47 protein-coding genes (1 of these 47 running past the window's edge) are annotated in these 57,671 nt (G+C 71.4%); 30 read left to right on the top strand and 17 right to left on the bottom strand.

The features are described from left to right. From BM424_RS27455 to BM424_RS27420, 8 genes are all read right to left on the bottom strand, one after another. Positions 1-1,743: the 5' portion of a sensor histidine kinase gene (locus tag BM424_RS27455; RefSeq protein ID WP_093424010.1), read on the bottom strand. 615 nt of this gene lie to the left of the window's left edge; 1,743 of the gene's 2,358 nt are visible here — the first part of the coding sequence; its start codon is at positions 1,741-1,743; the stop codon falls past the left edge of the window. A 105-nt stretch (positions 1,744-1,848) separates the two neighbouring features. Further along, positions 1,849-2,643, bottom strand: a complete 795-nt coding sequence (locus BM424_RS27450) for an MHYT domain-containing protein (RefSeq protein WP_093424007.1) — start codon at positions 2,641-2,643, stop codon at positions 1,849-1,851. Between the two features lie 317 nt (positions 2,644-2,960). Further along, entirely contained in the window at positions 2,961-4,124 is a 1,164-nt protein-coding gene (locus tag BM424_RS27445) for an MFS transporter (RefSeq protein ID WP_093424004.1), read from the bottom strand. Continuing rightward, positions 4,121-4,762 (bottom strand): GntR family transcriptional regulator, encoded by a 642-nt coding sequence (locus BM424_RS27440; RefSeq protein WP_175548289.1) that lies wholly within the window; start codon positions 4,760-4,762, stop codon positions 4,121-4,123. Before BM424_RS27440 ends, BM424_RS27445 begins: the two co-directional genes overlap by 4 nt. A gap of 141 nt (positions 4,763-4,903) precedes the next feature. After that, positions 4,904-6,457 carry a BCCT family transporter gene (locus BM424_RS27435; RefSeq protein WP_093423999.1) on the bottom strand — a complete coding sequence of 518 codons (1,554 nt, stop codon included), beginning with the start codon at positions 6,455-6,457 and terminating at the stop codon, positions 4,904-4,906. A 317-nt stretch (positions 6,458-6,774) separates the two neighbouring features. After that, positions 6,775-7,827, bottom strand: coding sequence for a magnesium and cobalt transport protein CorA (locus tag BM424_RS27430; RefSeq protein ID WP_093423996.1), 1,053 nt, complete (start codon positions 7,825-7,827; stop codon positions 6,775-6,777). Between the two features lie 93 nt (positions 7,828-7,920). Next, positions 7,921-8,382, bottom strand: coding sequence for an MEKHLA domain-containing protein (locus tag BM424_RS27425; RefSeq protein ID WP_217649861.1), 462 nt, complete (start codon positions 8,380-8,382; stop codon positions 7,921-7,923). 136 nt (positions 8,383-8,518) lie between these two features. After that, the gene (locus BM424_RS27420) at positions 8,519-9,016 is read right to left on the bottom strand and encodes a pyridoxamine 5'-phosphate oxidase family protein (protein WP_217649860.1); all 498 of its coding nucleotides are present in this window, start codon (positions 9,014-9,016) and stop codon (positions 8,519-8,521) included. A gap of 99 nt (positions 9,017-9,115) precedes the next feature. Between BM424_RS27420 and add the strand changes: the two genes are divergently transcribed. The 3 genes from add to BM424_RS27405 are packed head-to-tail and all read left to right on the top strand — an operon-like array spanning position 9,116 to position 12,096. Then, the gene (add, locus tag BM424_RS27415) at positions 9,116-10,135 is read left to right on the top strand and encodes an adenosine deaminase (RefSeq protein ID WP_093423990.1); all 1,020 of its coding nucleotides are present in this window, start codon (positions 9,116-9,118) and stop codon (positions 10,133-10,135) included. A 40-nt stretch (positions 10,136-10,175) separates the two neighbouring features. Then, positions 10,176-10,940, top strand: a complete 765-nt coding sequence (locus BM424_RS27410) for a crotonase/enoyl-CoA hydratase family protein (protein ID WP_093423987.1) — start codon at positions 10,176-10,178, stop codon at positions 10,938-10,940. Positions 10,941-10,953: 13 nt separating this feature from the next. Continuing rightward, positions 10,954-12,096 carry a thiolase family protein gene (locus tag BM424_RS27405; RefSeq protein ID WP_093423984.1) on the top strand — a complete coding sequence of 381 codons (1,143 nt, stop codon included), beginning with the start codon at positions 10,954-10,956 and terminating at the stop codon, positions 12,094-12,096. A 350-nt stretch (positions 12,097-12,446) separates the two neighbouring features. Here BM424_RS27405 and BM424_RS27400 read toward each other — a convergent pair whose 3' ends face one another. Further along, positions 12,447-14,600, bottom strand: a complete 2,154-nt coding sequence (locus BM424_RS27400) for an acyl-CoA dehydrogenase family protein (protein ID WP_093423982.1) — start codon at positions 14,598-14,600, stop codon at positions 12,447-12,449. Between the two features lie 308 nt (positions 14,601-14,908). Here BM424_RS27400 and BM424_RS27395 point away from each other — a divergent pair, with 308 nt between their 5' ends. Then, the gene (locus BM424_RS27395) at positions 14,909-16,015 is read left to right on the top strand and encodes an LLM class flavin-dependent oxidoreductase (protein ID WP_093423979.1); all 1,107 of its coding nucleotides are present in this window, start codon (positions 14,909-14,911) and stop codon (positions 16,013-16,015) included. Then, entirely contained in the window at positions 16,012-18,342 is a 2,331-nt protein-coding gene (locus BM424_RS27390; RefSeq protein WP_093423976.1) for a glycoside hydrolase family 3 protein, read from the top strand. Before BM424_RS27395 ends, BM424_RS27390 begins: the two co-directional genes overlap by 4 nt. A 5-nt stretch (positions 18,343-18,347) precedes the next feature. Here the strand turns inward: BM424_RS27390 and BM424_RS27385 are convergent, their stop codons facing one another. Beyond that, the gene (locus BM424_RS27385) at positions 18,348-19,757 is read right to left on the bottom strand and encodes an MFS transporter (protein WP_281248809.1); all 1,410 of its coding nucleotides are present in this window, start codon (positions 19,755-19,757) and stop codon (positions 18,348-18,350) included. 95 nt (positions 19,758-19,852) lie between these two features. On the opposite strand from BM424_RS27385, the gene BM424_RS27380 reads away from it, so the two are divergent. The 7 genes from BM424_RS27380 to BM424_RS27350 all read left to right on the top strand — a co-directional run bounded on the left by BM424_RS27380 (position 19,853) and on the right by BM424_RS27350 (position 25,653). Then, positions 19,853-21,217 carry an MFS transporter gene (locus BM424_RS27380; protein ID WP_175548287.1) on the top strand — a complete coding sequence of 455 codons (1,365 nt, stop codon included), beginning with the start codon at positions 19,853-19,855 and terminating at the stop codon, positions 21,215-21,217. An 11-nt stretch (positions 21,218-21,228) separates the two neighbouring features. Further along, a complete protein-coding gene (locus BM424_RS27375; RefSeq protein WP_093423969.1) occupies positions 21,229-21,702 on the top strand; it encodes a flavin reductase family protein in 474 nt (157 codons plus the stop codon). Between the two features lie 62 nt (positions 21,703-21,764). After that, positions 21,765-22,406 (top strand): TetR/AcrR family transcriptional regulator, encoded by a 642-nt coding sequence (locus BM424_RS27370; protein WP_245776175.1) that lies wholly within the window; start codon positions 21,765-21,767, stop codon positions 22,404-22,406. Between the two features lie 122 nt (positions 22,407-22,528). Beyond that, positions 22,529-23,530, top strand: coding sequence for a sugar phosphate isomerase/epimerase family protein (locus tag BM424_RS27365; protein WP_093423966.1), 1,002 nt, complete (start codon positions 22,529-22,531; stop codon positions 23,528-23,530). 18 nt (positions 23,531-23,548) lie between these two features. Next, a complete protein-coding gene (locus BM424_RS27360) occupies positions 23,549-23,932 on the top strand; it encodes a C-glycoside deglycosidase beta subunit domain-containing protein (protein ID WP_093423964.1) in 384 nt (127 codons plus the stop codon). Next, complete coding sequence (locus tag BM424_RS27355) at positions 23,929-25,341, top strand: GMC oxidoreductase (protein ID WP_093423961.1); 1,413 nt, start codon at positions 23,929-23,931, stop codon at positions 25,339-25,341. The genes BM424_RS27360 and BM424_RS27355 overlap by 4 nt, the downstream gene beginning before the upstream one ends. A 12-nt stretch (positions 25,342-25,353) precedes the next feature. Next, on the top strand, positions 25,354-25,653 hold the full coding sequence (locus tag BM424_RS27350; RefSeq protein WP_093423958.1) for a hypothetical protein: 300 nt from the start codon (positions 25,354-25,356) through the stop codon (positions 25,651-25,653). Between the two features lie 7 nt (positions 25,654-25,660). On the opposite strand, the gene BM424_RS27345 is transcribed toward BM424_RS27350, so the two are convergent. Next, positions 25,661-26,851, bottom strand: coding sequence for a thiolase family protein (locus tag BM424_RS27345; RefSeq protein WP_093423956.1), 1,191 nt, complete (start codon positions 26,849-26,851; stop codon positions 25,661-25,663). Between the two features lie 123 nt (positions 26,852-26,974). On the opposite strand from BM424_RS27345, the gene BM424_RS27340 reads away from it, so the two are divergent. Continuing rightward, positions 26,975-27,736 carry a 3-hydroxyacyl-CoA dehydrogenase gene (locus BM424_RS27340; RefSeq protein WP_093423954.1) on the top strand — a complete coding sequence of 254 codons (762 nt, stop codon included), beginning with the start codon at positions 26,975-26,977 and terminating at the stop codon, positions 27,734-27,736. Between the two features lie 75 nt (positions 27,737-27,811). After that, the gene (locus BM424_RS27335; protein ID WP_093423951.1) at positions 27,812-28,447 is read left to right on the top strand and encodes a TetR/AcrR family transcriptional regulator; all 636 of its coding nucleotides are present in this window, start codon (positions 27,812-27,814) and stop codon (positions 28,445-28,447) included. Here the strand turns inward: BM424_RS27335 and BM424_RS27330 are convergent. Further along, positions 28,444-29,448 carry a polyprenyl synthetase family protein gene (locus tag BM424_RS27330; protein ID WP_093423950.1) on the bottom strand — a complete coding sequence of 335 codons (1,005 nt, stop codon included), beginning with the start codon at positions 29,446-29,448 and terminating at the stop codon, positions 28,444-28,446. The two genes, BM424_RS27335 and BM424_RS27330, sit on opposite strands and share 4 nt — an antisense overlap. A gap of 845 nt (positions 29,449-30,293) precedes the next feature. On the opposite strand from BM424_RS27330, the gene BM424_RS27325 reads away from it, so the two are divergent. From BM424_RS27325 to BM424_RS27310, 4 genes are all read left to right on the top strand, one after another. After that, positions 30,294-32,513 carry a xanthine dehydrogenase family protein molybdopterin-binding subunit gene (locus tag BM424_RS27325; protein ID WP_093423947.1) on the top strand — a complete coding sequence of 740 codons (2,220 nt, stop codon included), beginning with the start codon at positions 30,294-30,296 and terminating at the stop codon, positions 32,511-32,513. A 15-nt stretch (positions 32,514-32,528) separates the two neighbouring features. Then, complete coding sequence (locus BM424_RS27320) at positions 32,529-32,984, top strand: (2Fe-2S)-binding protein (protein WP_093423945.1); 456 nt, start codon at positions 32,529-32,531, stop codon at positions 32,982-32,984. Positions 32,985-33,070: 86 nt separating this feature from the next. Further along, entirely contained in the window at positions 33,071-34,093 is a 1,023-nt protein-coding gene (locus BM424_RS27315) for a hypothetical protein (RefSeq protein WP_093423942.1), read from the top strand. Continuing rightward, positions 34,090-35,028, top strand: coding sequence for a terpene synthase family protein (locus tag BM424_RS27310; RefSeq protein WP_093423940.1), 939 nt, complete (start codon positions 34,090-34,092; stop codon positions 35,026-35,028). Before BM424_RS27315 ends, BM424_RS27310 begins: the two co-directional genes overlap by 4 nt. A gap of 295 nt (positions 35,029-35,323) precedes the next feature. On the opposite strand, the gene BM424_RS27305 is transcribed toward BM424_RS27310, so the two are convergent. Next, positions 35,324-36,358: an alcohol dehydrogenase catalytic domain-containing protein gene (locus BM424_RS27305; RefSeq protein WP_093423938.1), complete on the bottom strand. Its 1,035-nt coding sequence runs from the start codon at positions 36,356-36,358 to the stop codon at positions 35,324-35,326. Positions 36,359-36,581: 223 nt separating this feature from the next. Here BM424_RS27305 and BM424_RS27300 point away from each other — a divergent pair, with 223 nt between their 5' ends. After that, positions 36,582-37,382 carry a siderophore-interacting protein gene (locus BM424_RS27300; RefSeq protein WP_217649859.1) on the top strand — a complete coding sequence of 267 codons (801 nt, stop codon included), beginning with the start codon at positions 36,582-36,584 and terminating at the stop codon, positions 37,380-37,382. 218 nt (positions 37,383-37,600) lie between these two features. Here the strand turns inward: BM424_RS27300 and BM424_RS27295 are convergent, their stop codons facing one another. Then, a complete protein-coding gene (locus BM424_RS27295; protein WP_093423934.1) occupies positions 37,601-38,089 on the bottom strand; it encodes a MarR family winged helix-turn-helix transcriptional regulator in 489 nt (162 codons plus the stop codon). A gap of 129 nt (positions 38,090-38,218) precedes the next feature. On the opposite strand from BM424_RS27295, the gene BM424_RS27290 reads away from it, so the two are divergent. Together BM424_RS27290 and BM424_RS27285 are read left to right on the top strand one after the other, a co-directional pair. Continuing rightward, complete coding sequence (locus BM424_RS27290) at positions 38,219-39,163, top strand: ring-cleaving dioxygenase (RefSeq protein ID WP_093423931.1); 945 nt, start codon at positions 38,219-38,221, stop codon at positions 39,161-39,163. A 155-nt stretch (positions 39,164-39,318) separates the two neighbouring features. After that, the gene (locus tag BM424_RS27285; protein WP_217649858.1) at positions 39,319-40,593 is read left to right on the top strand and encodes a NupC/NupG family nucleoside CNT transporter; all 1,275 of its coding nucleotides are present in this window, start codon (positions 39,319-39,321) and stop codon (positions 40,591-40,593) included. A 55-nt stretch (positions 40,594-40,648) separates the two neighbouring features. On the opposite strand, the gene BM424_RS27280 is transcribed toward BM424_RS27285, so the two are convergent. After that, positions 40,649-41,098 (bottom strand): MarR family winged helix-turn-helix transcriptional regulator, encoded by a 450-nt coding sequence (locus BM424_RS27280; protein WP_245776171.1) that lies wholly within the window; start codon positions 41,096-41,098, stop codon positions 40,649-40,651. A 95-nt stretch (positions 41,099-41,193) separates the two neighbouring features. On the opposite strand from BM424_RS27280, the gene BM424_RS27275 reads away from it, so the two are divergent. The 5 genes from BM424_RS27275 (at position 41,194) to BM424_RS27255 (ending at position 47,227) form a co-directional block, all read left to right on the top strand. Then, positions 41,194-41,724, top strand: coding sequence for a phenolic acid decarboxylase (locus BM424_RS27275; RefSeq protein WP_093423929.1), 531 nt, complete (start codon positions 41,194-41,196; stop codon positions 41,722-41,724). A 28-nt stretch (positions 41,725-41,752) separates the two neighbouring features. Continuing rightward, the gene (locus BM424_RS27270; protein WP_139274186.1) at positions 41,753-43,315 is read left to right on the top strand and encodes a class I adenylate-forming enzyme family protein; all 1,563 of its coding nucleotides are present in this window, start codon (positions 41,753-41,755) and stop codon (positions 43,313-43,315) included. 19 nt (positions 43,316-43,334) lie between these two features. Further along, positions 43,335-44,093 carry an SDR family NAD(P)-dependent oxidoreductase gene (locus tag BM424_RS27265; protein ID WP_093423923.1) on the top strand — a complete coding sequence of 253 codons (759 nt, stop codon included), beginning with the start codon at positions 43,335-43,337 and terminating at the stop codon, positions 44,091-44,093. Between the two features lie 209 nt (positions 44,094-44,302). Continuing rightward, complete coding sequence (locus tag BM424_RS27260) at positions 44,303-46,297, top strand: neutral/alkaline ceramidase (RefSeq protein WP_093423921.1); 1,995 nt, start codon at positions 44,303-44,305, stop codon at positions 46,295-46,297. Between the two features lie 147 nt (positions 46,298-46,444). Continuing rightward, a complete protein-coding gene (locus BM424_RS27255; protein WP_093423918.1) occupies positions 46,445-47,227 on the top strand; it encodes an Rv0361 family membrane protein in 783 nt (260 codons plus the stop codon). A gap of 102 nt (positions 47,228-47,329) precedes the next feature. On the opposite strand, the gene BM424_RS27250 is transcribed toward BM424_RS27255, so the two are convergent. After that, a complete protein-coding gene (locus tag BM424_RS27250) occupies positions 47,330-47,761 on the bottom strand; it encodes a DoxX family protein (RefSeq protein ID WP_093423916.1) in 432 nt (143 codons plus the stop codon). Positions 47,762-47,943: 182 nt separating this feature from the next. Further along, complete coding sequence (locus tag BM424_RS27245; RefSeq protein WP_093423913.1) at positions 47,944-50,976, bottom strand: arabinosyltransferase domain-containing protein; 3,033 nt, start codon at positions 50,974-50,976, stop codon at positions 47,944-47,946. A gap of 202 nt (positions 50,977-51,178) precedes the next feature. Here BM424_RS27245 and BM424_RS27240 point away from each other — a divergent pair, with 202 nt between their 5' ends. The 4 genes from BM424_RS27240 to tal all read left to right on the top strand — a co-directional run. After that, positions 51,179-54,241, top strand: a complete 3,063-nt coding sequence (locus tag BM424_RS27240; protein WP_245776170.1) for an amidohydrolase family protein — start codon at positions 51,179-51,181, stop codon at positions 54,239-54,241. Between the two features lie 270 nt (positions 54,242-54,511). Continuing rightward, the gene (locus BM424_RS27235) at positions 54,512-55,339 is read left to right on the top strand and encodes an SAM-dependent methyltransferase (protein ID WP_245776169.1); all 828 of its coding nucleotides are present in this window, start codon (positions 54,512-54,514) and stop codon (positions 55,337-55,339) included. An 84-nt stretch (positions 55,340-55,423) separates the two neighbouring features. Next, a complete protein-coding gene (locus BM424_RS27230) occupies positions 55,424-56,512 on the top strand; it encodes a baeRF2 domain-containing protein (RefSeq protein ID WP_093423908.1) in 1,089 nt (362 codons plus the stop codon). A gap of 80 nt (positions 56,513-56,592) precedes the next feature. After that, positions 56,593-57,671, top strand: a 1,079-nt coding sequence (gene tal / locus BM424_RS27225) for a transaldolase (protein ID WP_093424158.1), incomplete at its 3' end; no start/stop codon positions are given.

Genomic DNA, 57,671 nt, shown 5'->3' with positions numbered 1-57,671 from the left:
GCCCAGACCCCGGTCCTCGATCTCGATCACGAACCCGGAACCGACGGCCTCGCCGTGCACCAGGACGGTGGCATCCGGCGGCGAGAAGTTCGTGGCGTTCTCCACCAGCTCGGAGAACAGGTGCGTCACGTCCGACACCGCCGAGCCCAGCACCGACAGCTCGTCCGGCAGCCGGCGGATCTTGACCCGGGTGTAGTCCTCGACCTCGGAGACCGCCGAGCGGATCACGTCCATCAGCGCCACCGGCGTCCGCCAGGCCCGGCCCGGCGTGGCGCCGGACATGATGATCAGGCTCTCGGCGTGGCGGCGCATGCGGGTGGCCAGGTGGTCGATCCGGAACAGGTCCTCCAGATCCGTCTCATCCTCGGTGCGGCGCTCCATCGAGTCCAGCAGCCCGAGCTGCCGGTGCACCAGGGACTGGTTGCGCCGCGCCAGGTTGACGAACACGCCGGAGACACCGGTCAGCAGCTCGGCGCGTTCGGCGGCGGCCTGCAGCGCCGAGTGCTGCACGGCGTTGAGCGCCCGGCCCACCTGGCCGACCTCGCCCTCGCCCGGGGTGATCACCGGGACGGCGGTGGAGACGTCGATGTGCTCGCCGGCCCGCAGCCGCCGCATCGCCGCGGGCAGCTGCTCGTCGGCCAGCTCCATCGCCGAGTTCCGCAGTCCGACCAGCTCGATGACCATGCCGCGGCCGATGCGCACCGAGATCGCCAGCGCCAGCAGCACCGCGGCCAGACCCAGCGCGACCGTCCAGATCGCGCGGTCGAGCACCGCGGCACCGGCCGCGGCGGCCGCGGCCGCACCCGCCTGCGCGACCCGGTCGCGGCCGGCGTCCATCGCCTGCGAGACCTGCGCGACCGACTCGTCCCACAGCTTCGGCGGGACCGTGCCGAGCGCGGCCGGGTCGGTGTTCAGCAGCCGGGACTGCATGTCGGCCAGGTCCCGGTAGGCGTCGGTCTCGGTGAGCTGCCGGTAGGCGTCGCGGTCGCCCGCGGCGAGGTCGGGCATGAGGTCGGCGGTGAGCACGCGCTGCCCGCCCAGCGCCTCGGCGAACGCCTCGTGCTGCTCACCGCTCATCCGCGCACCGGCGAAAGCCGAGGTGGCGGCGGTGTTCTGGCGTTCCAGCATCTCCTCGACCCGCCCGATGCCCAGCGCCAGCCGGGCGTCCTCGGCGGCCTGGCCCTGCTGGGCGGTCGCGATCTGCTCCTGAAGCGAGAAGGCGCCGTCGATCGCGGCGGTGTAGGCCCGGTAGGTGCCGTCCCAGTCGGTGTTGGCCGCCAGCACCGACTGGTGCCGGTCGGCCAGGGCGTCCAGGTCGGTGTTGAACGCGGCGACGCGGTCGCGCATCTGCGGCGCGAGGTTGGCGATGGTCGCGCTGGAGCGCTGCACCTGGGTGCGCAGCTCCTCGGCGGCCGCGGTGCTGCGCTGGTGCAGCGCTTCGAGCTCGCCGGTGGAGCCGGGCGTGGACAGGTGGCGCGCCGCGGCCGCCCGCTCGTCCTGCAGGTCGCGCACCACCTGGTGCAGCGGCGCCGACAGGGCGCGGTCGAGCTGTTCGGCCTGGTGCAGCGACCAGGCGTCCTGCACGACGGTCACGGTGGTCAGCGACCACAGCGCCATCAGCGAGACCACGGGCACCGCCAGCAGAGCGACGGTCTTGGCCCGCACCGTCTTGGGCCGCAGCGCCTTCGGCAGCAGGGCGGACGGCAGGTGCCGCTTCGTGGATCGGGCCGGTTGCGCAGACATGCGTGTTCAGTCCTCCATCCCGAAATGGAGAATCCGGGAATGAGATGTGCGGATTCAGCCCGCCACCAGCGAAATCGAGTGGCGGGAAAACGCGGGGAACGGTTGTTATCCGGAGACGGTCTGACGTTCTTCGGGTGCTCGGGCGGTGGTTTTCCCGGATCTGACGTTGGGCGAGATCGCCACGAACGCCGAGGACAGGAACAGGTAGGTGCCCAGCAGCACGGTCAGCGGGAAGATGAACGCCATCGGCGTGGCGCCGGGCAGTTCTGAATGCATGGAGTGCGCCCCGGAATGCAGGTGGACGTTCACCGCAGACATTCCGGTGTAGTGCATGAGGCTCACCGCGATGCCCATGACCACCGAGGCGCCGAAGGCCGCGACCGGCCCGGTCACCGTCAGCGTCGCCCACAGCGCGGCGGTGGCCGCCACGACCGCGATCAGCACCGACAGCGCCACCGTCAGCGGTGCGTAGCTGATCGAGCCGGACATCCGCATCGCCGCCATGCCCACGTAGTGCATGACCGCGACGCCGAGGCCGGTGATCACCCCGCCGCCGAGCACCGCGGGCGTCTTGCTGCGGCTGTAGCTGACGACGAAAACCCCGATGCCGACCACGATGATGGCCACGACCAGGCTCAACACCGTCAGCGGCACGTCGTAGCGGATGTCGGTGCCCACGACGCTGAAGCCCAGCATCGCGATGAAGTGCATCGTCCAGATCCCGGTGCCGATGGCGAAGGCGCCGTTGATCAGCCAGCTGCGCCGGGCGCGTCCGGTGGTCCCCAGCGCCCGGACCATGCAGCGCAGTCCGAGCCCGGCGCCGACGCACGCCATGACGAACGACAGGACCGGTGTCAACCAGCCGAAACCGAACTCGGTCGTCGAGCCTAAAGGACCCATGATTCCCTAAATCGTGTAGGCGGCACTCGTTTAAAGAGAAGCGGCCCACGTAGCCCCGACTGGCCGTTCACAACGGCAGCGACCATACACAGTCAATTCGAAGCGGACAACCGTACTCCGGAGTAGGTTGGAAACCGTAGTGGAATGCGAACGCGGCGTGATTTCCCCTGTTCCAGGCCGTTTTTCGAAGAATTCGTAACGCCCGCGCGAGTGCGCGCGATGAACTCACCACGGCGTGCTGCGACCCACCGAGAATTGCGGAAAGTCGCGGTGGGTTACCTCCCCGTGATCGGGAGATCATTCCCCGGTTCGCGCGGTCAGCTGCGGTTGACCGGGAGGTTGCGGGCCAGCAGTCCGGTGAGCGCGAGGCCGCCCGCGGTGACCCAGAGGACCCCGGCCGAGCCGAGGCCCGCCGCGACTAGTCCGATCGTGCCGGGGATGATCACCTGCCCGGCCCGGTTCCCGGTGAGCCGCAACGACATCGCGCGCCCGCGGGCGCCCGGCGGGGCGGACTCGGCGAGCCAGGACATGGTCAGCGGCTGCCCCACGCCGAGCCCGAACCCGGCGACCGTGACGGCCACGAGCAGCAGCCACACCGGGACCGGCGCGGCGGCGGCGACGAGCCCGGCCGAGGCCGCGAAGATGCTCAGGATCAGCAGCCTGCGGCGTCCGAGCACCTCGGAGAGCCGCCCGAGGAAGAACCGCGAGGCCATCGACGAGGCCGCGCGCAGCACCAGCAGCGTGCCGATCAGCGAGGACGCGATGCCGCGCTCGGCCCCGAGCGCGGGCAGGTAGACCAGCGAGATGTCCACGGCCGCCAGCACGGTGCACGCGGTCAGCAGCGCTCCGGCCAGCCCCGGGATGCGCAGCAGTTGGCGCACGCCGATGTTCTCGGTGGCGGCCGGTCCGCGCTCGGTGCGGGTGCTCTCGATGGCGAAGGTGATGGCGAACAGCGCCACGGCGATCGCGATGCTGCCCGCGAAGATCGGGGTGGTGTTCGGGATGGCCTGCGAGCCGCCGAACGCGACGATCATCAGCGGCCCGGCGGCCTGGCCGAGCGAGGCGGCGAAGGTGTAGTAGCCGAACGCGGAATCCATCCGGCCGGAGGTGGCGCTGTTGGCCACGAGCGCCTGCTGCCCGACGATCGCGCCCAGGTGCGCGGTGCCGAGCACGATGCTCCCGGCGACCAGTCCGGGCACGGTGTGCCCGAGCGTGAGCAGCACGATCCCGGCCGCGCACATCAGCAGGCTGCCGGCGAACATCACGCGGCGTTCGCCAAGCCGGTCGACGATGTGCCCGGCGGGCAGCGCCAGCACCAGCGGGACCAGCGCGAAGCTGCCCGACAGCACGCCGAGCCACGAGGCCGGGACGCCGAGTTCCAGGGCCCGGTAGGTGGTGGCCGGGCGCAGGACGAAGGTGATCAGCTGGGCGAGGGCGGCGTGCCCGAGCAGCGCCCAGACCTGGCGGTGGGCGAACCTCACGACAGCAGCCGGTGGGTCGCCTGCACGGCGAGGCTGGTGTCGATGTGCTCGATCATCACCGCGGCCGCGCCGTCGGAGTCACCGGCGATGATCGTCTCGGCGAGCATCCGGTGCTCCTCGTCCTTCTTGGCCCTGGCCTCCGGACCCCGGTCGACCTCCAGGGCGAACCGGCGGTAGCGATCGGCCTTGTCCCACAGGCCTTCCAGCGCCTCGACGAGCAGCTCGTTGTGCGAGGCCCGGTAGATCGCGCGGTGGTAGCGCCGGTGGTGCAGCAGGTGCGCGTAGTCGGGGTCGCCGGGCATCGCCCGCAGGCCTTCCAGGGAGGCGCGGATCTCGGCGATGTCGTCCTTGGTGCGCCGCTGCGCGGCCAGCGAGGCGGCCATCGGGTCGAGGGAGCGCCGCATCTCCAGCAGGTCCCGGTTCTCCTCGGCCTTGAGCTCGGTGACCTTGGCGTCGCGGTGCGCGCCGAGCTCGACCAGCCCTTCGGCCTTGAGGCGCCGCAGCGCCTCCCGCAGCGGGGTGGTGCTGATGCCGATGGAGTGGGCCAGGGTGGCCTGGTTGATCACCGACCCGGGTGGGAACTCCCCGGAGAGGATCTTCTCCCGCACCTCGTCGTAGGCCACGTCGCTCTTGGTCATCAACCGCCCTCCTCGCTTGCTTATAGCCTACAACACCGCTTTCGGAGGTCGGGCGACCAGCGATTTGCGCTGTCCTGCAAGCGAGGAGGGCAGCGAATGTCCGAGTTGTCCACGTCGGAACGACGTCGGGTCAAGGCGAGGTTATAACTTCGACGACGGCGCGACCGGCTCTTCCAGGCGGTGCGGGACGAACTCGGTGGTGAGGTCCTTCCAGAAGGCCACGGCGACGCCGACCAGGATGATCAGGAACGGTGCCGAGGTGACGATCACCATCTGCTGCAGCGACTCCAGCCCGCCCGCGGCCAGCAGGGCGATCGCGGCGGCGCCGGTCACCACGCCCCACAGCGCCAGGATCCACTGCGGGGGCTGCTCGGTGCCGCGGCTGGTGAGCATCCCCAGCACGAAGGTGTTCGCGTCGGCGCCGGAGACGAAGAACAGCACGACCAGCACGATCGTCAGGATCGAGGTGAGCGTGGGCAGCGGCAGCGACTGCAGCGTCGCGAAGAACGCCGAGTTCGCGTCCGCCGCGGCCGAGGCGGCGATGCGGGTCGTGCCGACGAGGTCGCTGTGGATCGCGGTGCCGCCGAAGGCGGTGAACCACACCGAGAACACCGCGCTGGGCACCACCAGCACGCCGGTGACGAACTCGCGGATGGTGCGGCCGCGCGAGATGCGCGCGAGGAACACGCCCACGAACGCCGCCCACGACAGCCACCAGGCGAGCATGAAGTAGGTCCAGTCCTGCATGAACCCGAGGTCGCCGTTGGCCGGGGTGATCAGGCTCGTCGACACCAGCTCGCTGATGTAGCGCCCGATGCTCTGCACGTACAGGTCCACCAGGTACAGCGTCGGGCCGACCACGAGCACGAAGACGAACAGCAGCGCGCCCAGCCCCATGCTGGTCTCCGACAGGTACCGGATGCCGCGCGCCACCCCGGTCAGCGCCGAGGCGGTGAACAGCAGCGTGATCACGCCGATGATCGCGAACTGCACCGGCCGGGAGTCGGGGATGCCGAACAGGGCGGTGAACCCGCCGTTGATCTGCATGGCGCCCAGCCCGAGCGAGGTGGTGGTGCCGAACAGCGTCGCCACCACGGCGAACACGTCGATCGCCCCGCCCACGGGCCCCTCGGTGCGCGAGCCCAGCAGCGGCCGGAACAGGGCGCTGACCAGGCCCGGGCGTCCGCGCCGGAACATCGACCAGGACATCGCCAGGCCGACCACGGCGAAGATCCCCCAGGCGTGCAGGCCCCAGTCGAAGAAGGAGAACTGCATCGCGGTCACCGCCGCGTTCGGGGTCATCGGCGCGGCCAGCCCGTGCGGCGGTGCGGCGAGGTGGGAGATCGGCTCGGCGACGCCGTAGGAGATCAGGCCGATGCCCATCACCGCCGACAGGATCATCGCGTACCAGGTGAGCCTGCGGAAGGCGGGACGTTCGTCGTCGCCGCCGAGTCGCAACCGGCCGTAGCGGCTGCACGCCAGGAACACCAGGAAGACCAGGAACCCGAGCGAGACCAGCAGGTAGGCCCAGCCGAAGCTGCGGGTGATGCCGTTGAGCGCGGCCGAGCCGGCCTGGGACAGCGAGTCCCCGGCGGCGGTGCCCCACACGACGATCGCCGCCGCCAGGGCGAGCGAGACGTGCAGGACCGGACCGGGCCGCCGGTGCTGCGACGGCGCGGGGGAGGGATCGGGCAAGGGTGAACTCCGTGAGCTGGGGGAAGGTGGTCTCGCGGCCCGGTCGCGGGCACGCGGGTGCCGTGACGCCGAGATCCGACAGGGCGGGTCGTGGTTCGCGGACTCCGTGACTCGGTCGGCGGCGTGATGGACGGGGTGGGCCGCTGCGCTGGGGATCACCGGCGGACGCGTGCGCTGCGGTCGGGATGGTTGTCGACGCCACGACGACAACGTTCACGCTGGTCAGCACGCCGGAGCGGAAAAGGAGTCTACCCGGCCCCGCCTCCCCGGCTCACCGCCCCGGGTGCCGACCGCGCTCGCGAGCGCGGACGCGCAGGTCAGAGCCAGCGCTTGTGCTTGAAGATGATCCACAACGAGACGCCCAGCCCGAGCATCAGCGCCAGGGCGAAGGGATAGCCGGCGAGCCAGTGCAGCTCCGGCATGTGGTCGAAGTTCATCCCGTAGACGCCGGCCACGAGCGTGGGGGTGAACAGGATCGCCGCCCAGGAGGAGATCTTCTTCATCTGCTCGCCCTGCTGGATGGTCTCCTCGGCGAGACGGCGGCTCTCCTCGCCCTGGGCGAGGCTCGCGCTGGAGATGCGGCGCATCTCCTCGTTCTGCTCCAGGGAGATCAGCGTGGAGTGCACCGACAGGGAGCTCTCCAGCAGCGAGCGCAACGTGTCCACGGACTCGGAGACCCGGGTGGTGTGGTCGAGGACGTTGCGCAGCCGGTGCCGCACCTCCTCGTGCTCGACGGCGCCGCCGCTCATCAGCTCGCGCAGGACCCCGGAGAGCGGGTCGACGGCCCGCTGCATCCCGATGACCTTCTCCAGCAGGTGGTAGATCCGCTCGGACAGCTGCGGATCGACCCGACGCTGCCCGAACAGGCTGTCCTCGACGCCGTCGACGTCGTCCTGCAGGCGGGCGACGACCGGCGCGTAGCCGTCGACCAGCGCGTCCAGCAGTGCCGTGACCATCGCCTCCGGCCCGAAGCCCAGGAACTCCGGATCGGCCTCCAGCGCCTCGCGGGCCGCGGTGAGGTCGGGCCGCTCCCCGCGGCGGACGGTGATGACGAAGCGGTGCCCGATGAACAGGTGCACCTCGCCGAACTCGACGGTCTCGGCGTACCAGCTGGGGCGGATCACCACGAACAGCGCGTCGCCGTAGCGCTCGATCTTGGCGCGCTGATGGCCCTTCTGGGTGTCCTCGATGGCCAGCGGGTGCAGCGCGAACAGCTCGGCGGCGGTGTCGAGCGTCGCCGGGTCGGGATCGCGCAACCCGATCCACACCACGCCCTCATCGCCGCGCAGGACGTCGGCGGCCTCGCGCAGCGTGGGCGGACGCGCGCTCAGCACCCCGTCCACGAACACGCGACACTCGAACGACGCCATGCGCCCTCCCGCTCCTCCGGCCCCGGCCAGCATCGACGACGTCGGGGGAGGGTGCAGGGCATCATCAACTTCGTCACCTGACCAGGGGATGCGTCACCCGCAGTCGGTCCAGTCGCGGATCATCGCGGCCTGCCCGATCGGTTCGCCGGTCTCGTCGAGCACGTTCCACATGAGCACGTCCTCGATCCAGAACCGGCGACCCGAGGCCGCCACCCGCACGCCGCGGTAGCCGTCGGCGAAGCCCTTCTCGCGGACCGCGCCGAGGAACCGGTCCCGGTCCTGCTGCCCCTCGGGCGGGGCCGAGAGGTGCGAGGGCATCCCGAGGAACTCGTCCCAGGCGTACTCGAAGTGCCGCTGGGCGGTGAGATTGGCGTAGTAGAACCGGGATTCCGACAGGTCCAGCGCCAGCAGCCCGAAACCCGCCCGCTCGTACAACCATTCGGCTCTCGTCGCGTCATCGCCGTCGACGGGAACGAGTCTCTCGCCGACGAGCCGATCGTGACTGGCCTCCAGGCGCAGGAAGTCGGCGAGCGGACGGGATCCGGGTATCGGCAAGGTGGTTCCCTCGATTCCACGACAGGGGGACGGATGATGTGCCATCCACCCTGCCAGGACGGGAACCCCGTGCGGCGCGAATCCGCTGCAGTTACGCCGTTTTCAGCAACGAGCGCTGGAATAATCCACCGAGGACTCAGGAGTAGTGCGGTGCCGTGGTGCCGCCCAGCGGAGTCGGGTCGAGGCCGAGCTTGCGGTGATCCCACGAGCGCGTGCGCTCGACGTCGACCCGCACGGCGACCCGCTTGTGCAGCATGTACTCCACCAGCGGCTTGACCTCGTCGGTGTAGGGGCCGTGGTAGCGCTCCCAGATGTTGACGCCCACCGCCCACAGCGCGTCCGGGTCGTCGACGATCTCGGCCCGCCCCTCCAGGGACACGCCGCGCAGCGTCTCGTAGGTCAGCCCGTCCTCGACCAGAACGGTCACCCGCGGGTCGCGCCCGATGTTGATGGCCTTCTGCGCCTTGGCCTTGGTCTCGAACCAGATCACCCCGTCGAGCAGCGCGAACCACATCGCCACCGCGTGCGGGTGCCCGGACGGGCCCAGCGTGGACAACGTCGCCGTGCGACGGGTGGCCAGGAACGCCTCGATCTCCTCCGGCGTCATCTGAACCTGGGCGCGCTGCTTGGCCATCGAAGTCCCTTCTCGTCGTCGAGCGCTCTCGACCGTATGTCCCGAGCCGGGCGATGTCACGGGTTCGACAGGAGGTGATCGACGGGTCAGGATCGAGGGATGCGCAGCACCTTCATCGACTCCCTGCCCAAGGTCGAGCTCCACGTGCACCTGGAGGGCTCGATGCAGCCGGCGACCCTGCTGCAGCTCGCGCGCAAGCACGGCATCGCCGACCTGCCCGGCACCCTGGAGGAGGTGCGGGCCTGGTACGGGTTCCGCGACTTCGCGCACTTCATCGACGTCTACCGCAACGCGGTGCGGGTGCTCTGCGACGAGGACGACTTCGCGCTGCTGGCCGCCGAGACTCTCCGCGCCCTGGCGGGGCAGAACGTGCGCTACGCGGAGATGAACTTCAGCCTGTCCAACCACCTCAAGCGCGGCATCCCCGCCGAGCTGGTCTTCGCCGGGCTCGAACGCGGGCGGTTGGAGGTCGAGGCCGAGCACGACATCACCGTCCGCTGGGTCCCCGACTTCTCCGGCGACTTCGGCGTGGAGGCCGGGGCGGCGACGCTCGAGGCGGCGCTGCGGCACGGGCCGGACAGCGTGCTCGGGTTCAGCGTCGGCGGCATCGAGGTCGACCGCGCGCCCTTCGCCGGGATCTTCGCGCGCGCCCGCGACGCCGGGCTGCGCAGCCTGCCGCACGCCGGGGAGACCGGCGGGCCGGACAGCGTGTGGACCGCGCTGCGCGACCTCGGCGCCGACCGCATCGGCCACGGCATCGCCAGCCTCCGCGACCCCGACCTGGTCGCCCACCTGCGCGAACACCGGATCCCGCTGGACGTCTCGCCGACCTCGAACCTGCGCACGCGGGTGGTGGCCGGGCTCGAGGAGCACCCGCTGCCGCGGATGCTCGACGCCGGGCTGCTGGTCACCCTCAACTCCGACGACCCGCCCATGTTCGGCACCGACCTCACCGGCGAGTACCACGCCGCTCAGCGCATGGGGCTGGACCACGCGCGGCTCGCGGGCCTGGCCCGCAACGGGGTGGAGGCGAGCTTCGCCGAACCGGAGCTCAAGGCGCGGCTGCTCGCCGAGATCGATGCCGCGCCAGCAGTCGATTCCCAAGCTAGCGACCGTTAAGCTGACCGGAGCCGCCGAGCCGATCACAGGAGATCCGCCGATGAGTGACAGTGTTCTGACCGAGTTCGCGGACGGGATCGCGCAGATCACCATCAACCGCCCCGAGGCCCGCAACGCCGTCGACCGCTCGGTCGCCGAGGGCATCGCGGCCGCGATCGACGAGTTCGAATCCCGCGGTGACCTGACCGCGGCCGTGCTCACCGGTGCCGGGGGCACCTTCTGCGCGGGCATGGACCTCAAGGCCTTCACCCGAGGTGAGCGGCCCTCACTGCCCGGGCGCGGGTTCGGCGGGCTCACCGAGAAGCCCCCGACCAAGCCGCTCATCGCCGCCGTCGAGGGCTGGGCGCTGGCCGGTGGCTGCGAACTGGCGCTGTCGGCCGACCTCATCGTCGCCTCCCGGGAGTCGAAGTTCGGGCTGCCCGAGGTCAAGCGCAGCCTCGTCGCCGCCGCAGGCGGGCTGCTGCGGCTGCCCAAGACGCTGCCGTACCAGCTGGCGATGGAGATCGCGCTGACCGGCGACCCGATCACCGCCGAGACCGCCCACCAGCACGGCCTGGTCAACAAGCTCACCGAGCCCGGCGGCGCGCTGGCCGAGGCGCGGGAGCTGGCCGCGCGCATCGCCGCCAACGGGCCGCTGGCGGTGCGCGCCACCAAGCAGATCGTCGCCGGTGCCGTGACCTGGACCGACGAGGAGGCCTTCGCGCGGCAGTCGGAGATCGCCGCGCCGGTGTTCACCTCCGCCGACGCCCAGGAGGGCGCGATCGCCTTCGCCGAGAAGCGCAAGCCCGTCTGGCGCGGGGAGTGAGGGGAGTCCGGTCATGAGGGATGCCGTCATCGTCGACGCCGTCCGCACGCCCATCGGCAAGCGCAACGGAACGCTGTCCGGGATCCACCCGCAGGACCTCTCGGCGCGGGTGCTGACGGCGTTGGTGGAGCGCACCGGCGTCGATCCCGCCGATGTCGACGACGTGGTGTGGGGCTGCGTGTCGCAGGTCGGCGACCAGTCCAGCAACGTCGGCCGCTTCGCCGCCCTGGCTGCGGGATGGCCCGAGCACGTGCCGGGGCAGACGATCAACCGGGCCTGCGGCTCCAGCCAGCAGGCCGTCGACTCGGCCGCGCACGCCGTCATGGCCGGCCAGTACGACGTCGTGGTCGCCGGCGGGGTGGAGTCGATGAGCCGCGTCCCGCTCGGCTCGGCCCGCCAGACCGGGCAGCCGTACGGCCCGGCGGTGACCGAGCGCTACGACGGGTTCGCCTTCAACCAGGGCATCGGCGCCGAACTCATCGCCGAGCGGTGGGGCTTGTCCCGGCAGCGGCTCGACGAGTACTCGGCCGCCTCGCACGCCCGCGCGGCCGAGGCGATCGACCGGGGGCTCTTCGACGACCACATCATCCCGATCGACGTCGAGGGCACCAAGTTCACCGCCGACGAGGGACTCCGGCGCGGCACCACGCCGGAGAAGCTGAGCGGCCTCAAGACCGCGTTCAAGGAGGACGGCGTCATCCACGCCGGCAACTCCTCGCAGATCTCCGACGGCGCCGCCGCGCTGCTGATCACCACCTCCGAACGCGCCCGCGAGCTCGGGCTGACACCGATCGCCCGCTACCACAGCGGTGCGGTCAGCGGCGCGGACCCGATCACGATGCTCACCGGCCCGATCCCGGCCACCCGCAAGGTGTTGCGGCGGTCGGGTCTGTCCATCGAGGACATCGGGACCTACGAGGTCAACGAGGCGTTCGCGCCGGTCCCGCTGGCCTGGCTGGCCGACACCGGGGCCGACCCGGAACGCCTCAACCCCCTCGGCGGCGCCATCGCCGTCGGGCACCCGCTGGGCGGGTCGGGCGCGATCCTCATGACCCGCCTGCTGGCCCGCATGCGCGAGAAGGACCTGCGCTACGGCCTGCAAACCATGTGCGAGGGCGGCGGCACGGCCAACGCCACCATCATCGAACGCCTCTGACCGCCCCCGGCACTCACCCGACGCTCGTGGGTGGGGACAGTTTTCATGAAAACTGTCACCACCCACGACACCACGTGGACACCACGTGGTGAGTGGGTCATTGATGACAGTTTTCATGAAAACTGTCCGATCATCACCACGTGACCTGGGGAAACGGTGACGTTTTCGGGAAAACCGTTCCCACGTCCGGGAACTCGGTGGTGTGGGGAGGGGGAAGTTTTCATGAAAACTGCCACCACCATCAGCACGTGGTGAGGGGTCTTGTGGTGGGACAGTTTTCATGAAAACTGTCCCACCCGAGGGGTGATGGACGGGGTGGAGGTTTCCGGGGGAGCTCCACCCCGTGGTCGTCACTTGATCAGGGGGTCCCGGGGGAGGCCGAGGATGCGTTCGCCGATCTGGTTGCGCTTGATCTCGCTGGTGCCGCCCGCGATGGACAGGCCGCGGTGGAGGAGCGCGAGGGCGCCGCTGAAAGCACCCGGTCCGTCCAGGTAGACCGACTCCGGGCCGCTCAGGGCGGTCATGATCGACGCCGCGTCGTGCCCTAGCTCGGAGAGGACGAGCTTGGTGATCGCGCCTTCCGGACCCGGTTCACCACCGGCGACCGCGCGGTGCGCCGAACGCATGTTGAGCATCTCCATCGCGTGGTGCTCGGCCGCGTACCGGCCGATGCGGACCGCGCCGCCGGTCAACCGCTCCGGGTGGGCGTCGAGGTGCGGGACCATCGCCGAGGCCGGGGTCGACATGGTGCCCTGACCGCCGCCGATGCTGACGCTCTCGTTGCCCAGCGTGGCGCGTGCGACCGTCCAGCCGCCGTCGATCGGCCCGACCACGTCCTCGTCGGGCACGAACACGTCCTCGAAGAACACCTCGTTGAACTCCGAGGCCCCCGACGGCATCTTGATCGGCCGGACCTCGACGCCTTCGGCGTGCATGTCGATGACCATCATCGTGATGCCCTGGTGCTTGGGCACGTCCGGATCGGTGCGCACGGTCGCGAAACCCATGCCCGCCTTGTGCGCGCCGCTGGTCCACACCTTCTGCCCGTTGACCCGCCAGCCGCCCTCCACGCGGGTCGCGCGGGTGCGGATGCCGGCCGCGTCCGATCCGGCGGCGGGCTCGCTGAACAGCTGGCACCAGATGACGTCCTGGCGCAGCGCGGGCCCGACCCAGCGCGCCACCTGCTGCTCGGTGCCGTACTGGATGAGCGTGAGGATCACCCAGCCCGTGATGCCGTAGGAGGGGCGCTGCACCCCGGCCGCGGCGAACTCCTGCTCCACCACGAGCTGTTCGACGGCACCGGCGGCGCGGCCGTAGGGCTTCGGCCAGTGCGGCATCACGTAGCCGGTCTCGATGAGCCGCTCCTTCTGCCGGTCCTCGGGCAGCGCGGCGATCTCGCCGGCGACCGCGCGGATCTCGCCGCGCAGCGCCTCGGCCTCGGGCGGCAGCTCCACGGTGCGCGCCCGGGTGACGCCGCGGCGGGTGAGGTCGGTGAGCTCGGTGGCGGCCTCGTCGGCGGGCAGCAGCGCCAGCAACGCGGTGGCCCGCCGCATGTACAGGTGCGCGTCGTGCTCCCAGGTGATCGCGATGCCGCCGTGCACCTGGGTGTTGAGGTTGGCGCACAGGTCCGCCGCCGGTGCGGCGAGCGCGGCGGCGGCCGAGGCGGCGAAGGACAGCTGGTCGCCGCCGGTCGGCACGGCGCGGGCGGCGTCCCAGGCGGCGCTGGTGACCAGCTCGGTGGCCACCGCCATGTCGGCGCAGTGGTGCTTGACGGCCTGGAACGTGCCGATCACCCGGCCGAACTGCTCGCGCTCCTTGGCGTAGGCGGCGGCGATCTCGGTGCACTCCCGCGCCACCCCGGCGGCCTCGGCCGACAGCACCACGCGCGCCAGGTCGACCAGCGCCTGGCGGGCCCCGGGCAGCACGACGGCGGGAGCCGAGGACAGCGACACCCGCGCGCAGCGGCGCGACGGGTCCAGGTTCGCCGGGACCTCGACGGTGACCCCGTCGCCGACCTCGACGATCACGACGTCCTCGCCGCAGGGCAGCACCAGCAGCCGCGCGAGCCCACCGCCCAGGACCGCGGGCGCGGAGCCGGTCGCGGTGCCGCCGGAGAGCTCGATCTCGGCGTCCAGCGCCGTCCCGGCGGGCACCGATCCGTCGGCGAGCCCGGGCAGGAACCGCTTCTTCGCCGCGTCGTCGCCCGCCTGCTCGATCACCGCGGACGCGATGACCGTCGGCGCGAACGGGCCGGGTGCCACCGCCCGCCCCATCTGCTCGGCGACGACGACGGTTTCCTCGAGCCCGAAGCCCGCTCCGCCGAACTCCTCGGGAAGGTGCAGGCCCAGCCAGCCCAGCTCGGCGGCCTCGCGCCAGAACGCGGGCAGTTCCTCGGTCTCGGCCTCCAGCAGCGCGCGGCCGACGCCCCGCGCCTCACGCCGCACCAGCAGATCCGACACGGTCTCGCTCAAAAGCCGGTGATCTTCATTGATCGCGATCGACATGTCCCGAGCCTAAGTTCCCGGACTCCCGGAAGATACCCGTGAACGAAATCCGTACCACCCGTTCACCACGACACCTCAGGCGAGATCGCGCTCGATACCCCGCCCCGCCCTGTCGCACTGGATCGACCGGGGTAGCCCGCTGGGTCAGGCCGCGCTCCTGCAGCGGTTCTCCGTCGATCTGGCCTGAGTCTTCTCCGTTGACCTCGGGTTGGGGTGCGGCTAGTCTCCAGAACTAGAACCAGCATTCTGAATCTGGTTTTGGGTCGCCGGTAGGCGGGTTGACGGCGTTGTCACCACTGGAGGTCTGCATGCACTTCTCCGCGTTCCTGACCACTCGTTCCGCGGGACCGGAGTCGGATCGGGCGGTGATCGAGGCGATGGTGGAGCACGCGACCGACGCCGAACGGCTCGGTTTCGACGCGGTGTTCCTGCCGGACCACCACTTCACCGGCTACGCGCCGCCGGCCAGCGACCCGATGATGTTCGCGGCCTACCTGGCGGCGAAGCTGCCGCGGCTGCACTTCGGGTTCTCGGTGCAGACGATCCCGCTGCACCACCCGGTGCGCTTCGCCGAGCGGCTCAACCTCATCGACCAGCTCACCGACGGCAAGGTGCTGGTCGGCACCGGCAGCGGCACCACGCCCGAGGAGATGATCGGGCTCGGCGTGCGCTACCAGGACACCAAGGAGCTGTCGGTGTCCAACCTGGACGTCGTGGAGCGGTTGTGGGCCAAGCGTCCCGGGGACGAGCCCGTGGAGTTCGACAACGGGCACTACCGGGGCTCGGTGGTGTCGCGGATCGTGCCCGCGCCGCACTCGCCGGACGGGCCGCAGCTGATGTCGGTGGCGCAGCGCCCGTCGAGCACCCGGCGCGCCGCCGAGCAGGCCCAGCCCGCGTTCATCCCGGCCTTCACGCCCCCGGCGATCGACGACGCCAAGCCGATGGAGCACCTGCGGCACTACTACGCGGCCTACCGCGAGGCCCTGGAAGCCGCCGGGCACTCCGAGGAGCGCGTCGCGCGGGCGCTGGAGTGGACGACGCACACCTACCAGCACGTGCACGTCGCCGACAGCGACGCGCAGGCCGAGGACGAGTTCCAGCGCCTCATGGAGCAGTACCAGGGCGCGATCGAGCGCGAGCACGTCGCCAACAAGGCGGCCGAGGCGATCACCGGTGTGGAGCTGCGCCCGCACCCCGACGCGAGAAAGCCCGGCTACCAGGGCACCTGGTGCCTGTGGGGGAGCCCGGCCACGGTCACCGAGAAGCTGCGCGAGGTCGCCGACCTCGGCATCGGCAACGTGCTCGGCGGATTCCTCGGCGGTCCGCTCACCCCGGACCGCGTCGAGCTGGGCCGCAAGTCGATGCGGCTGTTCGCCACCGAGGTCATGCCGAAGTTCCGGGAGGCCGCCGCATGAAGCCCGAAACGCGGGTCACCGCCGGGGAAACGGGCGCCACGACCCTGCCCGAATCCTCCCTGGGCCTGGACCGGATGTACCTGGTCGACGGGCCGTCCGGGCTGGTCAGCCCCACCTTCGACGAGCGCGACACCTCGCTGCTGCTGCCGAGCGGCATCGCGCTGGGGGCCACCTGGAACCCGGAGGTCGTGGGCGCGGTCGCCTCCGCTCAGGCCTGCGAGGCGCGGCGGCGCGGCTTCGACGCGATCTACGCGCCGAACCTCAACCTGGCCCGCACCGGCCTGTCCGGGCGGACCTTCGAGATGCTCTCCGAGGACCCGGTGCTGGCCGGGACGCTGGGCGCGGCGTTCGTCGCGGGCGTCCAGCAGCACGGCGTCGCGTCGTTCCCGAAGCACCTGGTCTGCAACGACACCGAGACCGAGCGCCAGCGGATGAGCGCCGAGGTCGACGAGGTCTCGCTGCGCGAGGTCTACCTGCGGCCGTTCGAGATGGCCGTGCGGGCCGGGGCCTGGGGCGTCATGGCCGCCTACAACCGGCTCGGCGGAACCCCGTGCTGCGAACACCCGGAGCTGCTGCGCATCCTCAAGGGGGAGTGGGGTTTCGACGGTGTCGTCGTCTCCGACTACTTCGCGCTGCACGACACCGTCGCGCCCGCGCTGGCGGGCCTGGATCTGGAGATGCCGGGACCGGCGATCCACTTCGGGGAGAAGCTGGCGCGCGCCGCGGCCGACGGGCTCGTGCCGCCCGAGCGGATCGAGGACATGATCGAGCGGCTGCGCCGGCTGGCCCGCCGGGTCGGCAAGCTCGACGGCCACCCCCGCCAGGTCACCGCCCGCCACGAGGTCGACGCGCAGGAGGCGCACCGGGTGCTGGTCGAGGCCGCCGAGTCGTCGTTCGTGCTGGTGCGCAACGACAACGTGCTACCGCTGGCCCCGGGCGGCATCGCGGTGCTGGGCCCCAACGCCGACCGTCCCTGCTACCAGGGCGCGACGTTCGGCCGGATCCGGCCGGAACGCGAGGTCCTCACCCCGCTGGAGGCGCTGCGCGCGCGCTTCGACGTGGTGCACGAGCGCGGCGTCCCGGACGTGCCCGCGACCTCGCTCGCAGCGCTGCGGGTGAGCACGCCCGACGGGCGGCCCGGCGTGCTGCTGGAGCATGTCCGCGACGGCGAGCCGGTGCTGACCGAGGTGCGCGGCGACAGCGCGTTCATCTGGTTCGGCCAGGTTCCCGGTGTCGGGCCGACGACCGAGCCCGGGCTGCTGCGGCTGACCGCCGTGCTCACCCCGGACGTGGACGGGGAGTGGCAGATCGGCGCGGGCGGCTCGGGCGACACCACGGTGTCGGTCGACGGCCGCGTGCTGGCCTCCCGCCCGGCACCGGCGCCCGGCGACGTGATGGGCCAGGTCGCCCGCGCGGAGGTCGAGACCGGCCGGATCCGGTTGCGTGCGGGAGAACCGGTCACCGTGCAGGTCGAGATGCGTTCCGCCGGAGGACGGGTGCAGGCGCTCAACGTGCTCGCCGCGCCACCACCGGATCCCGAGGCGCTGGGCCGCGCGGTGGCCGCCGCCGAGCGCGCCGAGACCGTGGTGCTCGTGGTGGGGGAGGAGAACAACACCTCCCGGGAGAGCCGCGACCTGCCCGATTCCGCGCTCCCGGACGACCAGCTGCGGCTGATCACCGAGGTGGCGCGGGTCAACCCGCGCACGGTCGTGGTGCTCAACGCCGGGCGCCCCCTCGACGCCCCGTGGGCCGACGACGTCGCCGCCGTGCTGCACGGCTGGTACGCGGGCCAGGGCTTCGGCGAGGCGCTCGCCCGCGTGCTGGCCGGCGACGCTGAACCGGGCGGCCGGATGCCGGTGGTGGTGCCGATGCGCGACGAGGACCGCTCCACCCACGGCGAGACCCTCGACGCCGACCTGCGCCGCCGCTACGCCGAACCCACCGGCTACCGGCATCTCGCGGAGGCGGGCAGGCCCGCCCGCTTCGCCTTCGGCTCGGGTGTCGGCTACACCACCTGGGAGCACGGTCCGGCCGAGCTCGCCGGTGACGAGGTGATCGTGCCGATCACCAACACCGGCGAGCGGCGGGGCCGCGAGGTCGTCCAGGTCTACGTCCGCGCTCCCGGCGAAACCGGGCCGAGGCTGGCCGGATTCGGCTCCGCCGAGGCCGAACCCGGTGCGACCGAGCGGGTCTCGATCCGGCTGCCGGAGCGGACCTGGCAGCGCTGGACGCCCGGCGACGGGTGGGTGATCCCCCCGGGCTCCCACGAGGTGCTCGTCGGGCGCTCCAGCGAGGACGTCCGCCAGACCCTGACCGTGCCGTGCTGACCGGCTCAGCTCTCCGACAGCGTCCGGTGCGGCAGCGCGAGGGCCAGCAGCAGCGAGAACGCGAAGCAGCCCGCCGTGGTGAGGAAGACGGCGGTGAACGTCGGGTCGTGCGCGGCCAGGGCGCCCAGGATCGCGGTGCCGACGGTGACGCCGAGCTCGCGGGTGAAGGTCATGCCCGAGGTGACGGCACCGACCGCGCCGCCCGGAACCGCGTCCTGGGCAGCCACCACGATGATCTGCATGAACAGACCCGTTCCCAGCCCCACCAGGGCGAGCAGCAGACCGGCCGCGAGCAGCGAGGTCTCGGTGGTCGCCAGCGCGGTCGCCGCGGCGGCGGCCGGGGCCGAGCCCAGTGCCGGGAACAGCCGCCAGCGGCCGATCCGGCGCACCAGCTGCCCGGAGGCGTTCATCCCGATCACGATGCCGAGCGTGGCGGGCAGGAGCAGCATTCCCGCCGTCGAGGCGTCCGCGTCGTGCGCGCGGTGCGCCCACGTCGGCACGTAGGCCAGCAAGCCGAACAGCCCCAGCCCGGACAGCAGCGCGAGCAGGTAGCAGCCGATGACCATCCGAGGGTGCGGCACCCGCAGCGGCAGCACCGGTTCGGCGGCCCGCCGCTCCCGGATCAGGGCGGCCACCAGCAGCACCGCGACGACCGCCGCGGCCGCGAACGTGGCCGCGCCCCACCCGGTCTCGGCGGCGGAGACGCTGATCAGCACCGCTCCGGCCGCCACGGCGGCCAGCAGCACGGCTCCCGGGGTGTCGAACCGGGCGCTCGCGGCGACCGGCCGGACGACCGGGATCGTGGCGAGCACCAGCACGGCGGCCGCCGCGCCCAGCGGCAGGTTGAGCCAGAAGACCCACCGCCACGACACCGCGTCGGTCAACCACCCGCCCAGCAGCGGGCTGATCACCGTCGCCAGCGCGAACACCGCGCCGAGCGGGCCCAGGTAGGCGGCCCGCTCGCGCGCGGGCACGACGTCGGCGACCACGGTCTGCGGCAGCACCAGCAGGCCCGCCCCGCCGAGGCCCTGCGCGAACCGCGCCGCCGCCAGCACCTCCACCGAGGTGGCCACACCGCACACCGCCGAAGCGCCGACGAACACCGCGATCGACAGCCCCAGCATCCGGCGTCGCCCCACCCGGTCGGCCAGCGCGCCGACGGCGGGCATGACCGCGGTCATCGCCAGCGCGTAGGCGGTGACGATCCACGAAGCCCGTTCCGGCGCACCGAGTTCCGCGGTGATGGTCGGCAGCGCGGTGGCCACGATCGTCTGGTCCAGGGCGCCGAGCGCGGTGAGCAGGACCAGGCAGCTGAACAGTCCCCGGTGGCGGCGGACGCGCGGCGGGGTGGAGGCGGGTGCGGACACGTGACTGCGGCTCCCTGAAAGCGCTCGACGACGAGAAACAAAAACCAGAGTGATGGATTTACTTTAACCGATCTGTCGCGCAGCCTGGGGAGCGATGGTTCCCCGGTGCCGCGCGGCACCGTGCGCGCAAAGGAGCGGAGCACGTGGACATCACCGGCAAAGCGGGGGTCCGCACGGACCCGAGACTCGGCCTGCGGGAGAAGCTCGGCTACGGAGCCGGCGACCTGGCCTCGAACCTCTCCTGGAACCTCGTCGGCGGGTTCCTGCTCTACTACTACACCGACGTCGCGGCGATCTCGGCCGGCGTGCTGGGCACCATGTTCCTCATCGCGCGGCTGCTCGACGCGATCGTCGACCCGTTCATCGGCATCCTGGTGGACCGCACCCGCACCCGCTGGGGCAAGGCCCGCCCGTACCTGGTGTTCGTGTCGGTGCCCTTCGGCATCCTCGGGGTGCTGACCTTCACCGTTCCCGACGTCGGCGACACCGGCAAGATCATCTACGCGTTCCTCACCTACCTCACGCTCGGGCTGCTGTTCTCCCTGGTCAACGTGCCCTACAGCTCGCTGCTGCCGATGATGACCCGCGATTCGCACGAGCGGATGCAGATGGGCGGGCTGCGCGCGGTGGGCAGTTCCATCGGCACGATCATCGTCACCGCCACCACCACGCCGTTCGTGGCCCTGCTCGGCGGCGGCGACGCGCAGTTCGGCTGGACCGTGGCCGCGCTGATCTACAGCGCCCTGAGCGTCGGGTTCTTCGCGTTCACCTTCGCCGCCTGCAAGGAGCGCTACGCGCTGCCGGCCGAATCCGAGTCGATGTCGCCGCGCGCCGCGGTGCGCACCCTGCTCGGGAACCGGCCGTGGAAGGTGACTTTCGCCTACGGCGTGCTCAACTTCGTGCGCCTGGGCACGGTTCTGGCGGTCACCGTTTACTTCGCGCTCGAAGTGCTGCACAAGCCGTGGGCGATCTCGGTGCTGCTGCCGATGGTCTCGGGCATGATGCTGCTGGCCGGTCTGGTCGCCGCCCCGTACTACCGGCGCTTCGGCAAGCGGCGCGGCAACCTGCAGGCGCTGCTGGTCGGTGGCCTCGCCTGGTCGTCGATGATCTTCTTCGAGGCGAGCTTCCCGCTGTTCCTGGCCTTCTACACGGTCGCGACCCTGGCCATCGGGCTGTCGATGACGTCGATGTTCACCATGACCGCCGACTGCGTGGAGTACCAGCAGTGGCGCTACGGCACCCGCAACGAGGGGCTGCTGTCCTCCGGCATCAGCTTCGCCACCAAGGTCGGTTCGGCGCTGGGCTCGGCCGGCGTCGCCTACGGGCTCGGTCTCGCCGGCTACGCGCCCGACCACGTCGGAGACAGCGCCCTGACCGCCATCCGCGTGCTGTTCTACGGCGCTCCGGTGCTGCTCATCGCGCTGCAGGCGTGGGCGATCGCGTACTGGGACCTCGACGGCGAGCACGAGCGGATGGCCGCCGAGATCGACCGGCGCGAGAACGACTGAGGAGGCACGACATGCTCGGCACCGCCGAACTCCGGCGCGCCCTGGGCCACTACCCGACCGGCGTCTCGGTCGTCACCGCCACCGGGGCGGACGGGACGCCGGTGGGGATGGTGGTCGGCACCTTCACCTCGGTGTCGCTGGACCCGCCGCTGGTCGGGTTCCTGCCGGACCGGCGCAGCACCTCCTGGCCGCGGATCCGGGCGGCCGGGCGGTTCTGCGTCAACGTGCTGGCCGCGAGCCAGGAGGAGGTCTGCCGCGACTTCGCCGACAAGCGCCCCGGCCGCTTCGAGGCGCACGGCGAGCCCGGCCCGTGCGGGCCGCGGCTGGCCGGGGCGGTGCTGCGGGTGGACTGCGACGTCGACCGGGTGCTCCCGGCCGGGGATCACGAGCTCGTGCTGGGCCGGGTCCGGGCGCTGGAGGCCTCGCCGGAGGCGGGTGAGCCTATGGTGTTCTGGCGGGGCCGCTACGCGGCTCCGGCCGTGTGATGCCGTCGCGCGTCGGCGGGATCCCGGCCCGGGACATGCCGTACGGTCGGATCGTGGAGATCATGGACACCCGAGTTCGCGCACCGAAGCAGGAGCGCAGCCGCCTGTCGTTCGACAAGGCGCTGGACGCCGTCGTCGAGCTGCTGATGGAGCGGCGCTCCGACTCCTTCACGCTCGTGGAGGTCGCGCAGCGGGCGGGTGTGTCCACCGGGTCCATCTACGGGCGCGTGAGCAGCAAGGACGATCTCATCCGCGCCGCCCACACCCGCGAGATGCAGCGGGTGCGCGACGAGCAGCGCGCGGTGTTCTCCGGCGGACCGACGCCCGGCGAGTCGTTCGGGCAGGCCGTGGAGCGGGTGATCACCACGGCGGCGGACCTGCTGCGCCGCAACGCCGCCGTGCTGGCGCCGTTCATGTTCCTGGCCAACCAGGACGCCCAGATCGCCGAGGCCGGTGCGCAGGCGCACGCGGAGATGCGGGAGGCGTTCATCGCCGCGCTGGAGTCACGCGCGGAGGAGATCGCCCACGACGATCCCCGGCACGCGCTGGAGTGGAGCTTCACGGTGGTCTACAGCGTGCTGGCCCGGTGGCTGGGCCTGGGCAGCGCCCAGGAGGCGGCCGGTCAGGGGGAGTGGTGGACGATCCTGGCCGACCTGACGCACATGGTCATGGCCTACCTGGTCGGAGGCCGCACGGGCGAGTGAGCTCCGCGCGCTGATGCGCGGGCGGTTTTGGGCCGAGAAAATAGAATCAACATGTTGAATTCGATGTGGCGGGGCGGCAGACTGATCCCGGACCTGGCCTCGACGAAGGAGACAAGCGGCCGATGAGCGAGCAGACCCGCGCTTCCGCGATCCGGCGAGGGGTGAGCCTGTACTCCTTCCAGGAGGAGTACTTCCTGCGCACCATGTCCGTCGAGGACTGCGTCGCCGCCTGCGCCCGGATGGGCGCGCTGGGCATCGAGATCATCCCCGAGCAGTCGATCCCCGGATTCCCGGTGCTCACCGAGGAATTCCTCGACTCCTGGCGCGGCTGGATGAACACCTACGGCACTACTCCGGTGGCCACCAACGCCTTCCTCGACACCAAGCTGCACCCCGACCGCTGGCTGACCCTCGACGAGCAGGTCGCCTCCGTGCACCGCGACATCGACATCGCGGTCGCCCTCGGCGCCGGGATCGTCAAGGCGACCATCAACTTCCCGCCCGAGGTGATGGAAGCCGCCGCGCCCCACGCCGAGGAGCGCGGCGTGCGGATCCTGCTGGAGGTGCACGCGCCGTTCCACTACCGCCACCCCTGGGTCGTCGAGCACCTGGAGGTGATGCACCGCGTCGGGGCGCACGTGCTCGGGCTGATGCCCGACATGGGCATCCACGTGCGGCGATTCCCGCGCGTGGTCAGCGAGCGGGCGCTGCGCGACGGCGCGAAACCCGAGCTGGTCGACTACATCGTGCGCACCTACGACGACGGCGGCGACACCCACGCGCTGATGGACGTCGTCAACTACCGGGGCGGCGGGCCCGTCGAGTTCGGCCTGGCACGGCAGGCCACGCACTACATCTGGTCGGAGCCGAAGGACATGCTCGAGCACATGGCCTTCATCGGGCACGTGCAGGCCAAGTTCTACGAGATGCCCGACGAGCACGCCGAGTTCAGCATCCCCTACGACGAGATCGTCCCGGTGCTCGCCGACGGCGGCTTCACCGGTTACCTCTCCAGCGAGTACGAGGGCAACCGGCACATCCAGGACGCCCACCCCGTCGACAGCGTCGAGCAGGTCGCCCGCCAGCAGCGGATGCTCGCCCGCCTGCTCGGCGAAACCGCCTGAGAACGAGGGAGAAGCGCAGTGTTCGACCAGTACATCCTCTGCGAGGACGGTTTCCGGCGCCGCGAGGACGGCCGGCCCGGCGGGCGGCTGGAGGTCCGGATGCCCTACTACCGCGGGCTGTTCCTGTCGATGGTCGAGGCCGTCGACCTGACCTTCGACGGGCGGCCGGTGCCCGCCGAGCGCACCTCGTTCACCGTGCACGGCAACACCTACTCCTTCGCCGAGCTGGGCGGGATCACCGACGACCGGTGGGAGATGGGGGAGCGGGCGGTGCTGGCGTTCGAGACCGAGCAGGCCCCGGAACCCGGCGAGCACGAGGTGGACGTGGCGGTGCGGCTGCGGATCTCCTACATGCCCGTGCCCGGGGGCGGCCGGGACCGCAAGCGCCTCGTGCTGCCGTGACCCGCACCTTCCCCGAGCGGGTCGACGTCGCGATCGTCGGCAGCGGACCGTGCGGCGCCGCGGTCGCGCGGGTGCTGTCCGAACGCCGTCCGGACCTGCGGGTGGCGACCTTCGAGGCCGGTCCGCTGCTGGCCGATCCGCCGGGCGAGCACGTCAAGAACCTCCCCGACACCGCGCGCGAACGAGCCCAGCGGTGGTCCGAAGGAGGTGGCCGCGCCGGTCGCCCGGGAACGCACCTGGTGCCGGGTGCCGAGGCGATGCCCGGCGCGGCGATGTCGACCAACGTCGGCGGCATGGGCGCGCACTGGACGGCCGCCTGCCCGCGTCCCGGCGGCGGCGAGCGCATCCCGTTCCTGCCGGACCTGGACGGCGACCTCGACGAGGCCGAACGGCTGCTCGGCGTCGCCGAGTTCCCCGACGCGCCCTACGCCGCGCAGATCCGAGAACGCCTGGGCGCGGCGTTCGACACCGGCAGATCTGAGGACCGGCGCGTGCGCGCCATGCCGCTGGCCGCGCGCCGGGGCACCGACGGTCGGCTCCGCTGGTCCGGTGCCGACGTCGTCTTCGGCGAGCCGACCAGGCGCAACCCCCGGCACGCCCTGTTCCCGGACGCCCCGGTCACCCGCGTGCTCGTCGACGGCGACCGGGTGCGCGGGCTGCTCGTGCGCGACCTCCGCGACGGCGGCGAGCACCGGATCCGCGCCCGGCGGGTGGTGGTCGCCGCCGACGCGCTGCGCACCCCGCGGCTGCTGTGGGCCTCGGGCGTGCGGCCAGAGGCGCTGGGCCGCCACCTCAACGACCAGCCGCAGGTGATCTTCGCGGTCCGGCTGCGCGACGTCCGCGCGGAGGAGGGAACGCCCGGGCGCAGCGGTGTGTCGTGGGTGCCGTTCACCGACGAGCAGCCGTTCCACGGCCAGGTCATGCAGCTCGACGCCTCACCGGTGCCGCTCGACGACACCCCGGCTCCGGGGTCGGTCGTCGGCCTCGGCTGGTTCTGCGCCAAGGAGATCCGCGCCGACGACCGGGTCACCTTCGGCGAGGAACGCGACGAGCTCGGCATGCCGGCGATGCGGATCCACTACGGGCTCACCGACCGCGACCGTGCCACCATCGAGGCGGCGGGCAAGGCGGTGCGCGCCGCGGCGGAGGCGCTGGGCGAGCCGCTCGACGACGACCCGATCGTCCTCGAACCGGGTTCCTCGCTGCACTACCAGGGCACGGTCCGGATGGGCCGCGCCGACGACGGCACCAGCGTCTGCGACGAGCACGGCGAGGTGTGGGGAGTCGGCGGGCTGCACATCGCGGGCAACGGGGTCATCCCGACCGCCACGGCCTGCAACCCGACACTGACCTCGGTCGCGCTCGCCGCCCGCACCGCCCGGCACCTCGCCGACGACCTCCACCCGTGAAGGAGCAGTGAGATGCGCATCCTCGTCGAAGGAGAGTCGGTCACCGTCGCCGAACCCGACGACCTCGGCCGCCTGCACCTCGAACTCACCGGGACCAGCGCGGAGGCGGCCTCGGCCGCGCTCGCTCGCGCGGGCCTCGGCCGCATCGACGACACCGGGCACGCCCGCATCGACGCCGACGCCCTGCGCTCCCTCGCCGAACCGGTTGGGGCGAGCGAGGACTGGCGGCGGCGCTGGACCGGGATGCTCGACTACGCCCGCAGCAAGGGCTGGCTCGACGACTCCGGCCAGATCCGGGTCCACCTCGCCTGAGTTCGGCTCAGAGGCGTTCGATGAGCGTCGCGTTGGCCATCCCGCCGCCCTCGCACATGGTCTGCAGCCCGAAGCGCCCGCCGGTGGCCTGCAGGTGGTTGACCATCGTGGTCAGGATCCGGGTGCCGGAGGCGCCGAGCGGGTGGCCCAGCGCGATCGCCCCGCCACGCGGGTTGAGCCGCGCCGGGTCGGCGTCGAACTCGCGCTGCCACAGCAGCGGCACCGGCGCGAACGCCTCGTTGACCTCGTAGGCGTCGATGTCGTCGATGGACACCCCGGAGCGCTCCAGCAGCTTGCGGGTGGCCGGGACGACGCCGGTGAGCATGAGCAGCGGGTCGCTGCCGGTGACCGCGAAGCTGTGGAACCGCGCCTTGGGCCGCAACCCGAGCGCGCGGGCCTTGGCCTCGCTCATGATGAGCACCGCCGAGGCGCCGTCGGTCAGCGGCGAGGAGTTGCCGGGGGTGATCCGCCAGTCGATCTCCGGGAACCGCTGGGAGAGCGCGTCGTTGGCGAACGACGGCTTCAACCCGGCCAGTCCCTCGGCGGTGGTGGACACCCGCACCGTCTCGTCGGCGCTCGCGCTGCGCTCGGTGCCGTCCTCGCCGGTGACGGTGATCGGCAGGATCTCGTCGTCGAACGCGCCACCGGAGGCGGCCAGCGCGGCGCGGGCGTGCGAGCGGGCGGAGAACTCGTCGAGCTCGTCGCGGCCGAACTTCCACCGCGCGGCGATGAGCTCCGCCGACACCCCCTGGTTCACCAGCCCGTCCGGGTAGCGCGCGGCCACCGAGGGGCCGGCGGGCTTGGTGCCCATCGGGGTGGTGCCCATCGGCACCCGGCTCATCGACTCCACGCCGCAGGCGATGACGACGTCGTAGGCGCCGGAGAGCACGCCCTGGGCGGCGAAGTGCGCGGCCTGCTGGCTCGACCCGCACTGCCGGTCGATGGTCGTGGCCGGAACCGACTCGGGGAACCCGGCGCCGAGCACGGCGTTGCGGGTGATGTTGAGGGCCTGCTCGCCGGCCTGGCCGACGCAGCCGCCGATGACGTCGTCGATCTCGCCCGGGTCGATGCCGCTGCGCTCGACGAGCCCGCGCAGCGTGCGGGTGAGCAGTTCGGCGGGGTGGATGCCGGAGAGCTGGCCTCCCGGCTTGCCCTTGCCCGACGGGGTCCTGATCGCGTCGACGATGACGGCGTCCATGGCGCTCCTCCTTCGATGGCTACTTAACGATCGCTAGGTACTCTCGGGCTGTCAAGGACTTGGTTGCTTATCGATCGCTCAGTACGCTGCGCGGAAACGCGGTCGAGACGTGAGGAGAGGCAAGTGGACATCAAGGGTGCTGTCGCGCTGGTGACCGGCGGAGCGTCCGGGCTGGGCCTGGCCACGGTCAAGGAGCTGCACGGGCAGGGCGCCAAGGTCGTCATCGTGGACCTGCCGTCCTCGCAGGGCGAGACGGTCGCCAAGGAGCTCGGCGACGGGGTCGTGTTCGCCGCCGCCGACGTGACCGACGAGCAGCAGGTCACCGCCGCGCTCGACGCCGCCGCCGGACTGGGCGAGCTGCGCATCGCCGTCAACTGCGCCGGGATCGGCAACGCCGCCAAGACCGTCGGCAAGAAGGGCGCCTTCCCGCTGGCCGACTTCACCAAGGTCATCAACATCAACCTGATCGGCACCTTCAACGTGCTGCGGCTGGCCGCCGAGCGCATGTCGGCGATCGACCCGGTCGGTGAGGAGCGCGGCGTCATCGTCAACACCGCCTCGGTGGCGGCTTTCGACGGTCAGGTCGGCCAGGCCGCCTACTCGGCGTCCAAGGGCGGCATCGTCGGCATGACGCTGCCGATCGCCCGCGACCTGGCGGGCCTGAAGATCCGGGTGTCGACCATCGCGCCAGGCCTGTTCCACACGCCGCTGTTCGCCGCGCTGCCCGAAGAGGCGATCGACTCGCTGGGCGCGCAGGTGCCGCACCCCTCCCGGCTCGGCGACCCGACCGAGTACGGCTCGCTGGTGCGCCACATCGTGGAGAACCCGATGCTCAACGGCGAGACGATCCGCCTCGACGGCGCGATCCGGATGGCGCCCCGCTGACACCGCCCGAACCGGCCGGCGCGATGCGCCGGCCGGTAAGGTGCCCGTGCAGCGGGGGGAGAAGAGGAGTGCGTCATGGCGCGAGCGAGCGCGGATCCGGGTGTCGAGTCCGAGTGGCGGGAGTTCGGTCCGCTCGAACTGACGCCGATCCTCGACGCGGCGTTGGACGAGTTCCGCGAGAGCGGTTTTCACGGAGCCACGGTGCGCCAGATCGCGCGCCGGGTCGGCATGACCGTGCCCGCGCTGTACTACCACCACGAGAACAAGGAAGGGCTGCTGGTCGCCCTCCTCGAACTCGGCACCGGTGAGGTGGCCTGGCGGGTGCGCACCGCCGCCGACGAGCACCCGGACTCGCCGCGCGAGCAGTTCGTCAGCGTCATCGAGGCGATCGTGCTGCACATGGCCTACCGGTTCCGGCTGGCCGCGCTCGACGGCGAGATGCGCTACCTCTCGCCGGGCAACCGCCGCCGCTACGGCGCCCGCCGCAAGGACGTGGAGAACGTCCTCACCGAGGTCATCGAAAACGGCGTCGAGAAGGGCGTTTTCGCGCTCGCCGACCCGGTGGAGACCTCCCGCGCGCTGCTGGGCATGTGCCAGTCGGTCGGCCGCTGGTACCACCCGGACGGCCCGCTGAGCCCCGAGGAGCTCGCCGAGCGCTACGTCGACATCGCCCTGATGACCGTCGGGGCACACCCGCGCTTGCAGCGCTAGAACTCGCGGTCGACGATCATCGCGGCGAGCTCGTCGAGCCGGTCCGCCGCTCCCGGGCGGAACTCCGCGCGGCGCAGGGCGGTGAGCGACTCCGCCACGAGCCGTTCGGCTTCCGCGCGGCTCCAGTCCCGGCCGCCCGCCTTCTCGACCAGCAGCGCCAGCTGCTCGATCTCGGTGTCGGGCAGCTCGTCCTTGGAGGCGTAGACCGCGGCGAGCTCGCGTCCGGCGTCGGTGCCGGAGTGCAGCGCCGCGACCACCGGCAGGCTCTTCTTGCGGGCGCGCAGGTCGGCGTGCACCGGCTTGCGGGTGACCTCGGGATCGCCCCAGATGCCCAGCAGGTCGTCGACGTGCTGGAAGGCCAGCCCCAGCTTCTCGCCGAAGGACCGCAGGTCCCGGCGCTGCTCGGTGGAGGCACCGCCCAGCAGGGCGCCGAGCTCGCAGGCGCCGCCGATGAGCGCGCCGGTCTTGCCGCAGGCCATCGCCTCCACCGCTGACACCGGGGTCTCGGGGGAGTCCTCGAAGGCCAGGTCGGCGGTTTCGCCCTCGATGAGGGCGGTGGTGGCCTCGTGCAGCACGCGCACGGCTTCGGCGCCGCAGCCCGCGAGCGTCCGGTAGGCCAGGGACAGCAGCGCGTCACCGGCCATGATGGCCGGTCCGGCGCCGAAAGCGGCCCAGGCCGTGGGACGTCCGCGTCGCGCGGCGTCGCGGTCGAGGACGTCGTCGTGCAGCAGCGAGAAGTTGTGCACCAGCTCGACGGCCACCGCCGCCGGTACGGCCACCGATCCGGCGCCGCCGACGGCCTCGGCCGACAGCAGCACCAGCGCGGGACGCACGGCCTTGCCGGAGGAATCGCCGGTGGCGTCGCCGTCGGCGTCCCAGTATCCGAGGTGATACCCGCACACGCGTTGCATCTCGCGCGGGAGTTCGGAAATCGCTCTTCTCATGGAGGGCTCGAACAGGTCGCGCGACCACTGCACCGAATCCATTACCGATGTCGCCATCACAAGATGATCTTCGCAGTGGCGATGCCGGAACGGGAACCGGCCCCCGTCATTCGGCGCGTTTTTACGCCGGACACCGATCGCGGTTGCGACGTTGAGAGCACGCGGGAATTCGGCGGCCCGCGAAGCAAGCGCGCGCTTACATTCTCCGGGTCGCGCTGTGCTGCATTCTGAATTTTCATGAACGAGCACTGTTCGATACTGCCCGGTTTCGGAATAGATCCGTGCCGAAATTGATCGATCGATAGGTGCGGGATCTGAAGATGCAGGTAGTGACGTTGAAAGTGGCATATACCAATCGGTTCCACTTCGAACTAACAGCGTCGGTTCATCACGGAACGGACTCGTTCGAATCTCCGTGAAGACGCAATGTCGACCCGCGCGGAGAAAGTGCCGACGCGTTCTGGCTGTGATTTTGCAGACCCATTCGTTCCGCATTATTTCCGAACAGCGCGTTTGCGATTCGCCGCCGCGCCGGTGGTAAGGATCTGCCACTGATCGGACTAATCGGTTCCCGGCGGCCGGGCGATTCATGGCGCTGAATTCACCCCGGTATGGTCCGCGCAGCAACAGGCCGGGTGGATGTCGTGAAAACTCCCTCGCGCCTGGGACGTTCAGGTTTCACGGAAAGAAGTCGGCACAGGGCCTCACCTTCACGGCGAAAGAACTCCTCCACGCGGAGCGCATCCGCGAATGTCCGTGGTACGCGCGTGCTTTCACGCGAATCCCGGATGTTCGCGCGGTCCGTCGCGCTCCGAGAACGACGGACCGCGGTCACCTGGACCGATGCTGCCCGCGCACAGGGGTTCTCGCCGCGGTGAGCCGTGCCCGAGAGGAGTTCTGGGATGGAAAGCCCTGCCCGCGCGGCGGACAACGAGGAGAGGCCGGGCCTGCGCCGCCGGCGCTTCCTCACCTACCTGGCGGCGGCCCCGACGCTGACGGTCGTCGGCAAGATGCTGGCCGAGGGCGAGGCCGCCGCGGCCACCGCCGTGCCCGGCCAGCTGCCGGTCCCGCCGATCGCGGACATCTTCGACATGGGTGACGCGATCAACCTGCTGGCCACCCCCACCTTCGGCGAACTGCGCCTGGGCATCAGCGAGAACAACAAGGTCTGGTTCGAGCTGCCCAAGACCGAGGTGGGTCAGGGCATCAACACCACGGTCGCGATGATCCTGGCCGAGGAGTTCGACGCCAAGCCCACCGACATCGCCATCACCCTCGCCGACGCGCGGCCCGAGCTGTCGTACTCGCAGGTGACGGCGTTCTCGACCTCCGTGCGCGTGCTGCGCAAGCCGCTGGCCTCGATGGCCGCGGCGGGCCGCGCGCGGCTGGTCACCGCCGCGTCCAAGCGGTGGAACATCCCGGCGAACCGGCTGTCCACCAAGGACACCTGCGTCTACGCCCCGGACGGGCGCAAGCTCACCTTCGGCGAGCTGTCCAAGGACGCCGCCAAGGTCGCGATCCCGGCCGTGCCGGCGACCCCGAAGCCGCCGGAGCGCTACCACGTCGTCGGCAAACCGCTGAACCGCCTGGACGCGCGCGACATCGTCACCGGCAAGGCGTCCTACATCTCCGACACCAAGATCCCCGGCTCGGTGGTGGCGGTCGTCGTCCGGCCGCCGACCATCGGCGGCACCGTCGCCTCCTACGACGACTCCGCGGCCCGGAAGATGCCCGGCGTCGCCGCGGTCACCCAGATCCCCACCGGGATCGCGGTGTGCGCGGAGAACACCTGGCAGGCGATGGAAGCCGCCAAGAAGGTCGAGGTCACCTGGAACAGCGGCCCGGCGGCCACCCGCTCCGGCGCTGACGTCGCCGAGGTCCTCAAGGAGAAGGCAGGCAGCCTCGGCGACGTCGTCAGCCCGGACGGCGGCGAGTTCGACGAGCGCTTCGACTTCGCCTTCACCAGCCACGCCCCGATGGAGACCGGGTTCGCCGTCGCCGACGTGGGCGACGGCAAGGCCGAGGTGTGGTGCGCCTCCCACGTGCCGATCGAGGTGCAGAAGGCCGTCGCCGAGGAGCTCGGCCTCACCACCACCGACGTCACGGTGCACGTCAAGCGCGCGGGCGGGTCGTTCGGCCGCAACTGCCACATGGACGCCCCCATCGAGGCCGCGCAGGTGTCGAAGGCGACCGGCAAGGTCGTCAAGCTGTTCTGGACCCGCAACGACGACACGCGCCACGGCCGGATGCGCGCCGCCACCCACCAGCGGGTGCAGGCCTCGGTGCGGGCGGGCAAGGTCCGCTCGTTCCACCACCGCGTCTCCGGCGCCTGGACCGACCTCACCCACGGCCTCGGCGACATCGTGTTCACCGCGCTGATGGAGCTCGGCAAGCCCGCCAAGGAAGCCGTGGCCGACGTCGTCATCGGCGTCACGCAGACGGTTCCCTACGAGTTCGGCCTCGCCACGGTCTCGGGCACCGAGACCGATGTGGACCTGCCCAACACCGGCGTGATGCGCGGCGTGCACTCGGTGGCCTACCGGGTCGCCGAGGAGCTCACCGTCGACCGGATCGCCGAGCACCTGGGCCAGGACCCGGTGGACTTCCGGCTGGCGACGCTCAAGGACGACCGCACCAAGGCGGTGCTGCGCAAGGTGGTCGCCGAGGGCAAGTGGGGGCGGCCGATGCCCAAGGGGCACGCCCAGGGCATCGGCATCCACCAGGAGTACAAGTCGATGACCGCGACGCTGGTGGAGATCGACGCGAGCGACCCGAAGAACCCGCGCGTCACCAAGGCGCTGGTGGCCATCGACCCGGGGCGGGCGATCAACCCGCGCGGCGTCGAGGCCCAGATGCAGGGCGGGCTCATGGACGGCATCAACACCGTCCTCTACGCCGGTCTGCACATCGACGACGGCGCGGTGCGCGAGGGCAGCTTCGCCGACTTCCGCGTCGCCCGCCAGGCCCAGGCGCCGCGCGAGACGAAGGTCTTCATCATGCCGCCGACCGGCGAACCCGGTGGTGTCGGCGAGATCTCCGTGCCCGCCTCGGCCGCCGCGGTCGCCAACGCCTACGCGCGCGTTACCGGCACCGTCCCGCGCCAGTTCCCGATCATCCACTAAGAGGGGAGTACCCGCGTGCCCAAGTATTCGATCACCGTCAACGGTAAGGACGTCGAGGTCGACGTCCCGGCGGAGATGCCCCTGCTGTGGGTGCTGCGCGACGAGCTGCGCATCACCGGCCCCAAGTACGGCTGCGGCGTCGGCGTCTGCAGGGCCTGCACCTGCTTGATGGACGACGAGGAGATCCAGCCCTGCATGGTCAAGGCCGCCGACGCCGACGGCGCCGAGGTCACCACGATCGAGGGCCTGGCCGAGGACGGCGAGCTGCACCCGGTCCAGCAGGCCTGGGTCGACCGGGACGTCCCGCAGTGCGGCTTCTGCCAGCCCGGCCAGATCATGACCGCCGTCGCCCTCATCGAGGAGAAGGGCGACGACGTCTCCGACGCCGACATCGACCGGATCGAGAACGTCTGCCGCTGCGGCACCTACGGACGCATCCGCGAGGCCATCAAGCGCGCCGCGCAGGCCTGATCACTCCCAGCACGGCGAAAGCCCGCGCGATCAGCGGGCTTTCGCCGGTTCCCCCGTCTCCACGACCCTTCAGGAGCATTCCAGTCGTGACACTGTTCCAGCAGACCGCTGACCGCGCTCTGGACCACGTCCGCAAGCAGATCGGGCCGGACGGCGCGCCGTCGGTCGAGATGTCGTTCGACCCCGCCTTCGGCGAGAGCTTCACCGGCCGCGAGGCGCGCGAGAAGCTGACCGCGATCCTGGGCGAGGACCCGGGTTTCAGCCTCGCCGACGAGGCGTTCTCGGCGATGGTGTCGTTGATGCTGCTCGCCTCCACCGACGCGCGTCCGGACCGGGAGCTGATCGCGCCGCTGTTCGAGCAGGTGGAGCGCTGCCGCTGGAAGCGGCGCTACCGATTCCTGCCGGACAGCGGGCTGCCTGCCGACACCGACTGCACGGCGATGGCCACCGGCGCGCTGCACGAGCTCGGGATGCTGCGGGTCCCGGACCTGCAGGCGACCGTGCACGAGCTGACCGCCGCGGCCTCGCACGAGCCGGGCGAGTCCGAGGACCTGTGGCCGTGGGTCCACCTGGTGTACTGGGAGGACGGCGAGGAACCGGGCACGCTCAGCCGCGGCCGCAAGCACGACGCGGTGGTGTCGGCCAACGCCCTCTACACCCTGCACCTGGCCGGAACCCCGGACCGGATGGAGGAGCGCGCGGTCGGCGACGCCACCACCCGCTACCTCGTCGCCCACCTCGAATCCGGCCGCTGGCTGGAGGGAACCCGCTACTACCCGTCGCCGAAGGCGTTCCTGCACGCCCTCTCGCGCGTCTGCGCCCGCCACCCCGAGCAGACCACCGCGCTGCTCGACCCCGCCCGCCGCGCGCTGGCCGAGCTCGACGAGCCGGAGAGCGCCCTGGAGATCGCGCTGCACGTGCTGGCCGCCGACAACCTCGGCGTCACCGACGGGCAGGACGCGCGCCGCACCCGGCTGGTGGAGTCGCAGGACTCCGACGGGTCGTGGCCGGCGGCCGCCTACTACCGGATGGGCCGCTTCGCCGTCCACTTCGGATCGCGCTACCTGACCACGGTCTTCGCGATGCGCGCGCTGTGGGAGGTGCGATGAACCGCGATCTGGGACTCCTCGACCTCGGCCGGGTGCACCCGGCCGCCGACGACATCGGCGCCCGGTTGTGCCAGTGGGCCGCCCGCGTCGGCCTGATCACCACCGCCGCCGACGAGCAGCGGCTGCGCGGCGCCGGGTTCCACGAGGTCAGCGCGCTGGTGATGCCGGACGACTCGGCCGACACGGTCGAGCTCTACGCCCGGTGGATCACCGTGCTGTTCCACCTCGACGACGAGCAGGACGACGACGCCGAGCGCACCCCGGAGCAGGTCCACGAGCTCTACGCGGCGATCACGGCGATCATGCAGGGCCGGCCGGTGCTGGTGGCCTCCCCGCTGGTGTCGGCGCTGACGGACCTGTGGCCGCGCACGATGGCGGGCATGACGGCCCGGTGGCGGGAGCGCGTCATCGCCCACCTGCACCGGCACCGGGACGCGTCGCTGGCCCAGATCGCCCACCGGGAGGCCGGGACGCTGCCGACGCCGGAGGAGTATCCGGTGCTGCGCCGCGAGGCCAACGGCATGTTCATGTTCGACATCATCGAATCCGCGTGCGGCACGGAGGTTCCCGACGAGCTGGCCCGCTCGGAGGCGTGGAAGGAGCTCTGCGAGTCCTCCAACGACCTCACGGCCTGGTGCAACGACATCCGCTCGCTGGCCAAGGAAGCCGCCAACGACGAACCCACCAACTTCGTCACGGTCCTCCGCCACGCCCGCGGCTGCTCCGAGCAGGACGCCGTCGCCGAGGTCGAGAACCGGATCCGGCAGCGCCAGAAGGAACTGGTCGAGGCCACCAGGCGGGTCCGCGTCCAGATCACCGACCAGCCCCGCCTCCTGCAACCCAGGCTGGGCCACCTCACGACGGTGATCAGCCACATCCCGGGCGGCCACGCCGCCTGGCTCGACACCTCCGCCCGCTACCGCGAAGCCGGGTGAGAGGAACCCTCGTGCGGCCTCCTCGGCGCAGGGGAGGCCGCACGAGGACCCCTCCGGCCCGACCTCGTGGTCCACCAGGGCCCACCCCTCACCAGGGGACAGTTTTAGCCATAACTACCCAGGCCCAATGCCCGAAATGTCCGGACAGTTCTCACTAAAACTGCCCCCTACCCACCACCCACCCCACCCGAGACACCAAAAACCCCGGTTTTCACCGCGTCAAAAACCCCGGTTTTCACGCGACGAAAACCGGGGTTTTCGACGGGAGGTCCGCGGAGGTCTCCCGCGTGAGGAGTTACGGGTTGACGAGGACTTTGAGGGAGCGGCGTTCGTCCATGGCTCGGTAGCCGTCGGGGACGCCTTCGATGTCGACCGTGGTGTCGAAGACGCGGCCGGGTTCGACTCGGCCCTCCAGGACCGCGGGCAGGAGGCGTTCGATGTAGGCGCGGGCGGGGGCGACTCCGCCGGTGAGGGTCACGTTCTTCATGAACGGGTCGCGGCCGATGTTGGCCTCGGTGTACTGCGGCACGCCGACGCGGCTGATCGAGCCGCCGGGCCGGACCACGCCCAGGGCGGTGTCGTAGGCGTTGAGGTAGCCGACGGCCTCCAGCACGGCGTGCGTGCCGTCGCCGCCGGTGAGGTCCAGGACGTGGGCGATGCCGTCCTCGCCGCGCTCGGGCACCACGTCGGTGGCGCCGAACTCGACGCCGAGATCGGTGCGGTCCTTGTGGCGGCCCATGAGGATGATCCGCTCGGCGCCCAGCAGCCGGGCCGACAGCACCGCGCACAGCCCGACCGCGCCGTCGCCGATGACGGTGACCGTCTTGCCGTCGCCGACCCCGGCGGTGGTCGCGCAGTGGTAGCCGGTGGGGAAGACGTCCGAGAGCGTGAGCAGCGACGGCAGCAGCGGCGAGTCCTCGCCGACCTGCGCCTTGACCAGCGTGCCCTGCGCTTGCGGCACCCGGACCGCCTCGGCCTGGCCGCCGCCGACGCCGGGCGAGCCCCAGCCACCGCCGTTGCGGCAGGAGGTCTGCAGTCCCTCGCGGCAGAAGTCGCAGGTGTTGTCGGCCCACACGAACGGCGCGATCACCACGTCGCCCTTGTTCAGGCCGCTCACCTCGGAGCCGAGTTCCTCGACCACGCCGAGGAACTCGTGGCCCATCGGCGAGCCCTGCTCGGAGGCCGGTTTGTTGTGGTACGGGTGCAGGTCGCTGCCGCACACGCAGGCCCGCAGCACCCGCACCAGCGCGTCGGTGGGCTGCTGCAGCACCGGGTCGGGCACGTCCTCCACACGCACGTCCCCGGCTCCGTACATCAGTGTCGCGCGCATCCCTGAGGTCCTTCCCGCGTCGCATCGGTCGGGTTCCAGAGAACGGTAAGTCGGCCTCACCAGGGAGTGCCTGATCATCCGGGTACCCCAAGACCCCCTCACCCGAACCGGTGAGCTGAGGGTTCGCCGGTCGAGGGCGTGTGACCGGCATGTCCGATTGGCGGTGGGGTGGCTTGCGGGGATAAGTTAGGCTGACCTAAGTATTTTGTGAATGAGGAGTTCGATGGCGACTTACCTGACCGTGACCGGTGCGGAGATGGTGACTCCGCGAGTGCGGCGGCTGTGGTTCCGCAGCGACGACCTCTCGGCGTTCGCCGAGAGTGTGCACACTGACCGCTACGTCAAGCTGGTGTTCCTCAAGGAAGGCGTGACCTACCCGGAGCCGCTGGACATCAAGGCGATGCGCGGCACCTTCCCGGCCGAGGACATGCCCACGGTCCGCACGTTCACCGCGCTGTTCCCCGACGTCGAGGCCGGGACGATGGCCATCGACTTCGTGATGCACGGCGACCTGGGTGTGGCCGGTCCGTGGGCGGCGAAGGCCGAGCCGGGCGACCGGCTGATCCTCAACGGGCCCGGCGGCGCCTACAGCCCGGACCCGGAGGCCGACTGGCACCTGCTGGCCGGGGACGAATCGGCGCTGCCGGCGATCTCCGCGGCGCTGCGCGCCATGCCCGCCGACGCGGTGGTGCGGGTGGTGATGCTCGTCGAGTCCCCGAGCGAGGCTCCCGAACTGCCGCTGCCGGCCGCGGGCGAGGCCACCTTCATCTACCGCTGCGACGTCGGCGAGGAGGGCGCGCTGGAGAAGGCCGTCCGCGAGCTGGAGTGGCTGCCGGGCCGGGTGCACGCCTTCGTGCACGGCGAGGCCCAGGAGGTCATGCGCCGCATCCGCCCGTACCTGTTCCGCGAACGCGGCGTGGCCCGAGAGAACGCCTCGATCTCCGGCTACTGGCGCCACGGCCGCACCGAGGAGTCCTTCCGCGAGTGGAAGGCCGAGTTCGCCAAGGCAGAAGCCCAGAGCTGAAGCGAAACCCCAAAGCCCGTCAGGCAACCGGCGAAGCCGGTTTCTCTCTCACCACCTGAGCAACCGGCACCGCCGCGGGTTCTGAGCGCCTTCGTGGCGAGTACGCCGTGACGCCGCGTATTCGAATACTCAAGGAGCGGCGCACGGAGACCACGAAGGCGCTCAGGTTCCGCTACTGGCATCGTCAAGCACGGCGACCACCGAAAACCGAGAAGAGATCAAGCGGCGTTGGCTGTGCGTAGGGTGCGCATTGCTTCGGCGAGGCTGAGGGACTGCTGTTCGCCGAGCGGGGCGAGGATGCGGTTGCGCAGGATCTCGGCGCAGACCTTGCGGGCCTCCTCGGCGACCTCCAGGCCGTGGTCGGTGAGGACGGCGTAGACGACGCGCCGGTCCTCGGCGGAGGGCTCGCGCCGGATGAGGTCGGCCTTGGCCAGCCGGTCGGCGACCTTGGTGAACCCGCCGCTGCTCAGCGCCGCCTCCATGGCCAGCTTGGTCATCGGCAGGCGGTAGTCGGGGGAGCGCAGCAGGCGGATGAGGATGTCGAAGGAGCCGGGCGCGAGGTCGACGCGCTCGCTGATCTCGTTCATCAGTCGTCCGTGCGTGGCGTGGTAGCCCTCGATCACCAGACCCCACCAGGTGACGGTCTCGTCATCGCTGGGCAGGTCGACCTCGGCGGCCACGTCGTGGATCCCCTTCTTCGCGCTCATCGGAACTCTCCCGTCTCCGCCACCGCTGTGGTGGCTCCACGTACAATCTTACACGCAATCATCTTGAGCGAAAGATATATGCCTGTTAGCGTTTTCTCCGAACGCAGTCGGAGGCAGTAGGAGGGCGAGATGGGGATCAAGACCAGCGGGCTGCACCACGTCACAGCGATCGGTGAGAACCCCCAGCGCAACGCGGACTTCTACCTGCGCACCCTGGGGCTGCGGCTGGTCAAGACGACCGTCAACTTCGACTCGCCGGGCGTCTACCACCTCTACTACGGCGACACCTCCGGGCAGCCGGGGTCGCTCATGACCTTCTTCCCGTGGCAGTCGATCGAGGACGGCCGGATCGGCTCCGGGCAGGCCACCACGACCGCGTTCTCCGTGCCGGCCGAGTCCATCGGCTGGTGGAAGCAGCACCTCGCCGACGCCGGTGTGGAGACCACCCGGGTCACCAACCGCGACGAGGAGGACGTCCTCGGCTTCCGCGACCCCGACGGCCTGGAGATCTCCCTGGTCGCCCACCCGCAGGGCGACCCGCGCGACCCGTGGGACACCCCGTCGGTGCCGGCCGAGCACGCCATCCGCGGCCTGCACTCGGTGACCATGACCGTCGCGAGCGAGGCCGAGACCTCCGACCTGCTCGTCGACGGCCTGGGCCTGGAGTTCCGGCACCAGGACGGCGACCGGCTGCGCTTCGCCGCGGGCGAGGGCGGTCCCGGTGCGCTGGTGGACGTGCGCGTGGATCCGAAGGCCCCGGAAGGCTACGTCGCGGGCGGCACGGTGCACCACGTCGCCTGGCGCGCGCCCGACGACGAGACCCAGCTGCAGTGGCGCGACGAGCTCGTGGCGCGCGGCCTGGAGGTCACCGAGATCCGCGACCGCCAGTACTTCAAGTCGATCTACTTCCGCGAGCCCGGCGGCGTGCTGCTCGAAATCGCCACCGACTCGCCCGGATTCGACATCGACGAGCCGCTGCTGGAGCTCGGCCGCGAGCTGAAGCTGCCGCCGTGGCTGGAGCCCACCCGCGAGGACATCGCCAACTCCCTGCCGCCGCTGGACGTCCCCGCCTGAGCGGTGCACTGTGGAGTGATCCCGCGGCGCTGACCTGCCGTTGTCGGAGTCACAAACTCGCCACCGGTGTGCGTGAGCCGGGCCTGGCGTGCGAGCATCCCTCGAACTCATCATCGCGTCGCGGCAGCGGCGGTTCGAGGAAAGGCTGATTCCAAGTGCAGGTCTTGTGGGGTATCGGCGGCATGGTCGTCGTCCTGCTGCTGGCGTTCGCGATGTCGACCAACAGACGCGCGATCAACCTCCGCACGGTGCTCGGTGCGCTGGCGATCCAGATCATCTTCGCGGTCGTGGTGCTGCGCTGGCCGCTCGGTCAGCAGGCGCTGGGCGCGGTGGCGGCCGGGGTCACGAAGGTCATCGAGTCCTCCAAGGAGGGCATCGACTTCCTGGTCGGCCCGATCATGCCCAGCGAGGGCACGGTCGTGGCCTTCCAGGTGCTGCCGATCATCATCTTCGTGTCCTCGTTGACCGCGGTGCTCTACCACCTGCACATCCTGCAGTGGGTCGTGCGGATCATCGGTGGTGGACTGCGGAAGGCCCTGGGCACCACGCGGGCGGAGTCGCTCAACGCCACCGGCAACATCTTCCTCGGCCAGACCGAGGCGCCGCTGCTGGTGCGGCCCTACCTGGCGAGCATGAGCCGCTCGGAGTTCTTCGCCGTCATGGTCGGCGGGCTGGCCACCGTGGCCGGAACTGTCATGGTCGGCTACGCGATGCTGGGCGCCAAGCTGGAGAACCTCATCGCCGCGAGCTTCATGGCCGCCCCGGCGGGTCTGCTCATGGCCAAGATGATCATGCCCGCGAGCAAGGACGAGCCCTCCTCCGACGACGCCGCGGTGTCCGAGGACGACGAGGCCGCCGAGGCGGAGGAGTCCAAGCAGGTCGCCTTCGGCACCGCCGCGCCCGCGCTGGAGGAGAAGCCGCGCAACGTCATCGACGCGGCGGCCACCGGCGCCTCCGACGGTCTCAAGCTCATGCTCAACGTCGGCGCGATGCTGTTCGCCTTCGTCTCGCTGATCGCGCTGCTCAACCTCATCGTCGGCGGCATCGGCGGGCTGTTCGGCCTGCCGGACCTGACCATGCAGCAGATCCTCGGCTACGTGTTCTCGCCGCTGATGTGGGTGATCGGCGTGCCGTGGCACGAGGCGGTGGCCGCGGGCGGGTTCGTCGGCGAGAAGCTGGTGATCAACGAGTTCGTGGCGTTCTCCGACTTCGGCCCGCAGGTCGGGCAGTTCAGCGAGAAGACCGCCACCATCGTCACCTTCGCGCTGACCGGTTTCGCCAACCTCGGTTCGCTGGCGATTCTGCTGGGCGGCCTGGGCGGCCTGGTTCCCGCCAAGCGCGGCTGGATCGCCCGGGACGGCATCCGCGCCGTGCTGGCGGCGACCCTGGCCAACCTGCTCAGCGCCACCATCGCGGGCATCCTCGTCTGACGCCCTGCCGAGAACGGCCCGTCGCGGAAATGTCCGCGGCGGGCCGTTTTTCGCGTCAGCGGGTGTCCACCGCGGAGGTGAGCGCGCGCAGCGCCGGCAGGGCCGCGCGCAGCCGGTCGCGTTCGGCCTCGGGCAGCTGGGCGAGGCTGCTGCGCAGGGCGGTGGCGCTCGCGCGGTCGTAGCGGTCGAGCAGGTCCAGCGCGGTGCTCGTCGCGCTGAGCCGCGCGGTGCGGGCGTCCTCGGGATCGGTGTCGCGGGCCACCAGCCCGGCCGCGCGCATCGACTTGACCAGGTTGCTGATCGTCGACGGCGCGACCTGCAGGGCGGTGGCCGCCTCGCGTGGGCTCAGCGGGCCTTCGGCGACCAGCAGCCGCAGCAGCTCGATCTGGGCCTCGGGCAGGTCGGGCAGGTCGGCGGCCTGCCGGGAGGCGCGGAGCACGGCGCGGCGCAGCGGTCCGAGCAGGCGGCTGAACTCGAGCGCGGCGGTATCCAGGTCGCTGGTCACCCGCTCATTGTGCCCGACCGCACATTCGTTTTGCAGCAAAACAGTTTTGTAGCAAAATTGAATGTGTCAACGTCAACGAACGGGGGAGCGAGGCAATGAGCGAGTACCCGACCACGGTGGAGAACCCGGTTCCCGAGCAGGACCTGTCCGGCATCGTCGGCCACCGGTTCATCTACACCTACGCCAACGGCTGGCAGTACGAGATGTACGTCAAGAACGAGCGCACCATCGACTACCGGATCCACACCGGTCACGTCGGCGGCCGCTGGGTCAAGGACCAGGAGGTCGACCTGGTGGCGCTCACCCGCGGCGTCTACAAGGTGTCCTGGACCGAGCCGACCGGGACCTCGGTGTCGGTCAACGTCATCCCGGGCGAGCGCGTGCTGCACGGCGTGATCTTCTTCCCGGACTGGATCCGGGAGCACGGCGAGCGCACCGTCCTCTACCAGAACGATCACCTCGACGAGATGCGCAAGTACCGCGACGAGGGGCCGACCTACCCGATCTACGTGGTCCCGGAGTTCGCCCGCATCACGCTGTTCGAGCGCGTCGGTGTCGATGACGACACCGTCATCGACACCGCCCCGGGTGACCTGCCCGCGGGTTGGTCCGACCGCGCGAACTGATCGCCTGACCAAGCGATAGTTTGGTACGGTGCCTCCCGGTGTCCGGTGCGCCGACGCGGGAGGCGTGATGCTGATCAGCGACGTGGTGGCCTTCGCCGCCGAGCGCGAGCCCGAGGTCGCCGCGCTGGAGTTCGAGGGCACCACGTGGACCTTCGGTGAGCTGCGCCGAGCGATCCACCGGCTGGCCCACGGCCTGACCGGGATCGCCCGGCCCGGCGACCGCATCGCCGTGCTCACCGAGAACAACCCCGAGTACGTGCTGGCCTACCACGCGGTCCCGCTGGCGGGCATGGTGCTGCTGCCGGTGAACTACCGGCTCGCACCCCGCGAGGTCGCCGACCTGCTGGCCGACGCCCGGCCCACCGCGATCATCACCGAGGCGAAGTACCTGGACGCGGCCCGGCACGCCGCCGTCGAGGTCTCCTCGATCAGCACGATCATCACCGTCGACGGCAGCTCCGGCACCGCCCTGTCCGAGCTGCTCGACGGGCAGCCCGGCACCGAACCCGAACGGCCGGAGGAGAACTCGCCGGCCTGGCTGCTCTACACCTCCGGTACCACCGGCCGCGCCAAGGGCGCCGTGCTGACCCACCGCAACGTCGTGGCCGGCGCGGTCAACGCGGCGCTGAGCTGGCCGCGCGCCACCGAGCGGCGGCCGGTGGCGCTGGTGCCGTGGCCGCTGTGCCACATCGCCGGGTACAACGTGCTCGTCGCGCACCTGGCGGCCGAGACCGTCGTGCTGCTGCGCCGCTACAGCGCCGAGGGATTCCTCGAGGCCGTGCAGCGCCACCGGGTCACCGCAACCACCGTCGCGCCGACGATGCTGGCGATGCTGCTGCGCCATCCCGCGCTGGAGTCCTGCGACACCTCCACGATCACCCGCATCGGCTACGGCTCGGCGCCGATGCCGGTGGCGACCCTGCGCGAGGCCATGTCCCGGTTCCCGAACGCGGGTTTCCGCGCGGGTTTCGGGATGACCGAGCTCGCGGGCAACGCGCTGGCCCACGGTCCCGACGGGCATCGCGAGGCCGCGGGCGGACGCCCGGAACTGCTGGCCTCGGCCGGAACCCCGATGCTGCTCTCGGCCGCCCGCGTCGTCGACGACGACGGCGCCGAGTGCCCGCCGGAGGTGGTGGGGGAGCTGGAGATCCGCGGCGACCAGGTGTTCTCCGGCTACTGGAACCGGCCCGAGGCCACCGCGGAGGCCTTCCGCGACGGCTGGTTCCGCACCGGCGACCTGGCTCGGCGCGACGCCGAGGGCCGCTACGCCATCGTCGACCGGCGCAAGGACATGATCCTCACCGGCGGCGAGAACGTCTACTCCCGCGAGGTCGAGGACGTCCTGCACCAGCACCCCGGTGTCGCCGCTGCCGCCGTGGTCGGCGCGCCCGACGAGCTCTGGGGCGAGCGGGTCGTGGCCGTCATCGAGCCCGCCGGCGCGGAACACCCCACCGAGCAGGAGATCCGCGAGTTCTGCGCCACCCACCTGGCCGGGTACAAGTGCCCGCGCGCGGTGCTGGTGGTCGACGCGCTGCCGCGCAACACCGCGGGCAAGGTCCTCAAGCGCGAACTCCGGGACCGGGTTCGCTGACCTCGACGAGGAGGATGCAGTGGAGATCAACGGCAAGAAGGCGGTCGTGTTCGGCGGAGCCTCGGGCATGGGCCGCGCGAGCGCGGAACTGCTCGCCGCCCAGGGCGCGTCGGTGGCCATCGCCGACCTGGCGGGCTCGCAGGGCGAGGAGGTCGCCGCGCAACTCGGCGGCAGCTTCCACCCGGTGGACGTGACCGACTTCGAGGGCGTCGAGCGGACCCTGGCCGAGGCCGTCGACGGGCTCGGCGGGCTGCACATCACCGTCACCACCGCGGGCGGCGGGCTCGCGCAGCGCACGCTCGGCAAGCAGGGGCCGCACGACCTCGACGCGTTCCGCCGCATCCTCGACCTCAACACCGTCGGCACCTTCAACATCAGCCGCCTGGCCGCCGCGCACATGAACGCCAACGAGCCCGAGGACGGCGAACGCGGCGTCATCATCAACACCTCCTCGATCGCCGCCTTCGAGGGCCAGGTCGGCCAGGTCGCCTACACCGCCGCCAAGGCCGCGATCGCCGGGATGTGCCTGACGATGGCCCGCGACCTGGGCTCGATGGGCATCCGCGTGCTCGCCATCGCCCCGAGCCTGTTCGACACCGGGATCGTCCAGGGCGCGCCGGAGGAGGTGAAGGCCGCGCTGGTCAAGGACGCGGCGTTCCCGCGCCGCATGGGGCGGCCGGAGGAGTACGCGAAGCTGGTGCGCGCCATCGTCGACAACCCGATGCTCAACGGCCAGTGCCTGCGCCTGGACGCAGGACAGCGCTTCGCCCCGAAGTGAGGAGGTGGGGGAAGTTTTCATGAAAACTTCCCCCACCTCCACCCCACGTGTGTAGGGGTGGTGACGGTTTTCATGAAAACTGTCACCGCCCTGAGATGAGTGGGGTCGAACCGTGATCTCTGGGGATCTTGGCAGTGCGGTGTGATCGGCGTAACCTGCCCGCATCCGATGGACGTGAAGCCAATTCACATTCACTGAGGAGCAGGTGCATGCCCGTCGCTCGCAGACACGTGCTGGCCGCCGCCGTGGCCGCGCCGCTGGCCGCCACGATGCTCGGCGCCACCCCCGCGTCCGGCCAGGGCTCGACCGGGTACCGGGTCGGGCGCGGGGTCGCCGACGTCACCGGCCCGGCCGCCGAGAACGGCATGATGGGCTACTCGATGCCGCAGCAGCAGACCGCCGGCATCCACCTGCGCACCCTGGCTCGCGCGTTCGTCGTCGACGACGGCGCGGGCCGGGTGGTGTTCGTGACCGCCGAGCTCGGCGCGCTGTTCCAGTCGGTGCACCAAGAAGTGATGCGGCGGCTGATCGACACCTACGACGGGCTCTACACCGAGCAGAACGTGCTGCTCAACGCCACGCACACGCACGCAGCGTGCGGCGGCGACTCGCACTACGCCGCCTACGACCTGGCGACCCTCGGGTTCCAGGAGGAGGTGTTCGAGGCCGTCGTCGGCGGCATCACCGAGGCCATCGGCAAGGCCCACGACGACCTGCGGCCGGGAACGCTCGCCCTGGGGCGGGCCGAGCTCACCGACGCCAGCGTCAACCGCTCGCGCAGCGCCTTCGAGCGCAACCCCCGGCAGGACACCGAGCACTTCCCGGACGCCATCGACCCGGCGGTGACGGTGCTGCGCTTCGCCCAGGGCGGCCGCGACGTCGGCGCGATCGCCTGGTTCGCCACCCACGGCACCTCGATGACCAACACCAACCGTCTCATCAGCTCCGACAACAAGGGCTACGCGGCCTTCGCGTGGGAGCAGGACGACCCGGAGTTCGTCGCCTGCTTCGCCCAGACCAACGCCGCCGACATGTCCCCGAACCTGGACCTGGAGCCGGGCACGGGCCCGACCGACGACGAGTTCGACAACACCCGCATCATCGGCGACCGCCAGTTCCGCGCCGCCCGAACGGCTTTCGACAACGCCACGACCCCGATGGCCGGTCCGGTCGGCGCGCTGCTGTCCTACGTGGACATGTCGGAGGTCACCGTGGACGGTCGGTTCACCCCGGACGGCGAGACGCACCGCACCTGCACCGCCGCGATCGGCTGGTCGATGCTGGCCGGCAGCACCGAGGACGGGCCGGGAATCCCCATCGGCGAAGGCCTGCGCAACCCGCTGTGGGACTGGCTGGGCGGCGCGGACGTGCCGATCCCGCCGCAGCTGGCCGATGAGCAGGCGCCGAAACCCGTTGCGGTGCCGTTCGGAGCGATGCCACCACACCCGTGGTGTCCGGAAGTGCTGCCGCTGCAACTGATGCGCCTCGGCGAGCTCTACCTGGTGGCGGGACCCGCCGAGTACACCATCGTCGCCGGACTGCGGATCCGGCGCGCCGTGGCCGCCGAACTCGGCGTGCCGCTGGAGAACGTGCTGATGCAGGGCTACGCCAACGCCTACAGCCAGTACGTCACCACGCCCGAGGAGTACGACGCCCAGCAGTACGAGGGTGCCTCCACCCTGTTCGGCCGCTACACCCTGCCCGCCTACCAGCAGGAGTTCACCCGGCTCGCCGCCGCGATGCGTCGCGGCCGGCGCGTGGCGCTGGGCCCGATCCCGCCGGACATGTCCGGGACGCTGCCGGACCTGCAACCCGGCGTGGTCTTCGACGCCGCACCGCCCGGGCACGACTTCGGCGACGTGCTCACCGAACCCGCGAGCGGCTACCACCGGGGCGAGCGGGTCACCGCCGAGTTCGTCACCGGCCACCCCAAGAACGACCTGCGCCGCGGCGGCACCTTCGTGGAGGTCCAGCGCCTGGTGGACGGCCGCTGGGTCACCGTCGCCGACGACCGCCACTGGGCGACGCGCTACCACTGGGCGCGCACCGGGGTCGCCTCGTCGAAGGCGACGATCACCTGGGACGTTCCCGCCGGGGTGCCCACCGGCCGCTACCGGATCGTCCACAACGGAGACTGGAAGGCCGCCGGTTCCGGGAAGATCACGCCGTTCGCCGGAATCAGCCGCGACTTCCTGGTGGCGTGACGATCGGTCCGGGCGGTGCCCGTGGTCGAATCGTAATGTCCCGTTCCGGGAAAACCAGTGATCAGAGTGCGACACGGGTGGAACTCGCAGCGCTCGTCGCGTACACCTGGGGTCAGCACTTGACAAGTCCCAACCAGGAAGGTGTTCATGACCTCTTCGCCGAACGAGCCCGGCCAGGGCGGCTCCGAGAAGAAGCCCGCTGACGAGACCGAGAACTCGGCTCCGGAGCAGGCCTCGGAGGGCGCGACCGCAGCCGGCCACGGCGAGGCCGAGACCGCGGCCGAGAAGTCGGGCGCGGACCAGCCTGGTCCCGAGCAGAGCGAGAGCGCGCAGGCCGAGGGCGAGGCCAAGAAGGCCGAGCAGACCGACGCCGCCGAGTCCGAGAAGTCCGAGCCCGCCGAGGCGGCTGCGACTTCCGGGGACGCCGGTGCGGCCGAGTCCACTGAGGCCGCTGCGTCCACTGAGGCCGGTGAGGCGGCTGAGTCCGGTGAGCAGCCGAAGAAGAAGCGCAAGACCGGCATGATCATCGCCGTCGCGGCCAGCCTCGTGGTGATCGCGGCCGTGGCCGTGGGTGCCTTCTGGCTGTTCAGCGGTGGCTCCGCGCAGGCGGCCGCCGAGGACTACGCCGCGCTGTCCACCAAGGAGACCCAGGACCCGCGCAGCGTCACCGCCGACGACTACCGCGCGGTGGTCTGCAACGCCGCGATGCCGCAGATCGAGGAGCTGCAGAAGCAGAAGGAGGAGTTCCTGAAGGTCGCCAAGCCGCAGGACTTCGAGATGCTCAAGCAGGTCAAGACCACGGTCAAGGGCGTGCAGGAGAACGGCGACAGCGGCACGGCGACGATGGAGTCCACCGTCCCGGGCCAGCAGCCCGCGACCGCGCAGCTCAAGCTGGTCAAGGAAGACGGCGACTGGAAGCTCTGCGCCTGATTCCCGCTCTTCCCCGGTGGCCGGTCGCTTCGGTGATCGGCCACCATTCGCGTTCCGGGCCGGGTGGGGACCTGGCAGCCGTTGGCAGGTCCTCGGCCCGGATCAGGCCGCCGCGGGCTCGGGCTGACGGCGTCGCGTGCGCACCAGCGCGAGCGCTCCCGGGCCGGTGAAGGCCAGCAGCAGGAACGACCAGGCGAACAAGGCGGCCTGCTCGCCGTCGTTCTGCAGCGGCAGCAGGCCGTCGGGCTGGTGCACGATGAAGTAGGCGTAGGCCATCGAACCGGAGGCGAGCACGGCGGCGCCGCGGTGCAGCACGCCGAAGGCGACCAGCAGGCCGCACACCAGCTGGATCACCGCCGCCCACCACGACGGCCACACGCCGAAGGGCACCGTGCCGCCGCTTCCCGGCGCTCCGCCGAAGACGCCGAACAGCGACGCCGCCCCGTGGCTGGCGAACAGCGCGCCGACGACGATCCGGAAGACACCGAGCGCGTACGGCGCGTAGCTCTCGGTCTTGCCGTCAAGACTGGACATCTCATGACTCCCTGGGTGGTAGCGGACACCCAGTAGCCTCAGGTTAGGCTACCCTAAAGTCAAGGGTGATCAACCCGACTGTCCAGAACTTGAAACGCGCCCGGCTGCGAACGGACGAGCCCGTGCGCACCCCTGGACGCCTCCTGATTCCGCTGGTCAGACAGCTGGTAAACGGCAACGGCTCAGCCGGTGTACTCGCGTCCGATGTAGTCCTCGCCCGCCAGCGTCGGCAGCCGCGTCCAGCCCGCCCGGTCCTGGAACCGGTGCTCGACGTCCACCCGGAGCGGCTCGGCGGCGTACAGGACCCGGTCCACGTTGCCCCACGGCGGGGTCTCCGGCCCGCCCGGCAGCACCGAGATCATCCGCACCGCGGTGGCCGTCTGTGTGCTGGTGGCGAAGTTGCCGCCCCAGTCGGTGAACGTGGAGTTGGACAGCACGCCCGCGTCGATGTGCTCGTCGGCGCTGAGCCGCACCGCCGGCGGCGTGGTGATGCCGTCGGCGACCGGGGCCTGCTCGACGTCGGGCCACAGCACCGCCGAGAGCTGATCGGCGAAGACGACCCGGCCGTCGGTGACCGTCGTGACCGGCCGCAGCTTCGTCAGCCGCGGTTGACCCACCGCCAGCCACGGCCCGCGCTGCTCGACGACGACCCGGACCGCGCGCACCGGGCGCGGCAGCGGCACCGCGAGTTCCTGCCAGTGCCGCGCGCCCAGCGCGTCGTCCGGTCCCAGCGGGCCGTTCGGTCCCGGCGCGGCCTCGCGGTCGAGCGGCAGGTCCACGACGCCGGTCGGGGTGTCGGCCTGCACCGACAGCCGGTGCGCGGAGAGCCGCTCGCCGAGCACCGGAACCGTCACGTGGGTGGCATCGCCGGTGGCCGGGACCGGGTACCAGCCGGTGGTGAGGCTTCCGCCGCCGGTGGCCGGGACGGTGTTGCTGTGCCACACCGCCCCGGGCGCGGCCGGTGGGACCGGCAGGGGAGCGGTCGTGGCGAAATCGCCGCCCAGGACGGCGGGTTCGGCCGGTTCGGGCGGCTGGACGTCGGCGTCGGCGAGGACCTGGACGTGATCGGCCAGGCCGCCGGTGCCCGAGGTGACCTGCTCGACGCCGCCGCGGGCCACCGTCCACCCCGGGGCCTGCCGGAACGGCGCGTAGCCGAACACCGCGACCATCCCGGCGACCAGCAGCAGCGCGATGGCCAGCAGCACGCCGCGCTCGGGACGCAGCAGCACCCCGAGGTGGCGACGACGCCGCCACAGGCCGAACCCGGCGATCGCCAGCGCCAGCCCGACCCACAGCTTCGCGTCGTGCAGGAACACGTCCCCGACGTGCGGGGCGGTCATGGTCAGCTCGATCTTCGACGGCGCCGGGGGCAGGTGGTTGCCGAAGGACTGTCCGCGGTCGCTGAACGGCTTCCAGATGTTCGGGCCGGAGAACCCGGCCGCCGCCACCGCGATCAGCACTCCTGTGGCGGCGATGCTCGCCACCACGCCCGTGGTGCGCGGCAGCGGTGAGCGCAGCAGCGCGGTCGTGAGCAGCACGATCGCCGGTGCCGCCACGACGCCGAAGTGGACGACCCACTTGGTGGGGCTCAGCGCGAGCAGCGCCATCGCCAGGACGGTGATCGCGGCGCTGGAGAGCATCAGGCAGCGGATCGTGCCGGGCGCGGTGCGCCGTCCCCGCCCGAGCGCCACCAGCAGTCCCACGCCGAGCGTCATGAGCACCGGCAGCCGCAGCGCCCACGGTCCGGTCATGAGGCTCTCGACGTGCCGCCACTCCTCGAACCAGGCGAACGAGGCGTAGTACCAGCGGTGCACCTTCGTGGCCTCGACGACGTCGCCGAAGGTTGCGTCGGCGAAACCGACCGGCACGAGCGCCGTTCCGGCCGCCACCAGCGTCAAACCCGCTGCTGCCCGTGATGTCCAGGACCGATCGCGCAGCCACCGCCACAACCACGGCAGCGCGGGCACCAGCGGCGCCCACGCCACCAGTCCCGACGGCGAGCAGCTCAACCCCAGCGCCGCGACGAGCGTCGCCGCGGCGGCGGCCGGGACGCTCTCGCGACGGCGGGCGAGCTCGGCCAGCAGCATCGTCGCGGCGGTCAGGCACAGGATGAGCGGTTCCGGGCGCAGCGACATGCCGTAGGGCAGCCACCAGGACAGGAACGCCAGTCCCAGCGCCCACGGCACCCACCGGTGCCGGGACGCGCGGCCCAGCGCCATCTCCAGGAAAACGCGCAGGAACACCCAGGTCAGCAGGCCGTAGGCCAGCGGGAGCAGCCGCAACCACCACAGCGAGAACTCGCCGAGCCCGCCCCAGAACTGCATGAGGTACTGGCTGAGCACGAACGGGTTCTCGGTGACGTTGAACATGTACACGTAGTTGCCGAGGTAGCCGGATTCGGCCGCGTTGCGCGACATCAGCGCGTACCAGGCGTCGTCGTAGCCCATCGGCCCGAGCAGCACCCAGGACGCGGCCACCGCCGCGACGACCAGGTCCACCGGGCGCGGGCGGAGGCGCGGCACCCGCACCCGGCCCCAGATCCGTCGGGCGAGCACGAGCGTCGCGACCAGCGCGGCCAGATGCGCCAGCAGCAGAGCGGTTTTCAGGCCGGTGGGCGTGGAGTTGTAGCGGTCGTCGGTGTGCAGGGTGACGCCGAGACCGGCCGACTCCGCGAGTCCCGCCGCCGCGGTGGACAGCACCGACACCTCGGGCACCAGAACACCGGGCACCTGCGTCAGCTCCCGGCCGTCGCGGGAGACCTCCAGCCCGGCGGCCGTGACCGCGACGCGGTAGGCGCAGGCCCCGGCCGGGACGGGCTCGGCGAAGACCTGAGAACCGTTCGCGAGCACCGAGATCCGGCCACCGCCTGCGGCGATCGTCAGCCCGCCCTCGGGGTCGGCCGCGGCCGGAACGGTGCGCAGGGCGTCGCCGGTGCCGACGGCGCGCAGCGCGGCGCACGGGACCGCCGCCTCCAGCGACAGCGGGCGCGGCGGGCTCAGCGGCAGCGCCGTCGGCACCGGCGACCGGCCCGCCTGCGGCCAGGTCACGACCGGGTCCGAGGCGGTGACCGGCGCGAACGGGATCGCGATGCCCAGCAGCACCGTCACCGCCGCCAGTGCCGCGCACCACCAGGTGCGGCGCCTGGCCGGGATCGGGCGCCGCGCGCGGTGCGGCGACGGGACTTCGCTCAGTTCCAGGGAAGGGGAGACGACCACGCCTCACCATCGACGTCCGGTGGCGTCAACTGCATTACACGATCGAGGGTGCGGAAACACCGGTCACTCGCCGATCTTGAAGCAGGGGCGACGGAATCGATCGGGTTCACCGATGCTGACTCTTCGGCGGATTGTGCGCGAGAAGCACCGCGCCGGACGATCGATCGGCTCGCGGATGTCGACGGGATGTCGGGGTGTGGCGATGACTTCACGGTGGAAGATCACTCGGCGGCGCGCGTTGCAGGCCGGAACCGGGGCGGCGGCACTGGCTCTCGCGCCACCCGGCATCGGGCTGGCGGCGACGGCCGGGGTGACGCTGCGGCAGGGCACCAACATCAGCGCCGCCGTCGCACCGGACGGGCGGATCGCCTTCGACCTGGTCAGCGCGATCTGGCTGCTCGAACCAGGGGGAGAGCGGGCCCGCAAGCTCACCGGCGAGCTGCAGGACGCCACCCAGCCGGACTTCGCCCCGGACGGCCGGAGCCTGGTGTTCCAGTCGTACCGCGACGGTCAGTTCCACCTCTGGACGATGGCGGTGGACGGCTCCGGTCTGCGGCAGCTCACGGCGGGCGGCAACGACCACCGGGAGCCGAAGTTCTCGCCGGACGGGCGGTTCCTCGCGTTCTCCTCCGACCGGGCGGGCGGTTACCAGGTCTTCACGATGGACCTGGGGACCGGCGTCATCAGCCAGGTCACCCGCGACCGGGCGGACGTGTCGATGCCGAACTGGTCGCCCGACGGGTCCGCGCTGGTCTACGTCGCCGGGGACACCGCGATCGAGCGCGTCGAGATCGCCTCCGGGCAGGTCAGCACCCTCGTCGAGGGGGAGGCGGAGCTGTCCGGGCCGAGCCTGGCGGCGGACGGGCGACTGGCCCACGTCCGGCTGGAGGGGGCGAGACGGGACCTGATCGTCGACGGCCGGGCCGTGACCGAAGGCGAGGACGTGTTCGGGTTCGCGCCGCGCTGGACCGGCCCCGACTCGCTGCTCTACACCGCCGGCGGCGCGCTGCGCACCCGCGTGCTGACCGGCGGGCGGCGCGACATCCCGTTCACCGCCGAGGTTCCCGTCCTGGGCTCGCGCGACTACCGGCGTCGCCGCCCGGGCGTGCGCGGACCGGACGTGACCGGCATCGCGAGCCCGGTGTGCTCCCGCGACGGCGAGCAGATCGCGTTCCGGGCGCTCAACGCGCTGTGGGTGCTGCCGATCGGCCAGGAGCCCCGGAAGGTCGTGTCCGACGGGTACTTCGCCTCCGACCCCGACTTCTCGCCCGACGGCCGGTTCCTGCTCTACAGCAGCGACCGCACCGGCACCCCCGACCTCTGGCTGCACGAGCTCGCCACCGGTGCCGAGCGGCGGATCACCGACGTCGAAGGCGCGGCGATCACACCCCGGTTCGCCCCGGACGGGACGCGGATCGCCTACCAGGACCAGGACGGCGCGACCTGGATCGCCGACCTCGACGGCGGCCCGCCGCGCCAGGTCACCTCGCCGATGTTCCAGCCCGGCCGCCCGGACTTCTCGCCCGACGGGCGCACGCTCGTGCTCGCGGCGGTCAAGCCCTACGCCACGCGAGTGCGGGAGGGAACCAGCCAGATCGTGCGCGTCGACATCGGCACCGGGGCGCTGCGGTACACCGAGGTGCTGCCGTTCCGGTCGCTGGCCACGCGCGGCGACGACGGCCCGGTGTGGTCGCCCGACGGCCGGCACCTGGCGTTCGTGATGGAGTCGACGGCCTGGATCGCGCCCGTCGACGCGGCAGGCGCGTTCACCGGCGCGCCCCGCCAGGTCACCACCGAGCTGACCGACTCGCTGAGCTGGCGCGACGCCGAGCACCTGGTGTTCCTCAACGGCGGCCGGCTGCGCTCGGTGCACATCGGCACCGGCGAGGTCAGCCCGATCGCCCTGGAAATGCGGTGGAATCCGGCGCGCACCAGCGAGCACCGGGTGGTGCGGGTCGGCGCGCTGTGGGACGGGGTCGCCACCGACCTGCGCCGCGACGTCGACGTCGTGCTGGCGGGCGAGCGCGTCGCCGCGGTCCTGCCCGCCCAGGACGGGCGGGCGCAGGTCGAGGCGCGGGAGCTGACGGCGATGCCGGGGCTGGTCGACGCGCACGTGCACTGGCACCTGCGCGGCAGGCAGTGGGGCGACCGGCAGGGCCGCACCTGGCTCGCCTACGGCGTGACCACGACCCGCTCACCGGGCGATCCCGCTTACCAGATGCAGGAGACGCGGGAAGCGCTGAGCTCCGGCGATCGCGTGGGGCCGCGGTACTTCGCCACCGGCGAGGCCATCGACGGCGGCCGCATCTACTACAACTTCATGCGCCCGACGCTCAGCGAGCACCAGCTGGACCTGGAGATGCGGCGCGCGTCCACGTTGGACTACGACCTGGTGAAGACCTACGTGCGGCTGCCGGTGCACCTGCAGCGGGCGGCGATCGCGCGGGCGCACGCCGAAGGCAGGCCGCTGAGCTCGCACTACGTCTACCCGGCGGCGCACCTGGGCATGGACGGCATGGAGCACACCGGCGCCACCAACCGGCTCGGCTACTCCCACACCTGCGACGAGCTCGGGCGCTCCTACGACGACGCGGTGGAGCTGTTCCTGGCGAGCGGCATGTCGATCACGCCGACGCTGTTCACCTCCCCGGCGCTCTACGCCTCGGACCGGTCGCTGGTCGACGACCGGCGCACGCGGGTGCTGTTCCCGCCGTGGGAGTACCAGCGGCTGCTGGGCGAGGCGGCGGACGCGGCCGGCCCCGACGGGGAGACCGCCCGGGCGCAACTGGCCGGTCAGGTCGAGATGGTGCTGCGGATCCACCGCGGCGGCGGGTTCGTCATCGCCGGAACCGACTCTCCGCTGGACAACATCGCGGTCTCGCTGCACATGAACCTCCGCGCGATGGTCGCCCACGGCTTCACCCCGCACGAAGCCCTCACCACGGCCACTCGCAACCCGGCCCGCTGGCTCGGTCTGCAGGGCGAGCTCGGGGAGATCCGCCCCGGCGCCTACGCCGATCTCGTCCTGGTCGAGGGCGACCCGCTGACCGACATCACCGCGGCCGCTGCGGTCCGCACCACCTACCGCGGCGGCGTCCCGCACACCCCGGACTCCCTCCTCGCCCCCTTCGAAACCACGCCGACGGCGACCTCGGCCCCGGTCACCCGCACCGGCCCGGCCGCCCGGGAAACCAACCCGGCCTACTGGTGGCACGAACCCGAGTGGGCCCAACGCCTCTGTTGCGACCACCCCCGCTCCACCTGAGCCAGGGGCACCCCCGGGAGGCGCGGTCCTGGAGGGGGGGCAGTTTTAGTGATAACTGTCCATGATCAATCTCTCATCGAGGTGGGTGATTAGGGCAAAAACCGTCCCCTGCCAACGGAGACGGGGCGGTGGCGGGAAGCCTTCCGCCGAGGTCGCGGGATTCGCGTCCGTTATGTCCGGGACAGTTCTGGCAAAAACCGTCCCCGGGTGAGGAGCGGTATGGCCGCACCGCAGCGCTGATCGGGCCGTTAGGCTGTGAAAGGTCTGTTGGTGAGCGGGGGAGGCGCGTTGGTGCTGCCGGAGCCGGAGCGGACGGGTGCGAAGGTCGACGTCGACCGCCCGAACTCGGCGCGGATGTACGACTACTACCTGGGCGGTTCGACGAACTTCGCCGTCGATCGCGAGGCCGCCGAGGCCGGGCTGACGGCGATGCCCTACGCCCGCGACTACGCGGTCGCCAACCGGGCGTTCCTGCGCCGCGCGGTGAGCCACCTGGCGAGCCAGGGCGTGGACCAGTTCCTCGACCTCGGCTCGGGCATCCCGACCGTCGGCAACGTCCACGAGATCGCCCACCGGCACAACCCGCAGGCCCGCGTCGCCTACGTCGACCACGAGCCGGTCGCCGTCGCCCACGCGCGGGCGCTGCTCGGCGAGAACCCGACGGTCTCCATCGACGAGGCCGACATCCGCGACCCCGAAGCGGTGCTCAACGCCCACGGCGTCGCCAAGATCGACTTCAGCCGTCCGGTGGCGGTGCTGGCCGTGGCGATCCTGCCGTTCGTGCCCGACCAGGACGAGGCCACCGCGCTCACCGCCGCCTACCGCGACGCCTGCCCGCCGGGCAGCTACCTCGCGGTCACCCACATCTCGCAGCTGGCCGCCACCGACGAGCAGGTCGTGGCCGCCGAGGAGGTCATGGCCCGGACGCCGACGCCGGTGCGCTGGCGCCCGCCGAACGAGATCGCCGAGCTCCTCGACGGCTACGAGCTCCTGCCGCCCGGCCTGGTCCCCACCCCGAGCTGGCACCCGGAGCAGCCGCCGAGCGAGGACGACATCGCCCGCGCCAACGCCTACGCCGCGGTCGGCCGCCTGGTTTAACCGGCCGCCTCACCCGGGAAGGCCCGGGGCACGGCCTCCGCGCGGCGGAGGCGAGTCCCCGAGCGGAACGCAGGTGATGCAGCCGTGGAGATCGGATCTCTGCAGCACGTCTTCGAACGGCCGGGCCCGTTCGTGACCGCCTACCTGGACACCTCGGGTGATGCTGAGGACGCGGCCAAGGCGATCGAGCTGCGCTGGCGGGCGGTCCGCGAACGGCTCCAGGAGCAGGGCGCCGACGCCTCCGCCCTGGACGCCATCGAGGCGCACGTCCGCGAGCACCGCGCCCAGACCGGCCGGCGCGGCCAGGTCCTGGTCGCCCGCGACGACCAGGTGGTGCTGCAGGACGAGCTGCCCGAGCCACCGACCGACCTGCCCACCGAGGACCAGGCCCACGTCGGCCCGATCCCGCACCTGATGCCCTACCTGCGGCGGTGCATGACGACGGTGCCGTTCCTGATCGCCGACGTCGACCGCACCGGCGCGGATCTGACGCTGGTGCGCGGCCCGGGCGAGGTCGAGCGGGTCCGCGTCGACGGCGAGAACCACCCGGTGCACAAGACCCGCGCCGGCGACGAGGAGAACCACCAGCGGTTCCACATGTCGGTGGAGGAGCGCTGGAAGCGCAACGCCGAGGCCTCGGCCGGGGAGATCGCCGAGCGCGCGAGCAAGATCGGTGCCCTGGCGATCGTGCTCACCGGCGAGGACCAGCAGCGCGCCCTGGTGCGCGACCTGCTCGGCGAGCAGGATCGGGTGATCGAACCCGACTCCCGCGCCGCCTCGCCGGAGCAGCTGCGCCGGGAGGTCACGCGCCGCGTCCACGACGCCGAGATCGCCGACGTCGTGGAGGAGTTCCAGCGCGAGGCCGGACGCGGTGAGCGCGCCGTGGAGGGCTGGCAGGACACCGTCGAGGCCCTGCGGCGAGGCCAGGTCCGCACGCTGCTGTGGACCGCCGACGATCACGCGGGCGACCTGCACGTCGGCTCCGCCGCCACCGAGCTCGCCGCCGACGAGCGGGCCCTGACCGACTCCGGCGGCGAGGTCGTCGGCGACGCTCCGGCGAGCGCGGCGGTGGTCCGCGCCCTGGCGGGCACCGACGCGGACCTGGTGATCACCGAACCGGACGCGATCGACCTGACCGGCGGCATCGGCGCCGTCCTGCGCTACGTCGCCTGACCCGCGCCGCGGTTCCGGATGCATGGGACGCGCGCCGAGCGGGTAGGCGAAGGGGAGACCCGCACGGGATTGGAGGACGCCTGGTGGCGAACGCGAATCTGAAGGCGCTGAGCGACCTCGGGGTGTCGATCTGGCTGGACGACCTGTCGCGCAACCGGATCCGCTCCGGGGGTTTCGACGAGCTGATCGCCGACTACCACCTGGTCGGCGCGACGAGCAATCCGACGATCTTCGCCGGTGCGGTGTCGAAGGAGCCCGACTACGACGAGCAGGTCGCCGAGCTGGCGAAGGCGGGCGTGAGCACCGATCAGGCGGTGCGCACGATCACCACCGACGACGTGCGCGAGGCGGCCGACATCTTCCGCCCGGTCCACGAGCGGACCGGTGGTGTGGACGGCCGGGTCTCGCTGGAGGTCGACCCGCGCCTGGCGCACGACACCGACAAGACGGTGGCCGAGGCGATCGATCTGTGGAAGGCCGTGGACCGGCCGAACCTGATGGTCAAGATCCCGGCGACGCTGGCCGGTTTGCCGGCGATCACGAAGGTGATCGGCGAGGGCATCAGCGTGAACGTGACGCTGATCTTCTCGGTGGAGCGCTACAAGCAGGTCATGGACGCGTTCCTGGCGGGTCTGGAGCTGGCCAAGGCCAACGGCCACGACCTGGCCTCGATCGAGTCGGTGGCGTCGTTCTTCGTCTCCCGCGTGGACACCGAGATCGACAAGCGCCTGGACGCGATGCAGGAGGGCCACCCGCTGCGGGGCAAGGCCGCGATCGCCAACGCCCGGCTGGCCTACGCCGCCTACCAGGAGGTCTTCTCGACCGAGCGGTGGAACGCCCTGAAGGCCGAGGGTGCTCGGGCGCAGCGTCCGCTGTGGGCCTCGACCGGGGTCAAGGACAAGTCCTACTCCGACACCCGCTACGTCGACGAGCTCGCGGCGCCGAACACGGTCAACACGATGCCGGAGTCGACGCTGCAGGCCACGGCCGATCACGCCGACGTGCGCGGTGACCTGGTCACCGGCACCGCGGCCGAGTCGCAGCAGGTCTTCGACGACCTGGCCGCGGCGGGCATCGACCTCGACGACGTGTTCAAGGTCCTCGAGACCGAGGGCGTCGACAAGTTCGAGAAGTCCTGGACCGAACTCCTCGACACCGT

Origin of the sequence: Saccharopolyspora flava (assembly GCF_900116135.1) — a bacterium.
In the GTDB taxonomy this organism is placed as follows: Bacteria; Actinomycetota; Actinomycetes; order Mycobacteriales; family Pseudonocardiaceae; genus Saccharopolyspora; species Saccharopolyspora flava.
Note: the sequence above shows the minus strand (reverse complement) of the source record. Positions and strands in the feature narration are given on the sequence as shown.

Excerpts from the sequence above, each read along its gene's own strand:
- BM424_RS27240 (WP_245776170.1), top strand. The coding sequence starts at position 51,179 with ATGACTTCACGGTGGAAGATCACTCGGCGGCGCGCGTTGCAGGCCGGA.
- BM424_RS27275 (WP_093423929.1), top strand. The coding sequence starts at position 41,194 with ATGAGCGAGTACCCGACCACGGTGGAGAACCCGGTTCCCGAGCAGGAC.
- BM424_RS27410 (WP_093423987.1), top strand. The coding sequence starts at position 10,176 with ATGAGTGACAGTGTTCTGACCGAGTTCGCGGACGGGATCGCGCAGATC.
- BM424_RS27335 (WP_093423951.1), top strand. The coding sequence starts at position 27,812 with ATGGCGCGAGCGAGCGCGGATCCGGGTGTCGAGTCCGAGTGGCGGGAG.
- BM424_RS27365 (WP_093423966.1), top strand. The coding sequence starts at position 22,529 with ATGAGCGAGCAGACCCGCGCTTCCGCGATCCGGCGAGGGGTGAGCCTG.
- BM424_RS27370 (WP_245776175.1), top strand. The coding sequence starts at position 21,765 with ATGGACACCCGAGTTCGCGCACCGAAGCAGGAGCGCAGCCGCCTGTCG.
- BM424_RS27405 (WP_093423984.1), top strand. The coding sequence starts at position 10,954 with ATGAGGGATGCCGTCATCGTCGACGCCGTCCGCACGCCCATCGGCAAG.
- BM424_RS27440 (WP_175548289.1), bottom strand. The coding sequence starts at position 4,762 with ATGACCAAGAGCGACGTGGCCTACGACGAGGTGCGGGAGAAGATCCTC.
- BM424_RS27310 (WP_093423940.1), top strand. The coding sequence starts at position 34,090 with ATGAACCGCGATCTGGGACTCCTCGACCTCGGCCGGGTGCACCCGGCC.
- BM424_RS27295 (WP_093423934.1), bottom strand. The coding sequence starts at position 38,089 with ATGAGCGCGAAGAAGGGGATCCACGACGTGGCCGCCGAGGTCGACCTG.
- BM424_RS27345 (WP_093423956.1), bottom strand. The coding sequence starts at position 26,851 with ATGGACGCCGTCATCGTCGACGCGATCAGGACCCCGTCGGGCAAGGGC.
- BM424_RS27305 (WP_093423938.1), bottom strand. The coding sequence starts at position 36,358 with ATGCGCGCGACACTGATGTACGGAGCCGGGGACGTGCGTGTGGAGGAC.
- BM424_RS27330 (WP_093423950.1), bottom strand. The coding sequence starts at position 29,448 with ATGGCGACATCGGTAATGGATTCGGTGCAGTGGTCGCGCGACCTGTTC.
- BM424_RS27395 (WP_093423979.1), top strand. The coding sequence starts at position 14,909 with ATGCACTTCTCCGCGTTCCTGACCACTCGTTCCGCGGGACCGGAGTCG.
- BM424_RS27400 (WP_093423982.1), bottom strand. The coding sequence starts at position 14,600 with ATGTCGATCGCGATCAATGAAGATCACCGGCTTTTGAGCGAGACCGTG.
- BM424_RS27300 (WP_217649859.1), top strand. The coding sequence starts at position 36,582 with ATGGCGACTTACCTGACCGTGACCGGTGCGGAGATGGTGACTCCGCGA.
- BM424_RS27260 (WP_093423921.1), top strand. The coding sequence starts at position 44,303 with ATGCCCGTCGCTCGCAGACACGTGCTGGCCGCCGCCGTGGCCGCGCCG.
- BM424_RS27430 (WP_093423996.1), bottom strand. The coding sequence starts at position 7,827 with ATGGCGTCGTTCGAGTGTCGCGTGTTCGTGGACGGGGTGCTGAGCGCG.
- BM424_RS27450 (WP_093424007.1), bottom strand. The coding sequence starts at position 2,643 with ATGGGTCCTTTAGGCTCGACGACCGAGTTCGGTTTCGGCTGGTTGACA.
- BM424_RS27250 (WP_093423916.1), bottom strand. The coding sequence starts at position 47,761 with ATGTCCAGTCTTGACGGCAAGACCGAGAGCTACGCGCCGTACGCGCTC.
- add (WP_093423990.1), top strand. The coding sequence starts at position 9,116 with ATGCGCAGCACCTTCATCGACTCCCTGCCCAAGGTCGAGCTCCACGTG.
- BM424_RS27375 (WP_093423969.1), top strand. The coding sequence starts at position 21,229 with ATGCTCGGCACCGCCGAACTCCGGCGCGCCCTGGGCCACTACCCGACC.
- BM424_RS27390 (WP_093423976.1), top strand. The coding sequence starts at position 16,012 with ATGAAGCCCGAAACGCGGGTCACCGCCGGGGAAACGGGCGCCACGACC.
- BM424_RS27325 (WP_093423947.1), top strand. The coding sequence starts at position 30,294 with ATGGAAAGCCCTGCCCGCGCGGCGGACAACGAGGAGAGGCCGGGCCTG.
- BM424_RS27350 (WP_093423958.1), top strand. The coding sequence starts at position 25,354 with ATGCGCATCCTCGTCGAAGGAGAGTCGGTCACCGTCGCCGAACCCGAC.
- BM424_RS27290 (WP_093423931.1), top strand. The coding sequence starts at position 38,219 with ATGGGGATCAAGACCAGCGGGCTGCACCACGTCACAGCGATCGGTGAG.
- BM424_RS27420 (WP_217649860.1), bottom strand. The coding sequence starts at position 9,016 with ATGGCCAAGCAGCGCGCCCAGGTTCAGATGACGCCGGAGGAGATCGAG.
- BM424_RS27255 (WP_093423918.1), top strand. The coding sequence starts at position 46,445 with ATGACCTCTTCGCCGAACGAGCCCGGCCAGGGCGGCTCCGAGAAGAAG.